The organism is Polyangium sp. 15x6 (assembly GCF_029960785.1).
Classification (GTDB): domain Bacteria; phylum Myxococcota_A; class Polyangia; order Polyangiales; family Polyangiaceae; genus Polyangium.
This window is the reverse complement of the sequence record NZ_JASBQE010000012.1, coordinates 114,947-171,462: the sequence shown is the minus strand read 5'-3', so window position 1 is coordinate 171,462 and position 56,516 is coordinate 114,947. Positions and strand designations below refer to the sequence as shown.

Below are 56,516 nucleotides of genomic sequence, written 5' to 3'. Positions count from 1 at the left end.
CGATCGTGTATCGACGCAGCACCGACACGCTGCTCGTCGCGGGCGAAGGTGATGATCGGCTGGTGGAGCTCGACGCGCTCGCGGTCGATCCGACGCTGGCCGTCGTCGCCACCTACGAGGTGGGCGCCGAGCGGGATCCCGCGCTGGGAATCGCGAATCGCGGCGGGGCGCCCGCGGGGGTCGTGCTCTCGGAGGACGAGGCGACGGCGTTCGTCTTTTGCGGCGCGACGTACGATCTCGCCGCCATTCCGCTCGCGCCGCACCCGTCGCGCGGCGCTTTGAGCAACGAAAAGGCGCCCGCGCCGACGCTCGTCCGCCTCGCGGACGATCCGCTCGGCGGCGACGCGGCCATCGGCCGGCGGCTCTTCTACAATGCCACGGACCGCTTGATGAGCGGAGGCCTCGGCTGCGCCGGCTGTCATCCGGAGGGGCGCGACGATGGGCACGTGTGGCACGAGGCGAAATTCAATACCGAGGACGGGACGAACGTGAATTTCGTGGGCTCGGCCGAGAACGTGCCCGAGACCGATCGCACCCGCGGCGTGCCGCGCCGGACGCCGATGCTCGCGGGTCGCGTGAAATCGCCCGGTCCGTACGGCTGGGTCGGCGAGAGTCCCGATCTCCTGGCGCGGCTGCGCGCGGGGTTCGGTCTGCACCGCTGGGGAGGCGTGCCGAAGCACGAGCCGCAGAACCTCGACGCGCGCGCCATGCGCATCGTCGCCTTCGTGCGGGCGGGCCTCCGGCCGCCGCCGCGCGAGCCGCGCACGCTCGATGCGGTCGAGCAGCGCGGGAAAGAGATTTTCATGAAGGACGCGGTGCAATGCGCGCGTTGCCACGTGCCCGAGACGGAGTACACGGATCGGCAGGTCTATCCGCTGCCGAGGCTCGCGCGCCAAACCGATTTCGATGAATTGAAGACCGGCGAGCTGCGCGTCCCCTCGCTCCTCTACCTCGAAGGCCGGGCGCCGTACCTGCACGACGGGAGCGCGGCGACGCTCGAGGAGCTCCTCGCGAAGAACAACGATCGCATGGGAAAGACGAATCAACTCTCGAGGGAAGAGAGAGACGCGCTCGCCGCGTTCTTGCGCACGTTATGAGAGCCATCCCCCTCCACCTGCTCGCGCTGATGGCGGCGGCGACCGCGTCCTCGCCGGCCCCGGCACAGGCCCCGCCCGCCGCGTCCGCGTCGGCGGCGGCGCCGGGCGAGGCGGTCCCGCTCGACGTGGATCCGCCGGGCAACGAGAAGACGAAATCGCCCACGTTCGACGAATGGGCAAAAGCGACGAAGGTCCGGCTGACGCGCACGGGCCCCGCCGCGGCGCCTTGCACGGCGTACCGCGTGCGCGAGTGGCTCAAGGTGCGATGCCTCGGGACGAAGCCGCACGCGATGGTGGTGCTCGGCGGGGACGCGGCCGAGGTGTCGTTCTGGATCGATCGCGACGAGCGGCAGGGCGGCGAGGTGCAATTTCCGATGCGGCGCGGCGATCGCCGCGTGGTGCAAATCTGGACGGGCGGGGTCGACGCGGCGGGGGTTTTCAAGGCAAGACCCTCGCTGGTCATTCAAGAGCATTGGCTGGACGATCGCGCGGCGCCCACCGTGACGGCGATGTGAACGGCGGAGACGCGGAGGGAACGAACGATGTCGGTGAAACGATGGAAGAACGCATTGCACGGGGCGCACGCGGGCGCGGTCGCCATGGCCCCGTTCGCGTGGGTGACCGCGTGTGTCTTGGCCTCCGTGAGCGCCTGCGGCGGCGCGAGTGAGCCGCCGCCCGCGGGGCCCTCGAACGTCGCGGCAAACGCGGACAAGCCCGCGGCGCCGGCCACGACGCCCGCGGCCCAAGCCGAGCCGGCGCCGAGCGCCGCAGCCGCACCGGGAACGGCAAGCCCCATCGCGAGCGCGGCGCCGGAGCCGACCGCGACACCGGCCCCGGCGGCGACGCCCGCTCCGGCGAGCGTGCCCGACACCGGCGGCTGTCCGGCCGGGATGGTCCGGATCAAGGGCGGCAGCTTCAAGCTCGCCGCGATCAAGGCCCAGGTGACGGTGAAGGACTACTGTCTCGACGTGAACCTGGCCACGACGGACCAGTACGCGGCGTGCGTGCAATCGAAGAAGTGCAACGACGGCGCCGTGAAGGTCTGCGATCCCTCGACGTACGGCGCCGAAGGGAAAGGGAACCTGCCGATGATCTGCATCGATTTCGTGCAGGCGACCGACTATTGCAAAGCGCAGAACAAGCGCCTGCCGAGCGGCGAAGAATGGGAGTGGGCGGCGCGTGGTGGGCCGGAAGGCTGGACCTATCCGTGGGGGAACGAGGCGCCCGCCGAGCAGCTCTGCTGGTCGGGAAAAACGAAGCGTGACGGCCCCTGCCCGATCGGGAGCTTCCCGGCCGGCGCGAACCCGCAAGGGGTGCTCGATCTCGCGGGCAACATCTTCCAGTGGACCACGACGGGCAACGACGTCGTGAGCTCGGCCCGCTTCGGACGCGGCGGGAGCTGGCGCGACAGCGGCGACGAGGTCAAAGCAGGGAAGACGGCCGTCTTCAAGACGACGTACCGCTGCGGATACCTCGGCGTCCGCTGCGCGATGAACGCGCCCCCCGCACCCTGAGGTGGTGTTTCACAGCGGAGCGTAGCGCCGGGGTTTCACCCCGGACCCCGACCAGGGGTTGTCCACCCCTGGACCCGGACCAGCGCAAGCGCTGGACCCGGGGTCGATGAACTGCGCGATGCGCAGTTCATCGAACAGGCCAAGGCAAGACCAGCTACGACCCTGCCAACCAAGACCGCCGCGACGGGCAACGCCGTTCCTGGTCTTGCCACCGGCCTGTGGAAGAACCGCGCATCGCGCGGTTCTTCCAACCCGAGTCCAGCGCTTGCGCTGGTTCGGGTCGAGGGGCGAACAGCCCCCGCGGGGTCCGGGGCAGCGCCCCGGCGCGGCGGCTTCAGGGCCGCGCCGCGTCTCTCTCTTCACGCGCAAAACGTTTCAGCTCGCCGAGGACCCATCGCGCGGTTTCCTCGGCGCCCGCGCCGTCGAAATGCAGGCCATCGGGCCGGATGGGCTTGCCTTCGCTCTCGACCCGGCAAGCGGGCGTCGGGCAGACGTGGCCCATCAGATCGAGGACGGGCCATCCACGCTTTCGGGCGGCGCGCGCGAGCATACCGTTCAGGCAATCGACGCGGGCCGGGACGTTTCCGTAACGCCAGTCCTTGATCGGATACGGGACCCGCGTCAGCACGATGCGACCCGCGTTCGTGCCCATTCCGTCGGCCAGCGTGAAGATGCGCTTCTCGTAGGTGTCCTGCCAGGCTGGTTCGCAGGCCCTTTCATTGAAGAAGGCGCCGCCCATGACGATGAGCGTCATGTCGGGGTGGAGCTCGGCGGCGTCCTCGATCCAGTGCTCCGAGCAGCTCGTGCCCCGCACGGGTTTTCCGTTCTCGATGCGGATCTTGGCCTCGAAGATGGAGCAACTGCCGACCCCGCGAACGGCGACGAACGCGCCGGCCTCGTCCTGCCGATACCGCAATGCCATGCCGAGGAAGCTCGCCACCGAGTCCCCGACGACGAGAAGGCGGAGCGTGCCCGGCGGGAGTGCCTCGCGCGGGGGGAGTGCGGCGGTTGGCACGGAAAATGGCGTGGGATATGCGATCGGCGGAGGTGCCGGTGCAGGCGGTGCGGCCGACGGCGCCGGGGCGGGCGTGATTGGAGCGGGGGTAGGGGGCCGGCGGAGGAGGAAAAATGCGGCCGCGGAGATACCGAGCAGGAGCACGAGCCCGAGGGCGGGTTTGCCGAACCTGCGGATCATGGGACGTACGACAGCGGCCCCTCTCGTTCGAGCAGAAAGTAACTCGGCGTGCCCACCCGGGCGAGGCCGAGATCGAGGTACGTCCAGCCGAGCAGGCGATCCACGCGCCCCTCGTCGAGCGAGACCAGCGGATCCCGCCCGAGGCGAATCAGATCGAGCCGAGGATTCTCGCCCGCGCGGTTGTAATCGATCACCAGGCCGTGCCGCGCGGCCACGGGCATGTCGTACGCGCGCCCGTCGCGTACCTCGTAGAACCCGAAGCATCGTGGTTTGCCCTTGGCGTTGCGCATGGGCTCGCGCGGACCGTCGAGCCCCGCCTGCCGCATGCGGACGTTCCACCCGCGCAGCGCGCCCGTCCTCGGATCGCGGTGGAAGGTCTTCCGAAACGTGAGCCACGTGATCGCGACGATCGGCGCAGGAAGCCCGAGCGAGACGCCGCGGTATTCGCTGTCGTCGAGCGCGCTCGGATCGATCGGGTGGCCCTGCTCCAGCAAGGAACGGAGATCGGCGTGCGAGAGCGTGAGGAAGTCTTTCGTGTTCATGCTATCACCGCTTCGTATCGGTATGCGCCGAGGTCGATGTCGCCGCGCAGGAGCGCCGGGAGCGCCTCGCGCCAGGTCGCGGGCATACGTGCGCACCAGCGCATGTATCCGGTGAACGAGATGTCGGGATCGTCGGCCTCGTGCGGCGCGAGGCGCACGCCGTGCGCGCGCGCGTGCTCGACGGCGGCGAGGAGATTCTCGTGGTACCCCTCGAACACCACGAGATCTCGCAGCCATTCGGCGCGCGGATCCTCGCCCTCGACCACGCGCCGCGCGCGCTCGTGGAGCTCTTCGAGCCCGCCCGGGTGAATGGCGAGGATCTCGAGGTCGTAGGCGAACTGGTTCGCGTCGTGGTGCGCGCCGAGCAGGTGGCGAAGGATGCGCTCGCGCGAGCTCGCGAGGCCGGAGAAATCGAGCGGCGCGACGGCGCGCTCCCGCAAGAGGAAGGGAAAGCGGAGCGGGCGATGCGCGAGGAGGCGCGCGCGGAGCGTCGGCCGCACGTGATGCGCGGCGCACGTGCCGATGGTCTCGGGCCGCTTCACGAGGCGCACCCACATGCGAATCACGCCGAGCGAGACCTGCACGAGGTTCGGCGCGCGCGGGACGAGGCCCGCTTCTTCGACGCGCGCGAGGTTCTCGGCGATACGTCGGGGAAAGAGCAGCAGCGCGCCGGTCCAGAGCGGGTCGTCCCTCACGGAACTCGATTCGACCAGGCCGGCGCCGGCGTCAAGCCCCCTGGGCGGCGGGGCACGGGCATGGCATATCGAGGAGGGGTCGCGACGCGCGTTTCGAAGGCTCACCATGCAACCTCGTTTCCTCTTCCTCACCGGCGAGCCCGCCGCCACGCTCCCGCTCCTGAAAGAGCGGCCGACCTGGGCCCCGGTGCTCTCCGCGATCACCTTCGACGTGTTTGCCGGCCGCCTGCACCGCCGGAGGAGCGCCACCGACGATTTCCGCGGCGTCGTGTATTTCGCCGACGTCCGCGACAAGGACGTCGAGCAGCACAACCTGCGTGTCCTCGCCGAAAACGAGATTCCCTGCTGGCCCGATCCTGCGGCGTTGCGAGCGGCGTCCCAGCGTCACGCGGCGCTCGGTCGGTGCGTCGCCGCGGGGCTCGTCGAGCATCCCGTCGTGCAATCGACATTCACCCGCGAGCCGCTCCTGCCGTTTCCTTACGTGCTCAAGGTCGGCGAGGAGCATCGAGGGGAGGGGAAGTTCCTCATCCAGTCGGCGCGGGACATCCCGCGGTGGGACGGGATCGCGACCGCGGAGCCGTTTTTCGAAGGAGAATCCGTGCGCGTGTTGATCCTCGGCGAGCGCACGTTCGGTGTGCGGATCCAGAATGAGGGCACCTGGATCAAGAACGCGCCCGGCGCTTCGCTCGAAGCGTGGGAGCCGGACGAGGCCATCGCCTCGCACGCGCGCCGGGCGGCCCGGCTCTTCGGGCTCGAGGTCGCCGGGATCGATTACGTGATCGATCGCGTGGGCCCCCATTTCATCGAGCTGAATCCATTTTCGCGTGTCGGCCTCTCGAACGAGAGCGCCGCCCTCGCGCGAGACGTCTTCCGCCGCGCGATGGACGCCGTCGAGGCCTCCGCGAGCACGTCCGGCCGGCCCAGCTGAGCCACGCAATCGCCCGCCGTCCGCTTGCCGAACCAGCACGGCGGACCGATGCTCCGGCCGAGGAGGATGCCATGCGACACGTGCTCTTTGCCTTGTTCGACGACAATGCGGGCGCCGAGAGGTGCCTGCACGCCGTTCGCGCGCTGCCCGGGCTCTCCGAGTCGTGCACCGTGCTCCTGCATCGCGACAAGGTGAATCGGCACGACGTGCCGCTCGCCGAGACGAGCGCACGCGAGGGTGTCACCACGGGCGCGCTCGTCGGCTCCGCGGCCGGCGGCCTCCTCGGCGGGCTCGTGCTCGGCCCGCTCGGCTTCATCGCGGCCGGCCCGCTCACCGCCGCGCTCTTCGGCATGCTCGGCGGCGGCGCGGCCGGCGCGCTCGGCGGCGGGCTCACCGGCGCCGGCAAACCCGATCCCGTGATCGAGGACGTCGAGCGCGAGGTGAAGGCCGGCAAGGTGCTCCTGACGGTCGAGGTCGAGAACATGGACCAGGTCGGCGAGGTCGAGAAGATCTGCCTCGCCCACGACGGGCGCATCGCGCGCAAGCCCGTCTTCGGCTTCTGGAGCCATCGGCTCCACGGGCGCGACGCGGCCTGAGAGAGCAGTAACGCCGGGGTTTCACCCCGGACCCGACGAGGGGCTGTCCGCCCCTCGACCCGGACCAGGGCCAGCCCTGGACCTCTGATGCATCGACCGCGATGCGGTCGATGCAGAGGTGGATTTCGCTGGCGACGCCTGTGGAAGCACCCTCGGAAAGGCCCTCCGAATCGTCCGCTCGAGGGCTCGGGGGTGGTGCGTCTGCCCCGGACGTGCTAGGTCGCGCCGCCCTCTTTCCCCCGAACTGCGCCATGGCCCTGAAAGTCGCGATCGTCGGTCTGCCGAACGTCGGCAAGTCCACTCTGTTCAACGCCCTCACCCAGACGGCGGCCGCGCAGGCCGCGAACTACCCGTTCTGCACCATCGAGCCGAACGTCGGCGACGTGGCCGTGCCCGAGCCGCGGCTCGACAAGCTCGCGTCGCTGGCGAACTCGAAGGAGATCATCCCGGCCCGGATCAACTTCGTCGACGTGGCAGGCCTCGTGCGCGGCGCGTCCAAGGGCGAGGGCCTGGGCAACCAGTTCCTGGCCAACATCCGCGACTGCGACGCCGTCGCTTTCGTGGCCCGGTGCTTCCAGAACGACGACGTCACGCACGTCGAGGGGCGCGTCGACCCGCTCGCCGATCTGGACATCATCGAGACCGAGCTGATGCTGGCGGACATCGACAGCCTGGAGAAACGCATTCCGAACCTGGAGAAGCGGATCCGCGGCGGCGACAAGGAGGGCGCGAATACGTTGCGCCTCCTCAAGCTCGCGCTGGAGCAGCTCAACGCGGGCCGGCCGGCGTTCACGGCGAAGGTGGACCCCGACGATCAGAAGGCGTGGCGGATGCTGCAGCTCTTGACCGCGAAGCCCGCGCTTTACGTGTGCAACGTGGACGAGGCCGCGGCGGGGGCGGGCAATGCCCTGTCGGCGAAGGTGGCCGAGCGCGCGGCGAAGGACGGCGCGAAGTCCGTGGTCATCTCGGCGCAGATCGAGGCGGAGATCGCCCAGCTCGGCGCCGCCGAGCGCGCGGAGTTCCTGGAGACCCTGGGGCTCGCGGAGCCCGGTCTGAACCGGCTCATCCGCGAGGCATACGCGCTCCTCGGGCTCCAGACGTACTTCACGGTCGGCCCGAAGGAGGCGCGCGCCTGGACAATCCCGATCGGCGCGACCGCGCCGCAGTCCGCCGGCGAGATCCACACGGATTTCGAGAAGGGCTTCATCTGCGCCGAGACCATCGCGTTCGACGATTTCGTCAAATTCGGCGGCGAGAGCGGCGCGGCCCAGGCCGGGAAGATGCGCAAGGAAGGGAAGGCGTACGTCGTCAAGGATGGCGACGTGATGCATTTCCACTTCAACGTCTGAGAGATCCGCTCCCACCTCCCTTGGGGCCGCCGCGCCGGGGCGCTGCCCCGGACCCCGCGGGGGCTGTTCGCCCCTCGACCCGAACCAGCGCAAGCGCTGGACTCGTGATGGAAGAACTGCGCGATGCGCAGTTCTTCCAACGGCCCGGGATAGCGTTGCCAGTTGAAAGGTCAGCGCGGCTGTCTTGGTCGGCAGGGTCGCCCTTGGTCTTGCCTCGGCCTGTTCGATGAACTGCGCATCGCGCAGTTCATCGACCCTGGGTCCAGCGCTTGCGCTGGTCCGGGTCCAGGGGTGGACAACCCCTGGTGGGGCCTGGGGCAACGCCCCAGCGAAGCGGCACCACGGGACGTCGAGGACGTGCGCTTTATGCTTCCAGCGAGCGGGCTCGCCGGCATGGCGCCTGCTCGAAAGGGGAGGTGCGCCATGAAGAAGGGTCTCGCGTGTGTGTTCGCGGCGATTTCGCTCTTGTTCGTGCTGCCCGTGTCGGCGGCGGAGGATGCGTCGGAGAACGCGGAGCTCGCGGAGGACGTGCAGGATCTCGTCGTGCAACCGGCGCGGCGGATCTGCCTCCAGCCGATCGTGAGCGGGCCGTGTCGCGCGGCCTTCCGCCGGTATGCCTTCAACAGCGCCGTTGGTCGGTGCGTGCCTTTCATGTACGGCGGCTGCCAGGGGAACATGAACAACTTCGAGTCCATGCGCCTCTGCCAGCGCACCTGCAATCGCCCCCCGTTCCGGTGGTGAGGTGAGCAAGGCGCGGGGGCCTTCCAGACCCCCGCGCCTTCGCATGGATGTTTACTTCGGCCCGTCCAGCGTGCAGAAGCCGTTCAGGCAGATGTTGTCCGGGTTGCAGCAATCGGCCGCCGTCGTGCACTTGTCGCCCTCGTTCGAGCACATGCCGTTCGGGGGCGTGTCGCCGCAGACGAGCGCGCCGCTGCCCATCGGATCGGGCGAGCAGTAGCCATTGCAGCATTGATCGCCGGACTCGCAGCCGGCGCCGTCGGCGCGGCAGGGCTCCTGCACCCAGAAGCCGCGCGCATTGCCGGCGAGCAGCTCCTGCGCGGGCAGGTAAAATGCCGGGTGGCTCCCGTCCACGCCCGCCGGCGAGTTCAGGTCCACGGCCGCGACCCAGAGCTTCTTCGGCGTGATGTTCGTGAAGAGGTTGACGCCGCGCGGATCGCTGCAGAACGGCGGGATCGCCGCGACGTTGCCATACATGCGGCGGCTCGTGAAGACGACCCAGGCATACCCGCCCGACCCAATCGGGTTCACCGTCGGCTCGTAGTTCAGGTTCAGGTCATCGCCGTGATCCGCGTTCATGCCCCCGACCTGCGCGCCGTCGCCCGTGCAGGTCATCGCCATGGGCTGGCCGAGCTTCGGCAGGTACACGTTGCCCGCGGCGTCCTTACCATTGAGCTGGTCGAGCGGGACGGGCGCGCTGCCGTCGTCGCGGACCATCGCGATGTGGGCCTTGGCGCCCTTGCGCGTGCGTAGATCGCCGAGGTTGTTGCCGTCGACGCCCGCCGCGGTCTGCTGATGATACACGACGGTCTTGCCGTCCGGGAAAAACGCCGGCCAGCCGGGCCGCGTCTCCGCCGGTTGTCCCGTGTTGTCCACGACGACGAGCGGGTTCGCGAAGGCGTTCGTCGCCGCATCGAAATCCATCAAGACGAGCTTCTGCTTCGGGTTCGTGATGGACGCGCTCACCATCGGATTGAACACGACGCGCTTGCCGTCCGGCGAGAACGAGGGCGTGCCGACGTTGGTCGAGACCCCGTTCAGCCCCGAAATCGGCTGGACGGTGCCATTGGCGAGCGAGACGAGCTGACCCGCCGTCGTGAGCGCCAGCTCGCCGTCCGGCGTGATGCCCGGGAAGGAGCTGCCATTCGGGAGCGACTTCTCGGTCACCATGTCCGGCGCGATATCGTAGGCCCACGGGATGCCGCCGCCATTCGACGTCGCGACGAGGCGCGAGCCATCCGCCGCGACGGAATGGCAGACGCGGCACTCCGCCTCCGAGCCGCTCTTGCCCGCCGTGAGCTTGGGCGCCGTGTCGCCGACCTTGATCGAGAGCACCGCGCCGCCGAACATGCCGTCGCCGCCCACGGCGCCGCCCAGGTTCTTCGCGAGCTTCGTGCCATACGAGATGTAATAAATGGCGCCCGAGAGCCGCCCCGGCGCGACGGTCCACGTCTCCTCGATCGGCCCGTACGCGACCTCGCCCTTCGCCACCGTCAGCCGCACGACGAGCTGATCGGGCGAGCCGTCGAGCGTCTTTCCGCCGGCCGTATTCGTGGCCATGGCCCAGACGTCCTGCGGGATCGGGTGGCGAATGAAGGCACCTCCCGTCTGCGCGAGGATTTGCGGTTTTGCGAAGGTACCCTTCCACGAGAACGAGCCGCTCGTGGTCGAGAGCTCGATCTTGATGGCGTCGACGCCGCCGAGCGTCGAATCCCACTGGAGCAGCGGCGCCGTCATGCCGCGCGGCCAGACCGTGCGGTCGTACGGATAGAGGAATTTCAGCCCCTCGGCCTGCCCATTGCTGGTCGGCGCGTCGAGCGCGGCGATCACGACGGGATTGTCGACGCCGACGCCGAGGCCCTCGCCGCCGACGCCGCCGACGCCGCCGCCCTCCGTGAGCTGGGGGATCGTCGTGGCGATCTGGCCCTGCTGGGCGGGGTTGTTCGTGTCCGCCCCATTCTGTTGCGATGTGAGCTTGACCAGAAGATTACGCTCGAGGACCTGGCCGTTGAGGCCGGCCCGGACGCGGACGACGCCGCCGGCCGTGCCCTTCGGCGTGAACGTCGCCGTGCTCGTCTGGCCCGCCGTGATGCTTCCGATCTCGCCGCGATCGACGCTCCAGCCCGCGCTGATGGGGTTTCCGTCGAGGTACGAGGTGTACGTGACCGTCGGGGTATTTTGACCCGCAACGACCGTGATCTCCTGCGGCGCGCTCGGCAGGACGTCGAAGCCCTGCGTCTGGCTGCCGCCGGTGCCGCCCACGCCCGACGAGGAGCCGACGAAAATATCGCCGCCGTCCCCGCCGACGCCGCCGTTTCCCCCGCTGTTCGAGCCGCCGGTGCCGCTCGAGGAGGTGCCCCCTGGGAGCCCGGTGGAGCCGCCGCCCCCGCACGCAGCCGCGAGGACCGCCGTGCCGAGGGCCGATACGAGTACAATACCAAGGCGAGATCGATGCATCATAAAGGCAATGCTACAGGGGAGGAGAACGAGGTCGCAAGGGTGAAGGTCGTCCGCGTGCGCGGCACGGCGTTTGCCAAAGTGCGGCCGCATGAGCCATCAATCGGTCATTCTTGCCTTCTCGACCATGATCTTCCTGTCAGGGTGCCAGTTGTCGGCGCCCGGAGAGCGCGCCCTCTCCAATGATCAGTGCTTCACGCCGTCTTGCGAGACGGTCTGTCCGGCGGGTGAAACGTGCTCGTCCGATACGCCGAATGGCCTGTTCTTCCGGGGCGCCTCTCTCTTCGACGACATTTTCGGGGGCGCCCCGCGCGCGACCGCGGAAGGCGGGACGCAGGAGTTCATCGTCCATCGCGATTCGGAGGGCAAGCAGGCCTTCGCGCCCTTCGACGCCGAAGCATCTTCGCCGCTCGAGATCGCGGAGCTCGCAGCGCCGCGCGTCACGCTGCGCGGCGCCGCGGCGGGATCGGGCTTTTTGCGGATCCTCGACGTCGACACGGGCGCGCTGCACGATCGGATCGAGCTCGAGGTCCTCCCGATCGCGTCGGTGCGCCTCACCGAGACGCCGATGTCGTTCTTCGATCCCGAAGCCGCGGGCAAGTTCGATCTGGCGCTGTTCAAGGGGTCGAGCGTGCGCCTCGGCGTCGCGCTGCAGAGCGCCGACGGCGCGGGCCTCGTCGACGAAAGCATGACCGTGACGATCACGGGGGACGCGAAAGAGGAGGTCGCGGCGGTGCCGGAGTGGGACAAGCGTATCCTCACGGTGGGCGCGGCCGGGACCGTGAGCGCGAGCGTGGTCGCGGGGGCGGGCGCGCCGGTCTCCGTGACGATGCCCATCGTGGACGTGCTCGACGATATCGTCGCCGTGAAGAACACCGTCAGCGCGGACCTCGCGAAGCCGTTGCCCGTGGGCTCGGGGCGCAACGTGTGTTTCCGGGGCGTCTCGAACGGGCGCGCGGTGGCGGGCCTCTCCGGGTGGGTGATGTCGGGCGAAGGCTCGATCGAGGTGAATTACGCCGCCGAGGCGTGCGGGGTGGTCAAGGCGCTCGCGGCAGGAAAGGCGACGATTTTCGTGGAGGTCGGAGGCGCAAAGAAGAGCTTCCCCGTGACGATGGCCGTCGCGGCCAAGCGCGACGAGGCGCCGGCCGAAAAGGCGTCGGGCGAGGAAATCGTCGGCCTCACGCCCGGCGAGCGCGCGCGTCACTGAGCGGATTCGAGAAGGTGCGTCCCGGCCAGGGCCTCAAGGCATGGCCGGGACGACCGCGCAATGGCCGGCCACGCAATCGGCCTTCCATTCGGACGGATGAACAGGGGCGCAGGGCGGGCATGCAGACTCGGGCGGGCAGACGAGATCGAAGAGCGCCTGGAGGGAGCTCGACGCGATCGCGACGAGGTCGGGCACGCCCCCCACGCAAGGCTCGCAGCAGCTCGAGCCGAACCGGAGCGTGCAATCGGCGGCGGTCGTGCATTCGCTGAACGCGTGCTCTGCGACGTCGGCCTCCGCGCAGCCCCCGGCCTCGCAATACGCGAAGAGGCCGGGGTTCGGCGCGCCCGCGCAGGCGGGGCAGGCCGAGGGCTCTGGACAAACGAAGGTGTTGTATTCGTCGACCTGATCGACGTGCACGGGCTCGACGTCGGCGAGCGTGGGCTCGCTGCACGTGCCGCAGCAGGTATTCTTGACGAGGGTACACTGACCCGGTCCGCTGCAGGCGCCGAAATTCGGAGCGCCGCCCGCGCCGCCCGCGCCGCCGCTGCCACCGCTGCCGCCGTTTCCGCCGTTTCCGCCGTCGACCTCGCTCCCGCAGGCCGCGGGGAGCGTGGTCACGAGGAAGGCCGAAACGAGAAGGATTCCCCAATTCGATCGAGGTCGAAGCATGAAGGCCAGCCTACGAACGGGCGCTTCCCCGAGGCAAGGGAGAAGTGCGCGCGGGATGTCCTTCCTGGATCCGTCTCGCGGCTCCGTCGTGGTAGGATGCCAGATCCCGGCGCGCGGGCTCGACCGGCGGCCGAGGAGAGGGTAGTCCTCGTCTGGCATGAAGCAGGGGCATCAGCAGCAGCGGTACCGCGTCCTCGATCGCCTCGCGTCCGGCGGCATGGCCGAGGTGTTCCTCGCGGAGAGCGCGGGGATCGAGGGATTCAAGAAGCGGGTGGCGATCAAGAAGGTCTTGCCCCACCTCTCGGAGAAGAAGCGCTTCATCGCGATGTTCCTCGACGAGGCGCGCCTCTCGGCGAACCTCACGCATTCGAATGTCGCCCAGGTATTCGACATCGGCGTCGGCGATAACGCGTACTTCATCGTGATGGAGTACGTCGATGGCTCGGACCTGAAAGCCGTCATCGAATACCTCCGCAAGATGAAGCGGCCCTTCCCGGTGGAGGTCGCCGTCCACATCGCCGAGAGGATCTGCGAGGGGCTCGCCTACGCGCACGAGGCGAAAAACCCCGAGGGCCAGCCGCTCCGCATCGTGCACCGCGACGTCTCGCCAGCAAACGTGCTCATCACGAAATACGGCGAGATCAAGATCGTCGATTTCGGGCTCGCGAAAGCGACGAGCCAGCTCGAGAAGAGCGAGCCCGGCATCGTGAAAGGAAAGTTCGGCTACCTCTCGCCCGAGGCGACACAAGGGCTCGAGGTCGACGTGCGCACGGACGTGTTCGCCGTGGGGATCATCCTGTGGGAGATCCTCGCGCAAAAGCGGCTCTTCCACGGCGACAACGATCTGCAGACGGTGATGCGGGTGCGCGAAGCCGTCGTGCCGCCGCTCGCGCAGCTCAACAAGGACGTGCCGCCGGAGCTCGAGAAGATCATCCACCGCGCGCTCGCCCGCGATCCGGAGAAGCGCTACCCGAGCGCGCGCGAGCTCGGCCGCGCCCTGAACGGCTTTTTGTTCAAGTTCGGAAGGCCCGTCGGCGCGCACGACGTCGCCGAGCTCGTGAGCGGGACCGTTGCGCTGCGTAAAACCACGGCCCAGGAAATAGACACGACGCTGCACAAGCTGATCGAAGCGGCGCAGCTCGAGTTCAACTCGCTGCAAGACGACCCGCGGTCCGGCGCGCCGAGGGAGAAGTCGAAGCCGGAGATCAACGCAGAGGCGCCGCCCGCCGAAGAGCGGCCGCGCGGGCGCGTGTCGCACTTCGAAGACATCGGCAAATGGGCCGAGGAAATGGAGCTCGCGCCGCTGAGCAGCGAGGCGCGCTCGGCGCTGCTCGGTCCCGCGTCGGCGAGGAGCGAACCCGAGCCGGAGAGCAAGCCGGTCCCGAGCAAGCCAGCCGAGAACACGGCCGTCGAGAACAAAGCAGCCGAGAGCACGGAGGCCGAGAACAAAGCGGCCGAGAGCACGGCCGCCGAGAGCAAAGGCGCCGAGAGCTTGAAGGCCGAGAGCAAAGGCGCCGAGAGCTTGAAGGCCGAGAGCCTGCCGGCCGAGACGGTCAAGGCGACGCCGCAAGCCAAGGCGGAAGATGGCGCGCCGGTCGAGAGCCAGAAGGCCGAGAGCCTGCCAGCCGAGACGGTCAAGGCGACGCCGCAAGCCAAGGCGGACGAAGGCGCGGTCATCAGCGAGCCGGCCGAGACGGTCAAGGAGACGCCGCAGGCCAAGGCCGAGGAGAGCGCCATCGAGAGCGCGCCGGTCGCGACGAGGACGCCGTCGCCCACGAAGGAGCAGGACGCCGCGGGCAAATCCGGCAAGGCAGGGAAGGCGAGCGCGAAGGGGAAGAAGCGCGCCGAGGCGAAGCTCAGCAAGGAGAGCACGGCCGCGGTCGCGAAGAAGGCGCACATCACGAAGCCAGCACCCGCGGCCGCGAGCAGCAACGTGATGTGGATCTACGTCGCCGCGGCGGTTCTCCTGCTCGCGGCGAGCGCGTACTACGGCGGGTTGTTCGGGCCCTGAGCGCGCTTGGTCGGGGCGCGGGGCTTCGGCCTCGCGCGGCCAGGCACACCTTGCCGACCGATCGGCGGGACCTCGACGGCCACCGTGAGCCGCTGATCGCCGCGCCAAACCTCGCCCGTGATCACCTTCGCGCCGTGCTTGAGCGCGCCCGCGACCGCGCCGATGACCATGCCCACCGAGGTCGCCGGCGCGCCGCCGATCCGCGTGAGCACGTCGCCGTCGCGAAGGCCCGCGCCGAAGCCGCCCACGCCCTGGAGCGCGATGCCCGCGGGCCTCGGTCCGCTCGCGGGCACGGGCACGCCCGACGGGATGACGCCGCTCTGCACCGCGCGCGCCACGACGTCGGCGCGAACATGAATGCCGCCGCGCGGCGCGGGGGTTCGTACGGACGAACCTTTCCTCGCGGGGGCGCGCGTCCTCGCGGGGGCGCGCGTGTCGCTCGGCGGCTCGGCGGGTGCCGGAAGCACGTCGAGGCCGGGTACGTGCGGGAGATCGAGTCCGAGATCGAGTGCGTCGGGGCCGTGCGCGGGGGCGCCCGTCTCCTCGGCGTTTCGCCAGGCGAACGCGCGATCGAGTGCGTCGGCGAGCTGCGCGCCGAGCGAAGAGGCGCCGCGGTCGACGAGCGTGCGTGTCGCGAAAGGAAGGGTGACGAGCGGAAGGACGATGAGGATCGCGGCGAGCAAGCGAACGAGGTCCGTTCGCCGCTCACCGCGGACGTTCGATGAAGAGAGCGGACTAGCTCCCTTCCTCGTCGTCATCCTCGTCATCATCCTCTTCGTCGAGCTGCTCCTCGAGCTTGCGGAGCGCTTCGTCCTGCTCGTTGAGGGCCGGCGCAGCGCGGCCCTCCTGGAGGGCCTTCTGCCGCGCCTTCTCGGCGGCGGCGCGTGCCTGCGCGACCTTCTGCATGACGGCCGGCTTCGGCGCCATGAGCAGCGTCATCGTGCGCTGCTCCATGACGGGACGCACCTCGACGTTCGCCAGCTCGTCGCACTGCTGCACGATCCAGTCGAGCTGCTCCTGCGCCTTCTCGGGATGCGTGATCTCGCGACCGCGGAAGCGCACGGTGAACTTGACCTTGTGGCCGGCCTCGATGAAGCGCAGCGCAGCGCGCGTCTTGAACTGGAGGTCGTGATCGTCCGTCTTCGGGCGGAGCTTGATTTCCTTGATCTCGACCACGCTCTGCTTGCGCTTCGCCTCGCGCGCCTTCTTCTTCTCGTCGTACTTGTACTTGCCGAAGTCGAGGATCTTGCAGACGGGCGGATCGGCCTTGGGATTGACCTCCACCAGATCGAGGCCTCGCTCCTGGGCGCGCCGCAGGGCCTCGTGGGTCGGCATGATGCCGAGCATCTCGCCCTCTTCCCCGATGACCCGGATTTCCGGAACCCGGATTCGCTGATTGATTCGGATCTGCGGTCCTCGTTGGGCCTGTCGAGGGTCGAAGCGTCGCATGCTCATGTGTGGTCTCGCTGTCTCCTTGCTTGTGATCTACTGACAATCCACGGTCAGCCGCGCTTGCCCGTCGGGATGACGGGTGCAGGGCCTACACAATCTCGCCCGGATGGTCCCCGTTATCAACGGGCGGAAGCTGCCTCCGGGCCCGAAGTCACGCCCAGCGCTCGTTCTCCACCGGGGAAGGTCGACCGGGAGGGCGAACGCGTGGGCCGGGAGGGGCAGGGGGCGCGGAGGCGCGGCGGCACGGGACTTCGTGCCGCGCTCGGCGCTCTCCGCTTGGTCCGGGGCGGCGGCGCGTTCTGCGTGCGCGAGCGGCCTTTGCACGCCCAACGTCATGTGCACGACGTGAGCCGCTCGCTCGGCGTGCGCCGCGGTTCCGTTCTGACTGACCCCAAAGGTCCTCACGAGGACGGGCAGGTGACATCCGCCCGGAGGCGGGAACCTGCGGAAAGGTCCTCGTGCCGAAACTTTGTAGGCGCGGCCGGGTTCGAACCGGCGACCCCTACCGTGTCAAGGTAGTGCTCTACCACTGAGCTACGCGCCTGTACCGCTTCCTCCGCCGCCCGCCGATGTGCGGTGCGTCGAGGGAGGCGCATCGGTACCAGGCCCTTGCGACCTGGTCAAGAAAAAAAACGAAAGGCAGGGTTCGGGAGGGGGGGCCGGGCGGTGAGGGCCGGGGAGGGGCCGACCATTTGTTCCAGGGTCTCCGGCCGTTCCTTGCGTGGAACCTCGATCGTGGGTATGGACGGCCGCTTTCCGAATGATCGGGGGCTCGCATTCGGGGAGCCGAGCTTCGTCCCCGTGGAGGTTACCGCCTCGTGACCACGCTGTTTTTGTCTCAGCCGACCACCGTCTCCCCGGGCCAGGGCGCGCCGCCCGCGCCCGCCCCTGCCCAGCCCTCCCAGGGCGCTCCCACGCAGACGCCCGAGGGCGGAGGCGGCGGCGGGCAGCCCTTCGGCGGGATGACGATCCTCTTCTTCCTGCTCCCGCTTCTCTTCGTCTTCCTGATGACGCGGAACCAGTCGAAGAAGCAGAAGGAGCTCGAGGCAGCCTTGAAGCCGGGCGACAAGGTCGTCACCCAGGCGGGGCTCATCGGCAAGCTCATCGAGGTCGGGGACAGGACCGTCAAGCTGGAGATCGCGCCCGGCGTGAACGTGCAGGTCCTGAAGGCGGCCATCCAGGGCGTGGACGGCGAGCCGAAGCCCGCCGCCGAGGCGAAGGACAAGGCGCAGGAAAAGAAAGCGTAGCGCGCGCGCTTCGGCTAAGAAGGGCTCGCGACCGCCCCCCCGAGTCGACCCTCCCATGATCTACAACATCCTCCAGTACGCATTCGCCGGCCTCGGCGCGCTGTCCCTCGCGCTCGGCGCGTGGCAGAGGTCGAAGCGCGGCGTCTTCGTCATGTCGGCGATCGCGTCGTTCTGCACCGCGATCGCCGCGCACTACCACGTGTTCTGGGCGACCGCGACCTTCGGGCTTTGCGTCCCGTGGGCGCTCCTCTGCGCGCTGCCCACCATCGATCTCTCCTGGCGCACCAAGACCGGGTTCGTCCTGTTCCTCGCGCTCGGATCGTGGCTCTGCATCTACCCGACGTACGCCGACGAGCGGTACGGCCGCATCGATCGCTCGGGTCTCGGGCCCGAGGAGCGCGCGAAGGTCGAAGAGGACGCGCGCGTGGGCAACCGCGGCGTGCGCGAGTGGCTGCTCTCGAACATCGAGTTCCGCCTCGTGCGCGGCCTCGATCTGAAGGGCGGCCTCAGGCTCGTCTACACGGTCGACGTCGACGAGGCGATCAAGGACAAGCGCGATCGATACTACGACGAGGTTCGCCAGTCGCTCGCGCGCTCCTACGGGTTCGTCGGGGCGGAGCAACAGGCGTCGGTCGACGATCTGAAGAAGCTCATCGGCAAGGTTCGCGTCGAGAAGTCGCGCGAGAACGCGGGCACGCTCTTCATCCACTTCGAGGACACGGCGGACGCGGACAAGGTGAACGACGAGTTCATGCGTCCGTTCCAGGAGATGCAGCGGCAGTTCTCGTCGGATCGGAAGCGGGTCACGCTGCGGATCAAGGGCGACGTCGAGAGCCAGATCCGCGAAAAGGCCGTGGCGCAGGCGAAGGAGACGGTGCTCCGCCGCGTCGACAGCATGGGCCTCAAGGAGGCCGGCGTCACCACGCGCGACGAGGACATCATCATCGAGATCCCCGGCGACAACGACCAGACGTTCGCCGAGATCCGCGAGATCGTCAGCCAGACGGCGCGCCTCGAGTTCAAGCTTCTCGATGACGAGGTGAACTTCTTCGAGGCCGAGGTCCGCAACCCCAAGAACAAGGAAGTGAAGGGGCTGCGCTTCCAGCAGGAGCAGGTCTCGGTCGGCCCCAGCAAGCAGAAGGTCAACACCTACGCGGTCCTCGAGCACATGGAGGGCGAGGACATGCGGCAGGCGCTCGCGCGGCTCCGCGAGTGGACCTCGACGCTGTCGGTGCCAGACGATCACGAGATCGGGTTCGGCAAGTACCAGTCGTACGACGAGGAGAAGGGCACGGTCGAGGACGTCGGCTGGCGGACCTACTACCTCTTCAGCAAGGCCGAGATCACCGGCGACATGGTGAGCGACGCGCAAGCGATGCCGGATCCGAGTGATCGAGGTCTCGGCGGCTGGCTCGTGCAGATGAAGATGACGAGCGTCGGCGGCGATCGCTTCGAGGACATCACCGCGAAGAACATCAAGCGCCGCTTCGCGATCATCCTCGACGAGAAGGTCGAGAGCGCGCCCGTCATCCAGACGAAGATCCCGGGCGGTGTCGCGACGATCACGATGGGCTCGGCGAACGTGGATCAGCAGATCACGGACGCGCGCAAGCTCGAGCTCGTGCTGCGCTCGGGCGCGCTGCCCGCGCCGATCTCGCCCTCGAACGAGCAGCGCATCGGTCCGTCGCTCGGTCAGGACGCGATCGTGCAGGGCGCGAAGGGCGGCCTCGCCGGCGTCATCCTCGTGCTCCTGTTCATGCAGGTCTATTACAGCCGCGCGGGCGCGATCGCGAACATCGCCGTGCTCTTCAACATGGTGCTCCAGGTGGCGATCCTCGCGATGTTCGGCGCGTCGATGACGCTGCCCGGGATCGCGGGCCTCGTGCTCACGGTCGGCATCGCGGTCGACGCGAACGTGCTCATCAACGAGCGCATCCGCGAGGAGCTGCGGCAGGGCAAGAGCCCGCGGGCGGCGGTGGACGTGGGCTACGACAAGGCCTTCAGCGCCATCCTCGACGGGCACGTGACCACGCTGATCTCGGGCCTCATCCTCGCGCAGTACGGTTCGGGTCCCATCAAGGGCTTCGCCGTGACGCTCATCGTGGGCATCGCGGTCAGCCTGTTCACCGGCGTCGTCTGCACTCGGCTCATGTTCGATTGGGCCGTGCGGGGCCGCAAGGTCAAGAAGCTCTACCTCGGCTGAGGCGCGGCACATGGAATTCATCAAGCCTGGGCAACAGTTCGACTTCATGGGCAAGCGCTGGCTGTTCATCGGCCTCAGCGCGCTGCTCCTGCTCGCGTCGATCGTCACCTTCTTCAAGCCGGGACCCCATCTCGGCACCGACTTCAAGGGCGGCACGGAGCTCGAGGTCGCCTTCCTCAAGTCGACCGAGGCCGGTGACATCCGCGCGGCCGTCGAGTCACTCGGCTTCGCCGCGCCGGACGTCATCCGCGTGAAGGACAGCGGCGCCGAAGACACGCACCGCTTCCTGATCCGCGTGCAGGAGGTCAGCGCGCTCGGGGAGGACCAGAAAGAGGCGCTCCGCCAGAAGCTCTGCGTGCTGCCCGAGGGCACGGCGCCGAGCGCGGAGTACGAGGCGCGCTGCCCCGCGAACGCGCGCGCCAGCGAGATCAAGTTCAGCCCCGGCGGCGACAAGGTCACGATGCGGTACGAGGCCGAGCCCGACCTCGCGGCCATCCGGGCGCAGCTCACGGGCATCCCCGGCGTGGAGCTCCGCGCGGGCGAGAACAACCCCGTGGTCGTGAGCGCGCGTGACCACAAGGTCGAGGCGCAGCTCAAGTCGCGCGGCGATCAGCTCCTCGACGGCCTGCGCAGCAAGCTCGGCGCCGACGTCGTGCCCGAGCGCGCGCTGCGCGTCGAGTGGATCGGCCCGAAGGCGGGCGCGCAGCTCCGCGACGCGGCCATCCGCAGCATCGCGATCGCGATCGTGTTCATCATGGCCTACATCGCGTTCCGGTTCGATCTCCGGTTCGCGCCGGGCGGCATCCTCGCCCTCGTGCACGACGTCGGCATCGCGCTCGGCGCCATGATCATCACGCACCGCGAGATCACGCTCTCCACGGTCGCCGCGATGCTCACGATCGTCGGGTACTCGATCACGGACACGGTCGTCGTGTACGACCGTATCCGCGAGAACCTGACGAAGCACCGGAACATATCGTTCGCGGCGATCATCAACCTGTCGATCTCCGAGATGCTCGGACGCACGATCATCACGTCCGGCGTGACGGCGCTCTCGATGGTGTGCTTCCTCGTGTGGGGCACCGGCGTCATCAAGGATTTCGCCTTCGCCCTGCTCATCGGCATCCTGGTCGGCACGTACTCGTCGATCTACGTGGCCGCGCCGTTCACCGAGTGGATCGACCGCAGGTTCTTCGGCGGCCAAGCGACGGCCCAGAAGAAGATCACCCGCACGAAGGCCGTCAAGCGCGCCGACGCCGTGGTCTAGACCTCGCCCTACCCGCGAACCCACGACGCCCCGCGGTGCGCACCACCGCGGGGCGTTTCGTTTTTCCAGGAACCAACGCGCCAGAAAGGAAGGTTTTCCGACCGGCATGGACTCCGGACGGGGGCTGCGCTACGCGTGGGCCCCACGGATGTTGAGCGAGGCCGCGTGGGAACAGGCGACGGATCCCGAGGCTCGAAGCCTCCTCCTTCCGTCCGCCGCGGCGAACCCGGAGCGCGAAGGTGCCATCCGTGATCCGGGCGAGGCGTCCGTCGAGGCGCTGGAGCTCTCGCGGGCGCTCGGGCTGTCGATCACGGTCGCCGACGCCCTGTTCCGTGCGGGTCGTCGCGCCGACGCCGAGACGCGCCTCTTCCTCGATCCGCGCCTCGCCCACCTCACGCCGCCCGACGCGATGGCCGATCGCGAACTCAGCGCCGACCGCCTCGCGCGGGCGATCCGCGCGCACGAAAAAATCGCGGTCTTCGGGGACTACGACTGCGACGGGATCACGTCGTGCGCGATCGTGACCGAGGTGCTGCGCGCGCTCGGCGGCGACGTCGTGCCGCTGCTCGCGACACGCAAGGACGGCAGCTACGGCTTCAACGCGAAGGCGCTCGAGCGCGTGCGGAAGACGGGCGCGACGCTGCTCGTCACGTGCGACTGCGGATCGAGTGATCACGATCGGCTCGCGACGGCGCGGAGCTACGGCATCGAGACGCTGGTGATCGATCATCACCTCGTGCCCGCGGAGCCCTTGCCCGCGATCGCGTTCTTGAATCCGCATCGGCCCGAGTGCGGCTTCCCGTTCAAGGGGCTCGCTTCGTGTGGGCTCGCGCTCTCGCTCGGCGCGGCGGTGCGTCGGGCGCTCGGCGCGAACCTCGACATGCGGCAGTGGCTCGATCTCGTGGCGATCGGGACCGTGGCCGACGTCGCGCCGCTCGTCGGCGACAACCGCGCGCTCGTGCGGGCGGGGCTCGCGGTGCTCAGCCAGGGTGCGCGTCCGGGCCTCAGGGCCCTGGCCGAGCTCGCGCGGCTGGATCTCGGGCACGGCGTGAGCGCGGACGACATCGCGTTCCGCATCGCGCCGCGCCTCAACGCGCCGGGCCGACTCGAGGATCCGGATCTCTCGCTCGCGCTCCTGCTCGAGCGGGACAGCATGCGCGCGGCCGGGATCGCGGCGACGATCGAGCAGCTCACGGCGCAGCGGCGCGCGATCCAGGAGGAGATGATCGGGCAGGCGCTGCGCGAGATCGAGGCGAACGGGTGGGCGAAGGAGCCGGCCATCGTGCTCGCGCGCGATGGGTGGCATCCGGGGATCGTGGGGATCGTGGCGGGCCGCGTGGCGTCGAAGTACGGCAAGCCCACGATCGTCGTGGCGCTCGACGGCGGATCGGGCCGCGGATCGGTGCGTGGGCCGGCGGGTTTTCCGCTGCACGACGCGCTCGTGCTCTCGCGCGCCGGGCTCGTCGGGTTCGGCGGGCATCAGGCCGCGGCGGGCGTCGAGGTGCGCGCGGATCGGGTCGAGGCCCTGCGCGTGCTCTGGTGCGACGCGGCGATCGCGCTCGGCGCGATGAAGTTTGGCCCGCTCGAAGGCGAGGCGGACGTGCGCCTCGACGATCGGGACGAGCCGGCCGTGGTGGCGCGTGATCTCGAGCGGCTCGAGCCTTGCGGGCAGGGCAACCGCGCGCCGCGGGTCCTCGTGCGTGGGGCGCCGGTGCGCGTGTCGCGCATGATCAAGGGCCACTTGAAGCTCGAGATCGCGCTCAAGCGGCACGTGATCGGCGCCTTCGGCTACGAGCTCGGGAGCCTCTCGCGTGGCCTCGCGGGCGGGCGCGTGGACATCGTGGGGCGGCTCCGGCGCGACACGTTCCGGGGCGGCAGCGCGGTCGAGATCCGCATCGATCGCGTGGAGCGAACGAGCTAGGAGGGATGACCGTGAGCGCTCCGATCATCCGGTTCCACGACGTACGCAAGGCGTTTGGCCCGAAGGTCATCTATCGCGGCCTGAACCTCGAGGTCTTCCCGGGCGAGACGCTCACCGTCATCGGCGGATCGGGCGTGGGCAAGAGCGTGATGCTCAAGCTCTTGATCCGCCTGCTCGAAGCCGACGGTGGGTCGATCACGTTCCACGGCGAGGACATCACGCAGATGAAGGAGGCGAAGGCGCGCCTCATCCGCCGTCGGATCGCGATGCTGTTCCAGGGCGCGGCGCTCTTCGACTCGATCTCCGTGGGTGAGAACGTCGCGTATGGGCTCCACGAGCACTATCGCGACGAGATGACCGAGTCGCAGATCGCCGAGCGTGTCGACTGGGCGCTCTCGCTCGTGGGTTTGCCGGGCATCGAGGCGATGCGGCCCTCGGATCTCTCGGGCGGCATGAAGAAGCGCGTCGGGCTCGCGCGGGCGATCGCGGTCCAGCCCGAGGTTTTGCTCTACGACGAACCGACGACCGGCCTCGACCCGATCAACACCGAGCGCATCAACCACCTGATTCGTGGGCTCAAGAAGGCGCTCGACGTGACGAGCATCGTGGTGACGCACGACATGAAGAGCGCGTTCACGATTTCCGACCGCATGGCCATGGTGCAGGCGGGCGAGATCATCCTGTCCGGCCGGGTGGAGGACTTCCAGCGCTCGACGGACCCGCGGGTGAAGAACTTCATCAACGGCATCGCCCCGGTCAACGAGGACGTCGAGACGCTCCTCCGCGCGTGACGACGGGCGCGTCTTCGCGCATGATGGGGGGCGTGGCGGCACAGCTTGGCTATGCCAAGCGACGCCCCCACTGTCGAACAGGGAGCAGATGAACAGGTCGCGCGACGTCAAGGTCGGGCTCTTCGTGCTGGCGGGGCTGCTCTTCTCCGCGCTCGTGATCTTCTTGATCGGCGATGAGCGACGCTTCTTCAGCTCGTCGGTGAAGTTCACGACGACGTTCTCCGACGTGCAGGGCCTCAAGCCCGGCGCGCCGGTGCGTATGGGCGGCATCGACATCGGCAACGTGAAGAAGGTCGGGTATCGGCCGGGTCAGGCGGAGGCCGTCGTCTACGTCGAGCTCGACGTCGTGAAGGCCGAAGCGGAGCGCATCCGCAAGGACAGCATCGCGCGCGTCGCGGCGAAGGGCCTGCTCGGCGACAAGATGATCGAGATCTCGAAAGGCAAGTCGCCGGAGGCCGTGCCGCCGGGCGGCGAGATCTTGAGCGAGGAGCCCACGGATCTGATGGGCATCGCGCAGGGCATGACGTCGAAGGCCGATGCGGCGCTCGGCAACATCTCGAAGATGAGCGAGAGCCTCGCGGACGAACGGCTGCACCAGGATCTGCGCGGCAGCGTGGCGTCGGTGAACAAGCTGCTCAAGGACGTGTCCGAGGGCGAGGGGTACCCGAGGAAGTTCCTGACGGACAAAGAGGAAGCCGAGCGGATCTCGCGCACGCTGCAGAACCTCGACCGGGCGGCCTCGGAGCTCGCGCTCACGCTGGCCGAGGTGCGCGGCGTGGTGACGCGCGTGAAGTCGGGTCCCGGCTTCGCGCACGAGGTGATCTACGGCGACGGCCCGCAGAAGGAGATCGCGCAGTTCGGCGCGGCGGCGGGCGAGGTCGCGAGCACGCTGAAGGGCATCCGCGAGAGCGACAGCTTCGCGCACGACGTCCTCTACGGCGGCAAGGGCAACGGCGCCGAGGCCCTGGCCAACGTCACGGCGATGACCGCGGATCTGCGGGCCATCGTCGCCGACGTGCGCAAGGGCAAGGGCACCGTGGGCGCGCTGCTCGTCGATCCCTCGATTTACGAGGACGTCAAAGCGATCGTCGGCAACGTGAGCCGCAACGACATTCTCCGCGCGCTCGTGCGGTACTCGATCAAGCACGACGAGAAGAAGCCGGGCGTCGAGGTGACGCCGGGCAAAGAAGAGTCGGCAGCGCAGAACAAGTAAATAAGCGCTTCATGAAGCGGCCCGCGCGGCGCCCTTCGTGGGCAGGGCCGCGCGGAGGCGCGCGACGCCTTCGTGGATCTCGCGCTCGTCGAGCGCGGCGAAGCCGGCCCGGAAGAAGGGGCGCGAGCGGCCGTCGAAGGCGTACCTCCGCGCGGGGTGAATCACGACGCCACGATCGAGGGCGCGCGCGGCCCAGGTGTCGACGTCGATTCCCGGCGCGACGCGGACCCACATGGCCATGCCGCCGGGCGGTGGGGCGAGCTCGACAGCGTCGCCGAGGTGTTTCCGTAGCGCGTCCGTGAGGACGTCGCGCCGCGCCTGGTAGATGCGGCGCATGCGGCGCGCGTGGCGCTGCACCTCGCCGTCTTCGAGCAGCTCCGCCACGGCGCGTTCGAGCGCGAGATCGCCCTGTCGATCGACGAATGTGCGGATCGCGGCGAGGCGCTCCACGAGCGGCGCGGGCGCGACGACGAAGCCGATGCGCAGGCCCGGCGCGAGGATTTTCGACAGCGTGCCGATGTAGATGACCACGCCCGCTCGATCGGCGCTCGCGAGCGGCAAGACCGGGCGGCCGTCGTAGTGGAACTCGTGATCGTAGTCGTCTTCGAGGATCGCGATGCGGTGCGCGCGCGCGAGGTCGAGGAGGCGGATGCGGCGCGCGGGCGAGAGCAAAGCCGTCGACGGGTACTGGTGATGCGGCGTGACGTAGACGGCGCGCACGGACTCGCGGGCGACGAGCGCGGCGAGGGCGTCGACCGAGAGCCCCTCCGCGTCGACGGGAAGCGGCACGAGGCGCGCGCCTGTCTGCGCGAGCGCTTCCCATGCGGGGTGGTATCCGAGCGCCTCCACCGCGACCACGTCACCGGGCCGGAGTAGCGCGCGCGCAGAGAGATCGAGCGCCATCTGGCTGCCACGCGTGACCAGCACGTCCTCCGCCGACGCGCCGAGGCCTCGCACGGCCGCGAGCATGTCCGCGAGCGCCGCGCGAAGCCGCTCGTCCCCGCGTGCATCGCCGTACTCGAAGACCCGCCGCGCCGAGTTGCGGAGCACGCGCCGGTACGCGCGCGCGAGGACCTCCGTGGGCAAGAGCCGCAGATCCGGCATGCCCCCCGAGAACACGATCGCGCCCGGCGGGACCTCGTGCGTGAAGCTCGCCGCAGAGACACGCGCCGGGAGATCGAAGCCCGCGCGCGCAGCGATCGTGCCGAGCGTGGTGGCCGAGGCGCGGCGCCGCGGGACGTCGGGCATCGTGGTGGAGACATAGGTCATCGTCGCGCTGCGGGTCTCGACCCAGCCTTGCGAGGCGAGCTCGCGGTACGCCGCGACGACGGTGTTGCGATGGACGCCGAGCGATCGCGCGAGCGCGCGGCTGCCGGGGAGCGCGGCGCCGGGCCGAAGTCGGCCGCGGCGGATGTCCTCGATCAGGGCGCGCGTGATCTGCACGAAGAGCGGGACGTCGGGAGAGGGCTCCAGGGCGAGCTCGAAGGGATATGCGCGCACCCGACTGGTCTACCCGATTTCTCGGAACTGGTCCTTCTCGGGGTACCAGCTCCGGCCCACCTTCCGGCCATGCGTAGGGAGATCTTCCGGATGGATCGTGCGAGCGCGGTCGCGCTCCTCGCGCGCGCGCCCGTAGTGCACCTCGGCGCGACGACGCCCGACGGCGAGCCCGTGCTGCGCGTCGTGCACGGCGTCGTCGTGGGTGATCACGTGCTCTTTCACGGCGCGCCCGTGGGCGAGAAGATGGACGTCATCGGCAGGCGCGCCGTGGTCTCGGCGGAGGAGATCGTCGCCTCGATCCCGAGCTACTTCGTCGATCCGGAGCGCGCGTGTCCGGCCACCACGCTCTACCGGAGCGTGCAGGTGCACGGGACGATCGAGCGCATCGAGGCGCCGCACCTGAAGGCCGCGATGCTCGCGGCGCTCATGGAGAAGCACCAGCCCGAGGGCGGGTACGTGCCGATCGACGCCGAGCATCCGCTCTACAAGAAGGCCATTGCGGGCGTGCTCGTGCTCGGCGTCTCCCTCGAACGACTCGATGGCAAATCGAAGCTCGGGCAGAACCGCACGCCCGCGGAGGTCGGCCGTATCCTCGAGCTGCTCTGGGCGCGCGGCGCGCCGGGCGACGCGGCGGCGATCGATCTCGTGCGCGCGGCGAGCCCGTCCGCGGCGGTGCCATCGTTTCTCGAAGCGCCCGCGGACACGACGCTCGTGTGCGCGATGGGGGAGGCGGACGCCGACGAGGCGACGGCGCTGCTCGTCGGCACGTACTGGTGCGAAGGCACGCCGCCCGATCGCATTCGAAAGAGCTTGCTTGGTTCGTCCGCCTGGGTCGGCGCGCGGGATCGAACCGGCACGCTCGTGGGGACAGCGCGCGCCATCGCGGACGGCGCGCGGCGCGCCTGGATCTACGACGTGATCGTCGCGAACGCGTGGCGAGGCCGCGGGCTCGGCCGCGCGCTCATGCGACTCTTGCTCGATCATCCAGCGGTGCGCGGCGCGGAGACGGTGCTCTTGCGCACGCGGGATGCCATGAAGCTCTACGAGCCGTTCGGCTTCCGGACGCGGCACGTGCACCGGACGGATGGGCAGGAGGTCCACGAGATGATCCTCGGGCGAACGGGAGCGAGCGGAGAGGCCGCCTGTCCGCTTGCGTCGGCGGGGAAAGGCACGTAGTGCAGTGAGAAGGGTCTCTAGAGATGCCTCGTAAGCTCGCTGATCGTCTCTCCGCCGTGGCCCCGAGCGCCACGCTCGCGATGGCCGCTCAGGCCGCTCGCCTGCGCAGCCAGGGCCACAAGGTCTTCCCCTTCAGCGTCGGTGAGCCGGACTTCGAGCCGCCTCGCCACGTGCTCGACGCCGCGAAGGCCGCCATCGACAAGGGCGTCTCGCATTACACGGCCGTCACCGGCACGCCCGAGCTCAAGGCCGCCATCTGCGCCGCGACCGAGCGCGACCGCGGCTACCGCCCCGCGCCGAACGAGATCACGGTGTCGTGCGGCGCGAAGCACGCGCTCTTCAACGTGGCCCTCGGCCTCTACGAGCCCGGCGACGAAGTCGTGATCCCCGCGCCGTACTGGGTGAGTTACCCCGAGCAGGTGCGCATCGTCGGCGCGACGCCCGTGATCGTCGAGACGCGCGAGGATCAGGGCTTCCGCATGGATGCGGCGTCGCTCGAGCGCGCGATCACCGAGCGCACGAAGGCCATCATCCTCTGCACGCCCTCGAACCCCACGGGATCGGCCTACGCCGAGTCGGATCTGCGCGCGTTGCTCGACGTCGTGCGCCGCCACGACCTCTGGCTCGTCGTCGACGAGATCTACGCCGACCTCACCTACGACGGCTTCCGCCACATGTCGGTGCCCGCGATCGCCGAGGATCTACGGAGCCGTACGATCGTGATCTCCGGCGTGAGCAAGACGTACGCGATGACGGGTTGGCGCATCGGCTGGAGCATCACGCCGCCCGAGCTGTCGAAGGTGCTCGACGTCGTGCAGAGCCAGAGCACGACGAACGCGACGGCCGTCGCGCAGGTCGCGGCCGCCGCCGCGCTCTCGGGCCCGCAGGACGCCGTGCGCGAGATGCGTGATGCCTTCGCGAAGCGCCGCAGTCGCATGATCGAGGGCCTCCGCAGCCTCCCCGGCGTGCGCTGTAGGATGCCCGAAGGGGCCTTCTACGCGTTCGCCGACGTCCGGGGCCTCTACGGCATCCCGTACAAGAACGGCACGATCCAGACCGACCTCGACGTCGCGATGTGGCTCCTCGAAGAGGCGCACGTCGCGAGCGTCGCGGGCACGCCGTTCGGCGCGCCGGGCTACGTGCGGTTCTCGTACGCCTGCGCGGAGAGCGACATCGAGGGAGGAATCGAGGCCATCCGCGCGGCCATCACGGCCGCCCGCGGCGGGGGTTGAAAACTTCCGAGCGTCCCCATCATCAAAACACTTGTCGGACGACATGGCTTGAGCTAGTCATGTCGCCGTCGTCGAGACGCGGCGGGCACCCCGCCAAACTCTCGTACGGGCGCATAACTCAGCGGTAGAGTGCGTCCTTCACACGGACGAAGTCACAGGTTCAAATCCTGTTGCGCCCACCACCCACCCAACCTCGTTGACCTTGCTCCCCCCGGAGCCCTCGCGAGGTTCACTGCTTGGATGAGCTCTCCTGATCGAGCCGCTTCGTGATGGCGTCGATCGTCGCGCGAAGCTCCTTGCGATCACCGAGGCACGCGAAGCAGTCGGTCTGGCGATGCCAGCTGCAGCCCTTCGTCGCGAGCAAGGGCTTCAAGTGCCCGAGCGCGCGCTCGTCGCCTTCCTTGGCCGCGCGCGCGAAGAGCTTCTTGCGATCACATCCCGCCGCCGCGCGCAGATCGTTCGCGACGAGCAGCCCAGGTCCCGCGAGCTCCTTGACCTTGGGATCCGTGAACAACCGGGTCGCGCGCTCCTTCGGAAACTTGCCGAGGCCCGACGCGCTGAGGAGCTCGTAGAGCAACTCGGGCCCACGCGAGCCCATCTCCTTGCCCATGATGTCGAGCGCCGTCGCCGCGACGTCCACCGGCCCATTCGCCACGATCAAGAGCGCCTGCTTGACGTCCGGATCCTTTGCCATGTCCGGCGCGACCGTGAGGAGCTTGCGCACGGTCGTCATCGCCTTGGCGTAGTTCGTCTTGTCGCGCGTGTACGCGCCGACGAGCGCCCGGAGCACCTCGGGATCGTCGGGGTACCGCTCCGCGAGCGTCGCGAGCGTCGTCGCACCCTTCGTCCGCGCTGCATCGAGCTCCTCCGCCGTCGCGCGATTCGTCGTCGCCGTCGTCGTCGTAGGCTCCTTCGTCACGACCGGCGCCGACGCCACGATCACCGGCGACGCATCCTGCGCCGAGCCCGCGTCGCTCACCGCCGCCGCGGACGAACTCTGCTCGAGCGCGTCGATCGGCGCCGTGCCACGCAGCATGATCGCGAGCGCGACGATGCCCACGACGCCGACGAGGCCCACGCCCGCGAGCGCCACGGCCAGCGCGCCTCGACTGCGCGTCGGCGCAGGACGCGCGCGCGGCGCCTGTCCCGGCAAAGCCGGCGCATACACGGTGGCTGCCTCGGCGATCACGCCGCGCTCTGCGCCCTGCCTGGAACCCGACGACCCAGCGCCGCTCATTCAGGTCCGCATGATACGCGGCGACGCGCGGCGCGCACCATGCCGCTCGACGGGTTTAACAGATGGACACGACGCATCCGCCCGCGCTGCGAAGCGCGCGTGGCGGTCATGAGGAGGAAGCGGGCGGGGAAGAGAGGGGAGGAGGTCGAGCGAAGCGCGGGCGGCCGGATCGCAGCCGCCCGCGGCGGATCACTCGTAGTCGTCGCCGCCCGAGGGGGGCTTGGGCGCGGCCGGGGCCGGCTTCGGCTTCTCCTCGGCCGGCGTCGCGGCGGGCTTGGGCTCGGTCTTCGGCTCGGCCTTGGGCTCGGTCTTCGGCTCGGCCTTGGGCTCGGTCTTCGGCTCCGCGGTGGGCGCCGCCGTCGCGGTGGGCGCCGCTGCGCTCGCCGTCGTGGTAGGCGCCGCGTTCGCCGAGGACGCAGGCTCCGGCGCGGCCGACGCCGAGGCTGCAGGCACGACCTCCGGGGTCGGGGCGGGCGTCGGCGCCGCCTTGACCTCGGGCTTGACCGTCGGCTGGACCTGCGGGGTGGGCGCGGGCGGCGTCTCGTTCTTGCTCTGGCCGAGCGCGAGGAAGAGACCACCGCCGATCGCCGCCGCGATGAGCAGGATCGTCAAGATGCGGCCACCACCGCCGCTGCTCTCCTCGACGGGCTCGGGGGGCGGAGGCGCCGCCTTCGCCGCGGCCGCCTTGGGCTTCGCGCCGCCGCTCTTGCCTTCGCCTGCCTTCGCCTTCGTGCCGCGCACGTCGACGGTCTTCGCCTCGCGGCGATCGTCGCCGTCGCTCTTCTTCGTCGCCCCGGCCTTGCTCTCGGGCTTCTTCGAGACCGGCTTCTCGGAGTCGGCCTTCTTCTCCTCGGCCTCGGGCTCCTCGGCCTTCGCTTCGGCCTTGGGCTCTTCGGCCTTCTCCTCGGCCTTGGGCTCCTCGACCTTCTCCTCGGCCTTGGGCTCTTCGGCCTTGGGCTCCTCGGCCTTCGCTTCGGCCTTGGGCTCCTCGGCCTTCTTCTCCTCGACCTTGGGCTCGGCCTTCTTCTCCTCGGCCTTCTTCTCCTCGGCCTTCGGCGTTTCCTTGGCGAGCTCGATCTTGCCGCCGCTCACGTCGTCGAGCGAGCTGCCCGTGCCCGCGAGCGCTTGCTTCAGGAGCTCCGCGGCCTGGCGCATCACCGTGCGCTCCTCCGGCGGCGGCATGTCCTGCTCGGGCGTCGTGGACGGGAAGAACCCGCCGCCGCCGCTCGAGTCGCTCTTCTTCTCGTCGGCGCCCGTCGTCGGCTTGCCCGCGGCCTTCGCCGCAGCGCCGACCGCGCCGAGCCCGAGCATCGTCGACGCGCGCGGACCGGCCTTCGCCGCGGCCGCCGTGGGCGCAGGGGTCGCTGCGCCGTCGCCGTCGTCGCTCGAGCCTTCGGGTTTGCCCGCGTCGTACGCGTTCGGGCCACCCTTCTGGTTGTCGACGAGGCGCTGGATCATCGCCTTCGAGTCGTCGTCGATCTTGATGAACTTCACGCCCATGCCGCCGGGCGACTCGTCCGTCGACTGATCCGAATCGCGCTTCCAGACGACGCGGCCCACGCCGCTGAGCACGGACTTCTCCTCCTGGATGCGGATCTCGAACTTGAGCAGCGTCCCGGGGGGGAAGGGCGACGACGTCTTGATGAAGATGCCGCCCTTGCTCACGTCATGTGAATGGTTCTCGATGAACTCGTCGACGGTGGCGCTCTTGTAGCGCACGGTCATCGAGAGCACCTTCGCCCGCGGGTCCTTACGAGTGTCCTCAGCCATCAGGGTAGAGCTCCCATCTCGATCAACGAAGGGTCGCTCCGGGTCGCCCCGGCGCGAGCAGCGGCGCGGATGTTACCTTGAGGTCGCGCACAAACCCAACTACGTTGTAACGGCCTCCGGCCGGAAACTTTCCGTGCCCTCGTTTGCCCAGAGACGCCCGCACGCTCGGGCTCGCTCGCCGATCCCGCGGATCGAGCGCGCCGCGCATGTGTCGCCTCTACGATAGAGATATCATTTCCGCATGTCCGTTCGGGACCACTTCCGCGCGCACGGACGAAAGCGCATGGAGCTCGAGGCCACCCTCCTCGACCAGGAGGGCCGCGCCCGCGGCGTCACCATCCGGGATCTCGGCCTCGGCGGCGCCGGCATCGAGGTCCTCGAGCGTGACAATTCGACCAGCCCGGGAAATGAGCTCACCCCCGATACGTCCGTCACCCTCGAAGTGACGACGCCGTCGCTCTGGGACCCGCTCCGCTTGAACGGCACCGTCGCCTGGATCCGCCGCGGCACGCCCGGCGGTCGTCGCACGCGGGCCGGCATCCGCTTCGAGCATCACGACGCAGGCACGCTGCTGTCGTTGTTCCAGATCCTCTCGTAGCTACGCGCGTCGAGCTTCACGCGGCACGCGAGGACTTCGAGGCGGCGCGTGAACGACGCGAGCGCCGGCGTGGAGCTTCGCGCGATCGCTTCGACGTTCAGGAGAGCAGCCGCGCGCGGTGCCCTTCCTGGTTGTAGCGGATGGCGTAGAGACCGCCGAAGAGCGCGGACACGCCGACCGTGAACACCCAGAACAGAGGCGCGAAGATCAAGCTCGCGCCGAGCACCCGCCCGAACAACATCACGAGGAGCGACGCGGCGAGCACCACGCGCAGCGGCGCGGCGTACGCGAGGCCGATCCCGGGGACGAGCGCGCCGAGCACGACCGCGAGCGTCACGCTCTTCCGCGTCACCGTGAGCGGGCTCTGCTGCACGTACGTCATGGGCGCGGGGCGAGCGACCTGCATCGGCCTTGCCTCGCGCCTGCGCGCGCGCGGCGCGGTCGTGGAGAGGCCGCGGACGCGGTAGACGACGAAACCCTCGTTCTCGTCGACCTCCAGATCGACCAGCCCCTCGCGAGCCATCCTGTCGAGCTCGCGCTGCACGCGCGCGGGCGGTGTCCGCAGGTGCGCGACCACGTTGGCCACGGTGAGCGGAACTCCGCGGCTGCCGAGCTCGATCACCTCGATCTGGAACCTCTCGTAGCTCACCGTGATCTTCTAGCGCTCGCCGACGAAGGTCGCAGCGCGTCGAAGATCGTTGGTGTACGGACGAATTTTCGTGGAAGAGTCGGGTCGCACGTCGGTCGACGTGGACGAAATCAGAAGGCGAAGACGGGGCCGAGGGAGGGCGCGATGACCACGGCGAACGTGGTCAGCATGAACATCGCCTTGATCTCGGCGGTCACGCCGAAGTTCGGCGTGATGGCGTAGGTCGCGCCGCCGCCGACCGAGATGAAGTTGAGGCCCGAGATCTGGTACGCATCGAGCTCGCGCTGAACGGCCGACCGGTTGCCCGTGCCCGGGCACTGCGCGTCATCGTCCTCCGGCGCGATCGCGTCCTCGCCGTTCTTCTGGAGCCGGTCGCAGACGGTGACGGGCACGGACGACGAGACCTTCGCGAGGCCGACGCCGAGGAAGCCGAACGGACGGACCTTGCCCTGCTCGAACTGGCTGCCGCCGAACGAGTACCAGGCGCGCAGCTCGCCGTGGATGGGCGGGAAGTTGACCATCTCGGGGTGGAGCGGGTTCGGCGGCTGCTGATCGGACGAGGGATGCCCGCCGAACGCAATGCCGAAGCGGAGGCCTGCGCCGATCGAGCCGGCGCCGAGCTTGGCGAGCTCGCGATCGTACGAGGCGAACGCCCGGCCGCCGGCGAGCCCGAAGCCGCCCTGGATGCCGTTCGTTCCCGTCGCCGAGATCGGATCGCCGAAGAAGCGATCGGTCGTGCCGGCGTGGAAACAGTAGTACGTGTCGTTATCGCCGGAGCAGACGTTCTCGGCGCTGCTGATCAGCATCAGGTCGAGCTGACCGCCGAGCCCGATGATGTTCTTCTTGCCCTTGCCAGCGGGCTCGGGGCCGGTATCGCCGTCCTCGCGCTTGCCCTCTTCGCACTGGCCGTTCTGGCAGATGAGCCCGGCCTGGCACTCTTGATCGGCCTCGCAGGTCGCGCCCCAGCCCTTCTCGCCGCGCTTCTCCTCCTTGGAGGTCTTCTCGCAGCCCGGCAGGCCCGGCGGACAGTCTTCCTTCGCCTTGCACTGCCGCGGGGGCTTCTTGCCCGGGAGCGAGGGCTCGTCGCCCTCGATCTCGCGCTTGATCGCAACGCGGTACGGATCCTTCTGCGAGCCCGCCTTGAGCTGCTCGCCGCCGTCGTCCGTGACGACGATGTAGTACTTGACGTCGCCCGTCGTGGTGACGTCCGCGCACGGAATCTCGGCGCCCCAGCCCTTGCCGACGCGCTGCATCTCGAGCGAGGTCCACTTCGAGGCGCCGAACGGCTTGTACCGCAGCGTCGCCTTCTCGACCGTGATGTCGTCGCCGATCTCGATGTACACGGGCACGGGCGTGTTGACCGCCTGCTCCGGGATCGGCGTGTGCTCGAGATCCCCGCCGGGCTTGTCGCCGCCGTCCTCGCCGCCGTCCTCGCTGCTCGGCGGGGGCTTCGACGGGCCGGTGGGCTTGCTCGGCTTCGCCTGCTTCTTGGCCTCCTCGAAGGCCTTCGTCAGCTCGGGCGTGGTGAGCGACTCGATCAGCGCGGCGGAAGGGTCGGCCTTGAGGGCCTCGATGAACTCTTCCTTGGCCTTGTCGAGCTTGTTCGAACCGCCATAAACCGTGCCGAGCGCGATGTGCAGCTTGCCTAAAACCTTTGGGCTGCAACCATCGTCGCCGCACTTCTTGAGCGCGTCCTTGAGCTTCTTCTCGGCCTTGTCGAACTCGACGGCGAGGTAGTCCTCGTCCATCGCCTGGTCGTGGAGCTTGAGGGCCTCTTTGTCCTTCTCGCCTGCCGCGAAGGCCGTGCTCGGATAACCACAAAGGCCACCCACGAGAACGGCGGAGAGCGCAAAGGCAGCGAACGACCCAAACGGACGAAGATACACGGCGGTCTGTCCTCCGGGAGGAGCGATGGGGGAGGGCTCGGTACCGAGGTTTTACTTCTGACCTTCGGTCCGGACAAATTGCACGCGTCGATTGAGCGCGCGATTTTGATCGGTCGTGTTCGGAACGATGGGCACTTCCATACCGTAGCCGTGCGATGTGAGCCGGCTCGGCTCGATGCCCTTCGCGACGAGATACTTCAAAACGGCCGCAGCGCGGCGATCCGAGAGCTTCTTGTTGTACACGGCCGAACCCTTGTTGTCCGTGTGGCCCTGGATCTCGATCTTGATCTTCGGGTTGTCCTGAAGGACCTGCGCGACAGCGTCGAGGATCGCGAAGCTGTCCGGCTTGATCTTGTCCTTGTCGAACTCGAAGTGGATCTGCTGGGTGATCTTGATCTCCTTCTCCGTCACGATGACGAGAGAGGGCTTCTTCGGGCACCCAGGCTTGTCGCCGCCCACCACGCCCGGCTCGTTCGGGCACTGGTCCTCGAGATCGGGGACCGTGTCCTTGTCGTTGTCCGGCTCGGGGCAGCCGTCGACATCCTCGTACCCGTCCGGATCCTCGGGCTCGTTCGCGCAGCTCTTGCCCGTCGACGGATCCTTGTCCACGTCGTCGAGGATCGTGTCGAGGTCGTTGTCGAGCTCGGGGCAGCCGTCGTCGTCGAGGTAGCCGTCCTTGTCCTCCGGCACGAGGACGCAGCTGTCCTTCGAATTCGGCAGGCCGTCGCCGTCCGTGTCCGGATCGTCGGGGCAGCCGTCCTCGTCCTGCACGCCGTTCCACGTCTCGGCCTCGCACGGGCACTTCGTGTCCTGCGGATCGAGGTACCCATCGCCGTCGCAATCTCCGGGAGGCGGCGGCGGGGGAGGCGGCGGCGGCGGCTCGTCCTCGACGAAGCCACGCTCGGCGCACTTCTGCGGCGGCGAGAGATCATAGGCCGCGTGCGCGTTCGCGCGCGCGATGTCGAGGTGCGCCTTCGCCTTGAAAAGGAAGCCCTGATCGAGCTCCGTCTCCGCGAACGTGAGGTGGCTCTTCGCCGTCGCGAGCTCGCGCGGCGCGCAGCGGATCGCGCCGTTGCGCTCGGCCTGCCCCGCGACCTTCGTGAGGCCCTCGATGTCGCCGCGCATGACGGAGACCTGCGAGCACGAGGCCTGCCCGATCGCCATGACGACGAGCGCCGGCAGCGCCCAGCGCCCGTACGAACGATCCGCCGGCCGACGAGCCGGCTTCTGCATCTTGGTAGCGCCGCGCGTGCTCTTCATCGGCCCGATCCCTCGTGCGCCTGCTTCGCGAGAACGATGGCCTTGTCGGCGTACTCTTCCGCCGTGCTCGCGAACTTGATCGCGTCGCCGTAATCAGCGGTCGAGGCCTCTTCCATGGCCTTGTGAAGGTGCTCTTTCGCGTACCAGAACTCGTAGGGCGCGTAGCGCTCGGCGCCGAGCGCCTCCGCCGTCTCGAGCTTCGAGGAAGCGCTGCTCGAGGTGATCGCGTAGATCGATCCACCACAGCCGGTCGCGCCGGTGAGGAGGAGGCCTCCCACCGCTGCCAGCACCCCAGCTAGACGCCTGGGGCTCTGGGTCGCCTCTCGGCGCCCTCCGCCCCAAACCCCGATTCGGAACCGCCGCACGTGCGCCTTCACGATCGCGTTCTTTCTGGAGCGACGACGGAACCGATCCGTCGCTCCCATCCGTGTCCGGGACGCTATCAAGCGTGCGCGCCGCGCGTCAACGGTGGTGTGACACGCGGGATGCGGTCAAAGTCGGCGGAATACCGAGACCACGACGCCGAGCAGCATCGTCGGCTTGAAGTCCGAGGCCCGTACGAGGATCGGGGCCATCTTCGAGTTCGCCGGCTGGAACCGGACGTAGTCCTTCTCGGGGAAGTAGTACTTGACCGTCGCCTCGTCCCCGATGAGCGCCACCACGATCTCGCCACGCTGCGCCGTGGGCTGGCGGCGCACGAAGATGTAGTCGCCGTTCAGGATGCCGGCCTCGATCATCGAGTCGCCCGTGACCTTCAAGCCGAAGATCTCGCGGCCGCCACGCACGAGCATCCGATCGATGCGGACCGTGTCGATGACGTGCTCCTCGGCGAGGAGGGGCAGACCCGCGGCGATCCGGCCGACGACCGGGACCTCGACGAGGTCGTCCTCGGGCGCCTCGGGCATCGAGAGCGGCTCGTCCGATCGGGCGTTCGCGGCCGACATGTCCTTCGGCCGCAAGGCGCGGCTCTTCATGTCCTCCCGCGTCAAGTACCCCTTCCGCTCGAGCGCGCGCAGATGGTCGTTCACCCCGTTCGTGGAGCGAATGCCCATGTGCGCGCCGATCTCTCGCAGCGTGGGCGGATACCCCCGCTCGTTGATGGACTGGCGGATGTAATGCAGAACCTGCTGTTGGCGCTCGGTGAGCCCTTGCATCGCGGCGCCTACCCTACTGAACGGGCGGTGGGGTGTCAAAACTCCTGCTTTGTTTCTTACGGGAGGGATTCGGGGACTTGCGCGGGAGGCTGGATCCACCGGGGTCGCAGAGGAGCGACGCCGTCGGTCCTCTGCGAGGTCGCGAAGCGAGCTCGCCTCGGGGGGTGAATCGGCCGGGCTCCGCCTGGCCGAGAGGGGGACGCGAGGCGTCCCCCTCGGGACTAGGTCGCTGGGCCGCGGCGGGCGTTGCGCCCTTCGATCATGGCGCGCAGCTCCTCGATGTCACCGGCGTGCGCGAGCGCGTCCTCGAGCGAGATCAAGCGGCGCTGGTAGAGGCCGTGGAGGCACTGGTTCATCGTCTGCATGCCGCTGCCCGCCTGGCCCACCTGCATCTGCGAGTAGATCTGGTGGAGCTTGTCCTCGCGGATGAGGTTCCGGATGGCCGCGTTCGGCACCATGGCCTCGATCGCGAGCGCGCGGCCTCCGCCGATCTTGGGGACGAGCTGCTGCGTCATGACCGCGGCGAGCGTGAAGCTGAGCTGCGCGCGGACCTGCGACTGCTGGTGCGCGGGGAAGACGTCGATGATGCGGTTGATCGAGGAGACCGCGCTGTTCGTGTGCAGCGTGGCGAAGACGAGGTGGCCCGTCTCGGCGATCGTCAGCGCCGCCTCGATGGTCTCGAGATCACGCATCTCGCCGACGAGCACGACGTCCGGATCCTGGCGCAGGATGTACTTGAGCGCGTCCTTGAACGACGACGTGTCGGCGCCGACCTCGCGCTGGTTCACGACCGAGAGCTTGTGGTTGTGGATGTACTCGATCGGGTCCTCGACCGTGATGATGTGCAGGCGCTGCTCGGAGTTGATCTTGTCGATGATGCTCGCGAGCGTGGTGCTCTTGCCGGAGCCGGTAGGTCCCGTGACGAGGACGAGGCCGCGTGGCTTGTTGGCGATCTCGGCGGCGACGGGCGGCAAGCCGAGATCGTCGAAGCTCAGGATCTTGAAGGGGATCTGGCGGAACGCGCCCGCGACGGCGCCGCGCTGCATGAAGATGTTGGCGCGGAAGCGCGAGATGCTCGAGAGGCCGAACGAGAGGTCGAGCTCGTTCTTCTTCTCGAAGGTGATCTTCTGCTCCTCGCTGAGGACCGAGTAGCAGAGCTCCTTCGTGTCCTCGTCGGAGAGCGGCGGGAGCTTGAGCGGGACGACCGAGCCGTCGATGCGGAGCAGCGGAGGCGAGCCACGCGTGATGTGCATGTCGCTCGCCCCCTTGTCGACCATGACCTTGAGGAGCTGCTGGATCGTGTAACGGAGGGGCTCGCGCCCCGGCGTCTCCGCGGTCATGGCTAGTCTCCCATCGTGACGCGACCGACCTCCTCGGTCGTCGTCATGCCCTGCATCACCTTCTCGATGCCCGCCATGCGCAGGGTCATCATCCCGCTCTTGATCGCGGCCGTCTTGAGCTCCGCCGTCGAGGCGCCCTGGAGGACGAGCTCCTTCAGGTTGTCCGTGAAGCGCATGACCTCGTAGAGCGCGACGCGGCCCTTGTAGCCCGAGCCGTTGCACGTCTTGCAGCCCGCGCCCTTCATGAGCTTGGCGGTCTTCATCTGCTCGGGCGTGAAGCCGAAGTCGGCGAGCTGGCGCGGATCGACCTTGTACGGCTGTTTGCAGTCGGCGCAGTTCTTCCGCGCGAGGCGCTGCGCGAGGACGAGGTTCACGCTCGCCGTGATGAGGAAGGGCTCGATGCCCATGTTGAGCAGGCGCGAGATCGTCGACGGCGCGTCGTTCGTGTGCAGCGTCGAGAGCACCATGTGGCCCGTGAGCGCGGCCTTGACCGAGATCTCGGCGGTCTCGAAGTCGCGGATCTCGCCGACCATGATGATATCCGGGTCCTGGCGCAGGAAGGAGCGCAGGGCGGCCGCGAAGTTCAGGCCGATGGAGTCCTGCATCTGCACCTGGTTGATGCCGTGGAGGTTGTACTCGACGGGATCTTCGGCGGTGCTGATGTTCGTCTCGATCTGGTTGAGCTCGCTCAGCGCGGAGTAGAGCGTCGTGGTCTTGCCGGAGCCCGTGGGGCCCGTGACGAGGACCATGCCCCAGGGCTGGTTGATCGCCCACTGGAAGTCATCGAGCGGCCTCTTGTCGAACCCGAGCTTCGTCATGTCGAGCTGCAGGTTCGACTTGTCGAGGAGGCGCATGACGATCTTCTCGCCCCAGATCGTCGGGCAGACGGAGACGCGGAAGTCCATCTCCTTGCCCTTGCCGAGCTTGAGCTTGATGCGGCCGTCCTGCGGCAAGCGGCGCTCCGCGATGTCGAGCGAGCTCATGATCTTGAGCCGGCTCGCGATCGCGTTCTTGAGCTTCATCGGAGGCTGCATCTCCTCCACGAGCACGCCGTCGATGCGGTACCGGACGCGGAGCTTCTTCTCGTACGGCTCGATGTGGATGTCGCTCGCGCCCTTCTTGATGGCGTTGAGGAGGATCGCGTTCACGAGCCTGACGACCGGCGCGCCCTCGGCCGCCTTCTCGAGCTCGAGGACGTTGACGTCCTCGGTGTCGACGGTGAAGTCGACCTGCTCGTCGCCGAACTCGGCGAGCATCTCGTCGTACGAGGGGCCGGCGGAGTAGGCGCGCTCGATGGCCTGGGTGATCGCGCCCTCGGAGGCGACGCGCGGCTCGACGATGGAGCCCGTGAGGAACTTGATGTCGTCGATCGCGTGGAGGTTCGTGGGATCCGCCATGGCCACGACGAGCGAGGTGCCCGACCGGAACAGCGGGATGATCTTCTGCTTCTCGCAGACCTCGCGCGGGACGAGCTTCAGGACCTCGGGATCGAACTCCGTGCCGTCGAGGTCGGCGACGGGGACGCCGTACTGCGTGGCGAGGAAGCTCGCGATGTCGTCGTCGGACAGATAGCCGAGCTTCGTGAGCACCTGGCCGAGGTTGGTTCCGCTCTTCCGTTGCTCTTCCTGCGCCTGGCGGAGCTGCTGCAGGCTGATGAGCTTCTCGCGGACGAGCAGCTCGCCCAGGCGGGTCTGACCGGTCGTGAAGTTGGACATCGAGCCTCCGATGGTCCGCGGAGGGAAGGGGAGAGTCAACAGGTCTCGCCCAGCGCTTCCGAGCCGCGCTACCATGCCGGTAGTGGGTCTCTTCGATCGCTTCCTGGGGTGGGGCGAGGGCCGACGAGCAAAAGAGGCGCGCGCCCGGGAGCTCGCCGGTGACCTTGCTTCCGCGGCCGCGCTGTACGTCGAGGCGGAGATGCCGGACGACGCGGCGCGCGTGCTGCTCTTGCGCGCCGATGCCGAAGGATCGGTCGAGCAACGGATCGCGTTCTGCGACGTCGCCGCGCGGACCGCGAAGAACGAGGAGATCCAGAAGCGCGCGCTCGGCCGCAAGGCGCTGCTCACGCTCGACGTGATCCGCGCCCGCGGCGGGGTCTCGCTGAAGAGCGAACTCGGGCGTGTCGCCCGCGATCTCGAAGGTGCAGGGCAGCTCGAACGCGCGGCCGAGGTCTACGCGGAGCTCGGGGACGCCGAGTCGGAGATCCGCGTGCTCACGGAGATGGGCGCGATCGAGAAGCTCGAAGAGCGCCTCAAGGTCTCGCACGCCGAGTCGCGCAAGGTCCGCGAGGTGACGGACGTGCGCAGGCGCCTGGCCGATCTCGACAGGACCGCCGAGCGCCGCGCCGCGCTCGAGGTCGCGCGGGCCGCGCTCGCCGAGCGAGACGACGACGTGGTCGCCGACGCTGCTCGCGCGATCCGCGCGCGCCTCGCGACGGGTCCGCTCGTCGATCTGGAGATCAGCGGAAAACTCTTCCGGGTGGCGCTCGGCGAGGAGGTGACGATCGGACGCGGCGAAGCGACGATCCTCGTCGGCGCGCGGGCGGTGAGCCGCACGCACCTGCGCTTCCGACGCGAGGGGAGCGATATCTTCGTGGAAGATCTCGATACGCGGAACGGGACGATGCTCGCCGGCGCGCGGATCCAGGGAGCGATCCCGGTGGGTCAGGGGATCCGCCTGGACCTCGGCGGCGAGGTGCCGTGCGGGATCGAACGGCCGACGGCGTCGCCCGAGCGCGAGCTCGCGCCGGAGGGCGTGATCGTGACGGTCGCTGGGACGCGTTTCCTCGCGCCGCTCGGTCCGCTCGTCGTGGGCGCGCTGCACGTCGATCGGGTGGTGCACGGCGACAGCGGGTTCGTGGTGCTGCAGACGCCGAGCGGGGCGCCGCGGCCAATCCTGGGCGAGTTCGAGCTCGCCGCGGAGGTCGAGCTCTGCGCGGGCGACGAGATCCGCGCGAGCCGCGGCGGGCCCGTGGTGCTGCGCGTGGGCGCGGGAGGCCGCGAAGGGAGCGGGAGCGGCGCGTGAGCTTGTGGCGGAGGATCAAGGGGCGGCTCTTCGGCGAGAGCGACGAGGCCGCGGGCGAGGAGGCCCTGCGCGGCGCGGACGAGCGCGAGAGTCCCGCCGTCGAAGAGACGCGCGGCGCACGTGCCCGTCCCGTGGTCGACGAAGCGTCCGCCGAGCTCGCGCAGCTCGCGCGCGTGGGCGCGCCGGATGGCCCGAGCGAGGAGCAAGCGATCCTGCTCCTGCGCAAGGCGCGCGGGACGGTGCGCGAGGCCGAGGCCGCGGCGCGCGTGCTCGAAGCCGCCGAAGATCACGCGGTGCCGGAGGCCGTGCGGCTCGCGTGCGCGGACATCCTCGCGGCGCGCGGCGACGAGAAGGGCGCGCTCGAAGCGCTGGCGAACGTGTCGAGCACGCCGGCGCTCTTGCTCGCGGCGGATCTGCACGCCTCGCTCGGCCAGCTCCCGCGGGCGCTCGGCACGATCGAGCGCGTGCTCGCGCGGAGCATCGACACGCCGGGCGCGCGGGAGCGGCACACGCGGTGGCGCGCGGCGCTCGGCGCGGCGCCCGGCCCGGCGCGTCGGCTCGACGAGGCCACGGTGGTGACGGATGCCGGCGCGCGCGCACCGTTTCGGCTCTTGCGCGAGGTCGCGCGCGGCGGCGCGGGGACCGTCTACGAAGCCGAGGACGAGCTCCTCGGCCGGCGCCTCGCGTTCAAGGTCTACCATCGGCGTGGTCGCGACCGAGAGCACCTCGAGCGCGAGGCGAGGCTCGCCGATCGGATGCGCGGACCCGGCGTGATCCGCGTGCTCGACGCGGATCCAGAGGAAGGGTGGCTCGCCCTCGAGTGGATCCCGCGGGGGTCGGTGCGCGACGTGCTCGCGCGGGGGGATCTCTCGGCGCTCGTCCCGATCGAGCGCTGGGCGCTCCCGCTCGCCCGGGCGCTCGCGCGGCTCCACGCGGGGGGGTTCGTCCACGCGGACGTCAAGCCGGCGAACGTGCTCCTCCGGGACACGGGTGAACCCTTGCTCGGCGACTTCGGCATCGCACGTCCGCTCGGCGCCCGCGGGGACGGAGGCAGCGCCGGCTACGTCTCACCCGAACGTATCGCCGGCCGAGCGAGCGACCCGCGCGACGACGTGTACGGCTATGGCCGCGTGATCGAAGACGTGCTCCACAGGCTCGGGGAGCGGGGGCTCGCTAAGGAAGAGGCCGCGCGGTGGCGCGCCGTCGCCGACACATGCATCGGCGCGGACGACCGCCGCCCAGCGAACGGGGCGGAGCTGGTCGGGCGTCTGCCCATGGCGCGGGCGAACGACTCGTGAGCCTCTCCGTCGCCGGTGCGGCCCAGGATACCGGAAGCGCCTGGCCCACGAGGGCTTGTCGTTCGGCGCGCTCTCCGCGCCCGAGGCCTGATAGATTGCCTGCTTCGATGAAGGCCCGCGGCCCGGGAGCAGCCTGATGCGTTTGGCGATCGTCGCGACGCCCTCGCTTCTCTCCGACATGCGCGCTCCGCCGGGCGCGCTCGACGGCGACATCCTCCGCTCGCGTCTCCCTCTGGAAGACACGGCGTTCGAGGTGGTGGACATCGATCCGCACGTGGATCTCGCCGAGCAGCTCGACACGCTCTTCGAAGAGCGCAAGCCGGGCCCGGAGGACGAGATCCTCTTCTACGTCTCGAGCCCCGTCGCGGTCTCGGTCGACGGCGAGTTCTTCCTCTGCCTCGATCCCGAGAACCCGCAGACTGGAGACGCGCTCGCGGACGTGGTCGCCGTCTTCCAGGATCATGTGTCGGGGCCCGTGCTCTTCGTGCTCGAGTGCCGCCACGCGCCCGCGCCCGCCGATCCGTTCCGCAGCGCGACCGTGGTCGCTGCTGCGAAGGACGCTGTGAGCCCGCAGCGCAGCGGGATCGAGCTGCTCATCGCGGCGCGTCCCTCGTCGCCCGCCATCGAGGAGCGGCCGTCGCCGTTCACGCGCGCGCTCATCAACGCGTTCGACGACGCGGACGCGGAGACCGGCCTGCTCGCGCGAATGCTCTACGAGCGCATCAAGGAAGGGCTCGTCGGCGTGGTGCCGTGCTTCGCGCACGCGCGTGGCTGGACGCCGTTCGCGCTCATCCAGGTGCCTGTCGGAACGGCGATCTGGAAGGACGCGGGGGTGCCGGCGATGGCGGACGCGCCCGCGACGCTCGACGCGGAGGCGCTCGACGAGCGCCTCGAAGAGGTGACGCTCGAATCGGAGGCGGCCGAGGTGCTGCTCGGATCTCTCGGCAGGCCGCTCGCGCGCTCCGTGCGCGTGGAGGCCATCGATCCGCCGCCGCTCCGGGAGATCTCGCCGGAGAACATGCCGTCGAGCGTGGACGTCGTGCTCGACGATGCCGCGTTCGGTGAACGCGGGCCCGCGACGACGTTGCGCTCGCGCATCATGCCGAGCTCGACCTCGCCCGAGGCCAAAGCGCCCGAGCCCGCGCCCGAGGTTGCTGCTGAGCCCGAGCCTGAAATCGCAGCCGAGCCCGCGCCTGAGATCGCGCCCGAGCCCGCGCCTGAGATCGCGCCCGAGCCCGCGCCGGAGATCGCGCCCGAGCCTGCGCCGATCCTCCAGGCGAGCGAGCCCTCTGCGGCGTACGCGGCGACGACGTTGCCCGAGGATCGATCGTTCACGCGCCCCGAAGCGTCGGTCCCTCGCGTCATCATCCAGGAGCCTTCGCCTCCGTCGGTCGCGCCAGCGACGACGCCAAGCCCGCAAGCCGAAGAGATCACGCCAGCGCCCGCGCCGCGCATCACTGTGGTCCCGGCGATCCCCGAGCCCTCGGCGACCACGGTCCCGTCGCCCCGCGCGTCCTCGCCGCCGGCCGCGCCGAGCACGACGCCGAACGCGTCGCCTGCGCCCGAGACGCCGCCGGCGGTGGAGACATCGCCCGCGGTGCAGCATCGCGACGCCGGCGACGCGATGCTCGCCACGAAGGATCACGAAGGCGCGCTCGCCGAGTACCGAAAGGCGCTCGGCCATCTCGCGCCCGGCGACACCGAGGAGCGCGCCGAGCTCTACGTTCGCCTCGCGACCGCGAAGTGGAGCCAGGAGAAGCGCAAGGAGGCGATCTCGAACCTCGACAAGGCGCTCACGCTCCGCCCCGAGTACCGCCCCGCGCTCGAAGCGCTCGTCGTGCTCAACGTGGCCGAGCGTGATTTCCGCGCCGTCCACGCCGCCGAGGAGCGCCTGCTCGCGACGCTCACGAGCGCGACCGAGCGCTTCGAGCACCTGATGGAGTTCGGCGAGCGCTGGGAGAGCATCGGCTCCGATTCCGCACGCGCGCGCTCGTCGTTCGAGCGCGCCCGCGACATCCGCCCCGAGGACCTCGTGGTGCTCGGCAAGCTCCGTCGCCTGTACGAGCACGCGAGCGAGATCGACAAGGCGATCGAGACCCGCCGCCGCATCGCGGAGCTCACGCCGGTCCCGCGGGATCGCGCCGCGACGTATCTCGAGCTCGCGACCTATTGCCAGGACATCGGCCGCGAGGAGCTCGCGATCGAGATGCTCGAGCTCGCGATCGACAGCGACTCCAGCATGCTCGAGCCGCTCGACACCCTCGCGCGCATCCTCTCGGAGCGACAGGAGTGGAGCCAGCTCGAAGCGATCTACCGGCGCGCGCTTTCCCGCCTCGATCGGCTGCCGCAGGGCGAAGCGCGGCGCCGCGCGGCGTGGGAGATCGGGCGGCGCCTCGGGCTCCTCTTCCGTGATCACCTGGAGGATCCGCTCGTCGCGCTCGCCTACTTCGAGCGCTCGGTCGACGAGCGGCCCGACGATCTCGGCGGCCACCTCGTCGTCGCGGACCTCGCCCGCACGATCGGCCGGCACGAGCGCGCGCTCGTCCACCTGCGCGACGCGGCGAAGCTCGATCCGCAGCGCGCCCAGACCATGCACGACATCTTCGACGTCGCGCAGAAGCTCCGGCAGCCGGACGTCGCGTTCGCGGCCTCGGTGGTCACCGCGCACCTCAACATCGCCGAGTCGCGCGAGCGCTTCCTCTACGACGAGCACAAGCCGAACGGCGTGCCGCGCTTCCTGAGCGCGATGCCCACCGAGGGCTGGGATCTCTTGCGGGACGAGCGAAGGGACACGCTCACCGAAGGCGTGCTCGAAGCGATCGCGGGCGCCGCGATCGCCGCGCGGCTCGAACAGCTCGGAAGCGAAGGAAGGCTCCCGGCGCTGGATCCTTCCCAGAAGCAGGACCTCCAGCGCAGCACGATCTCGATCGTCCGCTCGTTCGCCTGGGGCAGCCATTTCTTCGGCGTGACGCCGCCCGACGTGTACGTGCGCGAGGACGCCGCCGTGAGCCTCGTGGCCATCCCCGCGGCGGACGCCACGGTCCTCGCGGGCCAGCATGCGCTGCGCGGCCGCACGCTCGCGGAGCTCGCGTTCCTCGTGGGCCGGCACCTCACGTACCACGTGGGCCATCACCGGCTCCTGCTCTTCTATCCGTCGCTCGAAGAGCTCAGCGCGTGTTTCGTCACCGCCATCGCGATCGCGCTGCCGAACGAGCCGATTCCCGCGAAGGTCCGCGACGTGGTGCTCGCGTTCAAGCCGCACTTCGAAGCGCACCTCGACGAGGAGCAACGCAAGGCGCTGGAAGAAGCCGTCTCCGCGTTCGCCGCCGCGAGCGTTCGTCCCGACCTACCGCGCTGGGCCGCGGCCGTGGAGCGATGCGCGACGCGCGCGGGTTACCTGCTCTGCGGCAGCCTCGACGTGGTCGCGACGCTGCTCCGGGCCGAGCCGCGCGGCGCGCTCGACGCCGAGACGAAGATCGCCGATCTGCTTGGATTCACGGTCTCCGAGGCGCACGCCACGCTGCGCGAGGCGATGGGGATCTCGGTACAGCCTTAGCGGTGGGGGGCGCGAGGCGCGCCCCCCGTTCGCGTCACTCCTTGCCCTTGAGGTACGCGAAGTACGCGTCGTGGCTCGGGGCGCGGCCGAGGAAGCGCGAGATCATCGTCCGCTCGTCCTCGCCGCCGCCCTTCGACAGCACTTCGGTCCTCCAGGCCTCGGCCGTCGCCGTGTTGAGCAGGCCCTCTTTGCGGAAGCGCGTCAGCACGTCACGCGAGAGGCTCAGCGCCCACTGGTAGCCGTAGTAGCCGGCGTCGTAGCCGATGAGGTGACCGAAGCTCGACTGGAAGTGCGTCCCCTTCACGTACGGGAACACGTCGACCTTGCCTTGCACCTCCTCCACGACCTTCGTCGTGTCGAACGGCGTCGCGCGGGCGTGGAGCTCCTGGTCCAGCGACGCGAGGAAGAGCTGACGTTGCGTCGCGAGCGCGAGCCCGAACGTGCGCGCCTTCGTCATCGCCGTGAACAGCGCGTCCGGGATCTTCTCGCCCGTCTTGTAGTGCCGCGCGAACGTGTCGAGCACCTCGCGCGACCACGCCCACTCCTCGAACATCTGCGACGGCGCCTCCACGAAGTCGCGCACCGCGTTCGAGCCCGAGTACGTCGCGAGCTCCGAGCGCGTGAGCAGCTGGTGCAGCACGTGGCCGAACTCGTGGAAGAACGTCGTCACCTCCTCGTGCGACATCAGACCCGGCTGGCCGCCTTCCGACTTCGGGAAGTTGCACACGAGCGCGGCCATCGGCTGCTGCCACGTCCCGTCGGACAGGCGCTTGGCCGTGCGCACGCCGAACATCGCCGCGTGCTTGTACTTGTCGGCCCGCGCGTAGAGATCGAGGTAGAACTTCCCGATCTTCTCGCCCTTCGACCACACCTCGTACGCCGTCACGTCCGGGTGCCACGCCGCGGCCGGCACCTCGCGGTACTCGAGCCCGTACATCCGCGCGGTGATGTCGAGCAGGCCCTTCTTCACCGCGCCGATCTCGAAGTACTCGGCGAGCGCCTGCGAGTCGAAGTTGTACTTGGCCTTCCGGACCTTGTCCTCGAGGTAGTACCGATCCCCCGGATAGAGGACATCCGTCTTCTTTCCACCGAGCCGCACGTGCTCCTTGCGCAGCTCCTCGAGCTCGCCCTTCACCGGGTCCTTCAGCGCGGCCGAGAGGTTGTCGAGGAACTCGCGCACGTTCTTCCGGCTCTTCGCCATGCGCGGCTCGATCGCGTAGTCCGCCCAGGTCTCGTAGCCGAGCAGCTTCGCCTTCTCGGTCCTCCGCGCGAGCAGCTCCTCGAGCAGCCGCACGTTCTGCTTCCCGCCGCGGTTCGTGAACTTCACGTAGAGCTCGAGCGCGAGCTTGCGATTCTTCGCGTACGTGATGAACGGGAAGTAGTCCGGGTAGTCCGTCGAGATGCGGACCTTCTGCTTGTCGTTCGGCTTGTGGCTCGCGACGTACTCCTTCGGCAAGCCTTCGAGCTCCTTCGCATCGACCTCGATCCACTCCGTCGAGGCGCCGATGTTCGACATGAACTCCTGGCCCTTCTTCGTGATCTCGGCGTTGAGCTCGCGCAGCCGCGCCTGCTTCTCCGCGGGGAGCTCGAGCCCGTTGCGCCGGAAATCACGCAGCACGTCGGCGAGCAGCCGCGCGCGCTCGCCTTCGAGCTTCTCGCCCTTCTTCGCGTAAGCCTGGATCACCGCGGCCACGTCCGCGTCGAGCCACAGCGACGTCTGGAACGCGTCCGTCTTCGGCTCGCAACCCTTCGCCGCCTCGCGCACCGCCGCCTCCGGGTGCGCCACGCCCATCAGGTACGGGAACTCTCCGGCGCTCGCGAGCTCGAGGATCACGTCGTCGAAGCGACCCACCGTCGACGCGAACGTGAGCTTGTCCGCCGGCGCGCCTTTCAACGCCTTGATGTCGTCGACGAGGCCCTTCGCCTTGGCGAGGTGCTCATCGCAGAGCTTGCGCGCGCCGTCCGGCGTCATGGCGATCGCCACCGGATCGAACGCGGACTTGGCGGCGGGCGCGGGCGGCGGATCCGCGGGTTTCTCTATCGTCGCGACGGGGCTCGTCTTCGCCGTCTCCGCGTCCGTGTTCGGGGGCGTCACGGGCTCGGGCGTCGAGCCACCGCAGGCGAGGAGGGTGAGAGCGAGCGAGACCAGGGCGAAGCTCGGGGTACGCATCGGAGCGCCCGTATACCATTCGGCGCGCTCTGCCAAAACCCGCCTGCGTTATCCTCGACGCATGCGCCGTTCGACTCTCTTCGCCCTTCTCCTGACCTTCGTGATCTCCGGCTGCGGCGACCGTTCACCCGAGGACAGTTGCGCCGTCATTTGCGAGAAAAACGCGCTCTGCCAGCCCGGCGCGAGCGAGTCGCTCTGCACGTCGACGTGCGTCGAGCTCGCGGCCGAAGACTCCGCCTACGCCGCGTCCATCTCCACCCAGGCCGACTGTTACGAAGAGCAAGCCTCGTACTACGAGGACGAGAAGGGCGTGTGCCTCGCCATCGAGGGCGGCGCTTGTCAGGCCACGCCGCAGTGACGCGGCGCGACGCGCTTCACGGCTCGGACTGGAACGGATAGGGCACCGCGCGCGGCGGCTCGAAGTTCTCTTTGATCACGCGCGGCGACGTCCAGCGCAGCAGGTTCAGCACGCTGCCTGCCTTGTCGTTCGTCCCCGAGGCGCGCCCGCCGCCGAACGGCTGCTGTCCGACCACGGCGCCCGTGGGCTTGTCGTTCACGTAGAAGTTGCCGGCTGCGCGCCTGAGCGCCTTGCTCGCCTTCTCGATGAACACCCGATCGCGGGCGAACACCGCGCCCGTCAGAGCGTACGGGCTCGTCTCGTCGCAGAGCGCGAGCGCCTCGTCCACCTTGGCGTCCTCGTACGGCCACACCGTCAGCACCGGGCCGAAGAGCTCCGTCTCCATCAACGTGTGCTTCGGGTCGTCGGTCTCCATCACCGTCGGCTCGATGAAGAAGCCCTCGGCATCGCTCCACTCGCCGCCGCAGATGAGTCGCGCGCGCCCGCCCTTCCGCGCCTCCTCCACCGCGCTCGTGATCCGCGCGTAGGCGCGACCGTCGATCACCGCGCCCATGAAGTTCCGGAAGTCCGCGACGTCGCCGACGCGGATCATCCGCGTGAGCTCCACGATCCGCTCCTTCAGCGCCGGCCACATCGACTTCGGCACGTACGCGCGTGACGCCGCCGAGCACTTTTGACCTTGGTACTCGAATGCGCCGCGCACGAGCGCGACCGCGAGCGCCGTCGGATCCGCGCTCGCGTGGGCAAACACAAAATCCTTGCCGCCCGTCTCGCCCACGAGCCGCGGGTACGTCCGGTACCGATCGATGTTCTCGCCGATCTTGCGCCACATCCACCGGAACACCGGCGTCGAGCCCGTGAAGTGCACGCCCGCGAGGCTCGGGTGCTCGAGGGCCGCCGTCGTCACCTCCGCCGGATCTCCCATCACGAGGTTGATCACGCCGTCGGGCAGCCCCGCTTCTCGGAAGAGCGCCATGATCCAGTGCGCCGAGAGCAGCGCGTTCTGCGACGGCTTCCACACGACCGTGTTGCCCATGATCGCCGGCGCCGCGGGCAGGTTCGCCGCGATGGCCGTGAAGTTGAACGGCGTCGCCGCGAAGACGAACCCTTCGAGCGGACGCGGCTCCATCACGTTCCACGTCCCGGGCAAGCTCTCGGGCTGCTCCGTCGCGATCTGCCGCGCGTAGGCCACGTTGAAGCGCAGGAAATCGATGAGCTCGCAGGCCGCGTCGATCTCGGCCTGATGCGCTGTCTTGCTCTGCCCGAGCATCGTCGCCGCGTTGAGCAGCGGCCGGTACCGCGTCGCGAGCAGCTCCGCCGCGCGCAAGAACACGGCCGCGCGCGCCGTCCACGGGAGTTCGCTCCACATCTTCGACGCGCCGAGCGCGGCTTCGATCGCCTTCTCCACGTCGCCGCGATTTCCGTCGTGCGCGCGCGCGAGGAGCAGGCTCCGCTTGTGCGGCGCGCGCACCTCGGTGAGGCGACCCGAGAAGACGTTGTTTGCCCCGATCACCATCGGGATCTCGATCGTCTCGCCGGACATGCGCGCGAGTGCGGCCTTGAGCTCCGCGCGTTCGGCCGTACCGGGCGCATAAGAACGCGTCGGCTCGTTGACGGGATGGGGCGTGTTCACGATCGCGGCCTGCATGGCGCGCGAGTCTACCACTGCGATCCGCGATGGCGCTCCCGTGCCGTGCCGAGGTCCGTGCCGTCTTCCCAGGGCTCGCTATTCTCCCGTGGATGCAGATCCACCGGACTCCGCCCGAAGCGATCCTCGACCCGACCACCCAGAGGCCCCGGTTCGGCACGTACCTCGGGGGGCTGCCGCCCGTCGTTTTCGGGGCCGCCGCGAAGAACCCGCTCACCCGCGTGCGCCGCGAAAAACGCTGGTTTTACGTGGCCCTCGCGTCCGACGAGCTCATCTGCGCGGCCGCGATCATCCGCCTCGGCTACGCCGCCAACGCCTTCGCCTTCGTCGTGGATCGCCGCGAGGGCCGCACCCTCTGCGACGAGACCAGCAAGGGCCCGCCGTTCAGCGCCTTCATCGGCGACAGCGGCGGCGAGGGCTGCCTCGCCTCCTACCACCTCGGAGGCAACCACCTCTCTGTCTCGCGGCCCGTCGGCCAGAGCGATTACGTCATTGACGTACGCATGCAGGGCCTCGAACTCCAGGCGCGGCTCGGCACCACACAGGCGCCGCCTGCGCTCGGGGTCGTCGCTGCGCTCCGCGAGGGCCTCTTCTCGACCACGGAGAAACGCGCGCTCCTCTCGGCCTCCGGCTCGCTCGTCGCCGGGGGCCGGAAGTTCTCGCTCGACGGCGCGATCGCCGGGTACGACTTCACGGCGGGCCTGCTCGAGCGGCACACCGCGTGGCGATGGGGCTTCGGCCTCGGCCGCACCTCCGAGGGCAAACCGATCGCGTTGAACCTCACCGAGGGGTTCGTCGGCGATCGCGAGTGTGTCGTGTGGATCGACGGCGAGGTCGTGCCCCTCTCGGCCGTCCGAATTTCGTTTGACCGCGAACGACCTCTATCGAGCTGGCAGGTCCGCGCGCCCGACGACAGCGTCGATCTCCACTTCACGCCGAGCGCCCTCCATGCCGAACGGCATGACCTCGGGCTCGTTCGCTCGCGGTTCCTTCAGCTCGCCGGGGAGTTCTCGGGCCGCATCCTCGTCCCGGGGCGCGAGCCGATCCGCGTCGAGCGGCTCGCCGGGGTCACGGAGGATCAGGACACGTACTGGTGAGGGGTTCAGGAAGGGACGTGGGGCGTGATCGAGGTCAGGAGACCTTCACGCCCTTGCCTTGGACGAGCTTGAAGAAGCCGGCTTCGTCGAGGAGCTGCGTCCCGTACTTCTTCGCCTTCTGCGCCTTGCTCGACGTCGAGTCGGCCTCCGCGCTGACGAGGTAGTTGAGCTCCTTCGTCACGCCCGAGAGCACACGCCCGCCGTTCGCCTCCACGAGGTTCGTCAGCTCGCCCCGCGGCCGGCTCAGCGCGCCCGTGAAGCAGAACGACATCCCCGCGAGCGGCCCCTCCTGCTCCTGCGTCACGGGCACGATGCCTTGCGCGATCAGCCGCTCGATCTCGGCTTTGCGACCCTGGAGCCCGCGCACGATCATGCCGGCCTTGATCGGACCGAGCCCCGAGATCCCCGCGAGATCCTGCTCCGTCGCCGTGAGCAGTTTTTCGATCGTCGTGTAGCCCGACGACACGAGCAGCCGCGCCGTTTGGATCGCGAAACCCTCGATGCCGAGCGCCGCCAGGAACACGGGCAAGGTCAGCGGCAGCCGACTCGTGAGCTCGTCGAGCACCTTCTTCGCGATCTTGTCGCCGCGCCTCTCGAGGTCGGCGATCTGCTTCGGCTTCAGCTTGTAGAGATCGCCCGGCTCCTTCACGAGCTTCGCCTCGACGAGCTGCTCGATCAGCTTGTCGCCCCACTCGAGCGCGCCGATCGCGTCGATCCAGTTGTGGATCCGGCCCTCGACGAGCGCGGGGCACTCCTGGTTGCGGCAGAGCAGGTACTCGCCGCTCGCCACGAGCTCGGCCGAGCAACGACGGCAGCGCGTCGGCGGCTGCTCCGTCTTGCCGCCCTTCTCGACCACCTCCTCGACGTACGGGATCACGTCGTTCCGGCGCGACACCAGGACCTCGTCGCCCACGCCGATCCCGAGCGCGCGCACGTTGCCCACGTTGTGCAGGCTCGCGCGCTGCACCGTCGCGCCCGCGAGCTCCACCGGCTCCACGATCGCGACGGGCGTCACGCGCCCGCTCGGCCCCGTGTCCCAGAGGATCTCCACCACCTTCGACACCTTCGCCTGCGACGCGAACTTGAACGCAGTCGCGCCGCGCGGCCTTCGGTTCAGCTCGCCGAGCACGGTCTGCGCGGCGATCGAGTTCGCGCGCACCACGAGCCCGTCGATCTCGTAGTCGAGCCCCGCGCGGATCTCCGACGAGTACTTCCGGTAGATCCCGAGCACGTCCTTCAGCGTGCCCTTCGCGGTCCACGGCGTGCCGAAGCCCTGCTTGCGCAAGAACGTGATCTTCTGCTCCTCGGTCGCGACGTCGAGGTGATCGGCGAGGTCGTAGAACAGCACCGTCAGGTGCTCGCAGCCCTGGCCGTCGAAGCGCTTCGACGTGCCCGCGGCGGCGTTCCGCGGGTTCGCCACGCCCGGGAACGACTTCTTCATGTCCGACAGCTTGAGGATGATCTCGCCGCGCACGCTGAGCGTGAGCTTCTCCTTCAGCTTCTGCGGCACGCCGCGCATGCGGGCCACGTTCGGCGAGATCCGCTCGCCCATGATCCCGTCGCCGCGCGTGATCGCGTCGGCGTACTTGCCGTCGCGGTAGATCACCTCGATCGAGATCCCGTCGAGCTTCTCCGCGATGAAGAGATCGTCGGAGATCGCCTTGCCGCCTTCCTTCACGACGAGCTCGTCGCAGCGCGCGGCCCAGGCTTCGAGCTCGCCCTCGTTCACGACCTTGTTCAGCGAGCCCATGGGGATCTCGTGCCGGGCTTTTTCCCACTCGGTCACGGCCACGGGGGAGCCGACGCGCGCCAGCGCCGGGTGCGTCGGATCGAGATCACGCAGCTCGTCTTCGAGCGCGTCGTAGGCGGCGTCCGAGATGTCGGGTTTGCCGGCGTAGTAGCTCGCGCGGTAGCGCTCGATGCGCTCGGCGAGCTCGTCGATCCGCGCTCGCACGGCCGGATCCGGCTGTTTGTCCCAGCCGTGGTGCAGGTGCGTCATCCTCGTGTCCTCCCTAAGTCGCTACGAACGTCACTCGAACACCACCTCGCCGCGCCGCGCGGCGGCGAGCATGTCGTCCATCCCCATCGCCAGCGGCGCGGGCAGCTCCTCATCGCGGAAGAGCCGCGCCTCGCGAATCTCCAGCCGGTTCTTCGGCGGCCGGTTCGGCGCGCCCACGCGCGCGGACACCACGATCGTCACCGCGTGAAACCGGATGTCCCGGTCCGGCCGCGAGAACACGCCGACCATCGGGCCGATCGTCACGTCATCGACCCCGGCCTCCTCGTCGAGCTCCCGCACGACCGTGGTCCGCAAGGTCTCGCCCCACTCGACCGTCCCGCCGGGCAGCGCCCAGGTCCCCGTGTCGGCGCGGCGCACGAGCAGCCACCTGCCGTCCTCCGTCCGGGCGGCCACGGCCACGCCGACCACGGGCCGTTTGAGGAGGTGGCGCACGATCTCTTGCGCCACGCCGAGCACCGACCGCGGCAGGTACGAGAGGGGCCCCATGGGGCGCGCAGAATAGCGACCCATCCGGGGCCGGGAAGGGGCATGCGTGAGCTCTGGTCGATTTCAGTGGACGGTCCGCGTGCTCGACACGCGCGACCCCGCGCGAGGTAGGCTTCCCCGCATGCGTGAGCCTCTCGTTGTCGCGTCGGTGCAGATGAACAGCCAGGCGGACCTCGCCGAGAACCTCGGCCGGGCCGGGCGCCTCGTGGCCGAGGCTGCTTCCCGCGGCGCGAAGGTCGTGGTCTTGCCCGAGAACTTCGCCTTCATGGGCGGCGACGACGACGAGCGGCTGCGCGTCGCCGAGGACCTCGACGCGAAGGACGGGGGCCGGATCCGCACGTTCCTCGCCGAAAACGCCACGAAGCACGGCGTCTGGATCCTCGCGGGCGGCCTGCCCGAGCGCTCTGTCGATCCGAAGCGTGTCCACAACACCTGCGCCGCGGTCGCGCCTTCGGGCGAGATCGTCGCGCGGTACCGCAAGATGCACATGTTCGACGTCGAGGTCGGCGACGGCCAGCGGTACCGCGAGTCGGCCTCGTGCATGCCGGGCGACGAGCCCGTCGTCGTCGACGTCGCAGGCACGCGGATCGGCCTCTCGATCTGCTACGATCTGCGCTTCCCCGAGCTTTATCGCGAGCTGGTCGCCCGGGGCGCCGAGGTGCTCATCGTGCCGGCGGCGTTCACGCTCGCGACGGGCAAGGATCACTGGCACGTGCTCCTCCGCGCGCGGGCGATCGAGGCGCAGTGCTACGTGATCGCGGCGGCGCAGTGGGGGAGTCATCCGAAGGGACGCAGGACGTACGGCAAGTCATGCGTCGTGGACCCCTGGGGCGAGGTCATCGCGCAAGCTTCGGAGGGGGAGGGGATCGTCGCGGCGACGCTCGATCCGGCATATCTCGCGCAGGTGCGGGCGAGTCTGCCGTCCCTCCAGCACCGACGGATCGGGGTTGTTTCGCGGCAGACTTGAGGTGACTCCCAAAGTCGGCGTACCTTCCTGGATCGTGGGACGTTTTCGCCTTGGGGTCATGTTCGTGCCGCTCCTCGTGGGCTGCGCCGGTGGCAATGGTGGGCAACCCGCGGAGGGGGCCACAAACGGCGCGGTCGAGGCGGACAAACCCGCCGAGCCCGAGCTCGTGGGCGTGAAGAAGAAGCTGCAGGGGACGTGGGAGATCGTGCGGTACACGTCGGATCACCCCATCCCGAACGAGGCGATGCCGCTGATGGCAGACCTCTTCGAGTCGTTGCGAATCGGCTTCGAGAAGGACGCGCAGAGCGTGCGAACCTCGAAGACGCCCGACGAGAGCGCGCCCTATCTCATCGAAGGCGAGTCCGGAGACGCCTTCACGCTCCGAGCAAGCGGAGGCATGTTCGACGGCGCAAAGTGCCGGTTCCTCGGCCCAGACGAGTGGGAAGTCACCGACCGCGGCAAGACCTGGCCCGGCGTGAGCGTCCTTCGTCGCGCTCCACGCTGATCCCGCGACAGTCGCTCCGCACAGCGGAGCCTGAGCCGCGCCACATCGTCCGCGCTGCAGGACGGGGCGTTGCCCCGCACCCCAGCAGGGGGCTGTCCGCCCCCTGCACCCCGGACCAGCGCAAGCGCTGGACTCGGGGTCGATGAACTGCGCGATGCGCAGTTCATCGAACAGGCCCTGGCAAGACCACGAGCGGCTTCGCCAGCCGAGATGGCAGCGCTGCCGTAGGTGCTGGAGACAATTTCCCTGTCGACAGCGCGCATCGCGCGCTGTCGCCCCGCGTCCAGGGCTTGCCCTGGTCCGGGTCCAGGGGTGGACAACCCCTGGTCGGGGTCCGGGGTGAAACCCCGGCGCTACGTTGTGGGGGAGGGGGCCAGATGACTGGCGGAGCGTTGGTTGAGCAGACTCGGCTCAGCGCTCAGCGCTTCGACAGCAGGGCGCGCAGCTCGGCGGGCCTGCGGAAGCCGATGCGACGGGCGACATCGCCTTCGCTCAT

General features: G+C 69.2%; 47 protein-coding genes and 2 tRNA genes (2 of these 49 running past the window's edge). 26 read left to right on the top strand and 23 right to left on the bottom strand.

Translation table 11 applies throughout. From position 1 onward, the window contains the following. The 3 genes in view from QHF83_RS12165 to QHF83_RS12155 are tightly spaced (at most 27 nt apart) and all read left to right on the top strand, a layout consistent with a single transcriptional unit that may run on beyond the window. On the top strand, positions 1-1,097 hold the 3' portion of the coding sequence (locus QHF83_RS12165) for a c-type cytochrome (RefSeq protein WP_282417956.1). It extends 1,027 nt beyond the left edge of the window; only the last 1,097 of its 2,124 coding nucleotides appear in the window; its start codon lies off the left edge, out of view; the stop codon is at positions 1,095-1,097. Then, complete coding sequence (locus QHF83_RS12160; RefSeq protein ID WP_282417955.1) at positions 1,094-1,612, top strand: hypothetical protein; 519 nt, start codon at positions 1,094-1,096, stop codon at positions 1,610-1,612. The genes QHF83_RS12165 and QHF83_RS12160 overlap by 4 nt, the downstream gene beginning before the upstream one ends. A 27-nt stretch (positions 1,613-1,639) precedes the next feature. After that, positions 1,640-2,611 carry an SUMF1/EgtB/PvdO family nonheme iron enzyme gene (locus tag QHF83_RS12155; RefSeq protein ID WP_282417954.1) on the top strand — a complete coding sequence of 324 codons (972 nt, stop codon included), beginning with the start codon at positions 1,640-1,642 and terminating at the stop codon, positions 2,609-2,611. Between the two features lie 334 nt (positions 2,612-2,945). On the opposite strand, the gene QHF83_RS12150 is transcribed toward QHF83_RS12155, so the two are convergent. From QHF83_RS12150 to QHF83_RS12140, 3 genes are read right to left on the bottom strand one after another with little or no spacing between them, the layout of a single operon-like run. Beyond that, on the bottom strand, positions 2,946-3,806 hold the full coding sequence (locus QHF83_RS12150; protein ID WP_282417953.1) for a hypothetical protein: 861 nt from the start codon (positions 3,804-3,806) through the stop codon (positions 2,946-2,948). After that, positions 3,803-4,348: a hypothetical protein gene (locus tag QHF83_RS12145; protein WP_282417952.1), complete on the bottom strand. Its 546-nt coding sequence runs from the start codon at positions 4,346-4,348 to the stop codon at positions 3,803-3,805. Before QHF83_RS12145 ends, QHF83_RS12150 begins: the two co-directional genes overlap by 4 nt. Further along, positions 4,345-5,043, bottom strand: a complete 699-nt coding sequence (locus tag QHF83_RS12140) for a hypothetical protein (RefSeq protein WP_282417951.1) — start codon at positions 5,041-5,043, stop codon at positions 4,345-4,347. Before QHF83_RS12140 ends, QHF83_RS12145 begins: the two co-directional genes overlap by 4 nt. Positions 5,044-5,149: 106 nt before the next feature. Between QHF83_RS12140 and QHF83_RS12135 the strand changes: the two genes are divergently transcribed. The 4 genes from QHF83_RS12135 (at position 5,150) to QHF83_RS12120 (ending at position 8,657) form a co-directional block, all read left to right on the top strand. After that, entirely contained in the window at positions 5,150-5,971 is an 822-nt protein-coding gene (locus tag QHF83_RS12135; RefSeq protein ID WP_282417950.1) for a hypothetical protein, read from the top strand. 71 nt (positions 5,972-6,042) lie between these two features. Then, on the top strand, positions 6,043-6,567 hold the full coding sequence (locus QHF83_RS12130) for a hypothetical protein (protein WP_282417949.1): 525 nt from the start codon (positions 6,043-6,045) through the stop codon (positions 6,565-6,567). A 251-nt stretch (positions 6,568-6,818) separates the two neighbouring features. Then, the gene (gene ychF, locus QHF83_RS12125; RefSeq protein ID WP_282417948.1) at positions 6,819-7,916 is read left to right on the top strand and encodes a redox-regulated ATPase YchF; all 1,098 of its coding nucleotides are present in this window, start codon (positions 6,819-6,821) and stop codon (positions 7,914-7,916) included. Between the two features lie 423 nt (positions 7,917-8,339). After that, positions 8,340-8,657: a BPTI/Kunitz domain-containing protein gene (locus QHF83_RS12120; RefSeq protein WP_282417947.1), complete on the top strand. Its 318-nt coding sequence runs from the start codon at positions 8,340-8,342 to the stop codon at positions 8,655-8,657. A 51-nt stretch (positions 8,658-8,708) separates the two neighbouring features. On the opposite strand, the gene QHF83_RS12115 is transcribed toward QHF83_RS12120, so the two are convergent. Further along, on the bottom strand, positions 8,709-11,114 hold the full coding sequence (locus tag QHF83_RS12115) for a hypothetical protein (protein ID WP_282417946.1): 2,406 nt from the start codon (positions 11,112-11,114) through the stop codon (positions 8,709-8,711). 88 nt (positions 11,115-11,202) lie between these two features. Between QHF83_RS12115 and QHF83_RS12110 the strand changes: the two genes are divergently transcribed. Next, entirely contained in the window at positions 11,203-12,318 is a 1,116-nt protein-coding gene (locus QHF83_RS12110) for a hypothetical protein (RefSeq protein ID WP_282417945.1), read from the top strand. Positions 12,319-12,351: 33 nt separating this feature from the next. Here the strand turns inward: QHF83_RS12110 and QHF83_RS12105 are convergent, their stop codons facing one another. After that, positions 12,352-12,987, bottom strand: coding sequence for a hypothetical protein (locus QHF83_RS12105; RefSeq protein ID WP_282417944.1), 636 nt, complete (start codon positions 12,985-12,987; stop codon positions 12,352-12,354). Positions 12,988-13,144: 157 nt separating this feature from the next. Here QHF83_RS12105 and QHF83_RS12100 point away from each other — a divergent pair, with 157 nt between their 5' ends. After that, positions 13,145-14,998, top strand: a complete 1,854-nt coding sequence (locus tag QHF83_RS12100; protein WP_282417943.1) for a protein kinase — start codon at positions 13,145-13,147, stop codon at positions 14,996-14,998. On the opposite strand, the gene QHF83_RS12095 is transcribed toward QHF83_RS12100, so the two are convergent. The 3 genes from QHF83_RS12095 to QHF83_RS12085 form a co-directional block, all read right to left on the bottom strand. Beyond that, positions 14,974-15,756, bottom strand: a complete 783-nt coding sequence (locus QHF83_RS12095) for a hypothetical protein (RefSeq protein ID WP_282417942.1) — start codon at positions 15,754-15,756, stop codon at positions 14,974-14,976. The two genes, QHF83_RS12100 and QHF83_RS12095, sit on opposite strands and share 25 nt — an antisense overlap. Continuing rightward, positions 15,734-16,447, bottom strand: coding sequence for a translation initiation factor IF-3 (infC, locus tag QHF83_RS12090; RefSeq protein WP_282417967.1), 714 nt, complete (start codon positions 16,445-16,447; stop codon positions 15,734-15,736). Before infC ends, QHF83_RS12095 begins: the two co-directional genes overlap by 23 nt. A 475-nt stretch (positions 16,448-16,922) precedes the next feature. Then, positions 16,923-16,994 (bottom strand) — tRNA-Val (locus QHF83_RS12085). A 274-nt stretch (positions 16,995-17,268) separates the two neighbouring features. Between QHF83_RS12085 and yajC the strand changes: the two genes are divergently transcribed. From yajC to QHF83_RS12055, 6 genes are all read left to right on the top strand, one after another. Then, positions 17,269-17,697, top strand: a complete 429-nt coding sequence (yajC, locus tag QHF83_RS12080; protein WP_282417941.1) for a preprotein translocase subunit YajC — start codon at positions 17,269-17,271, stop codon at positions 17,695-17,697. Positions 17,698-17,752: 55 nt separating this feature from the next. Further along, a complete protein-coding gene (secD, locus tag QHF83_RS12075) occupies positions 17,753-19,900 on the top strand; it encodes a protein translocase subunit SecD (RefSeq protein WP_282417940.1) in 2,148 nt (715 codons plus the stop codon). A gap of 10 nt (positions 19,901-19,910) precedes the next feature. Continuing rightward, on the top strand, positions 19,911-21,167 hold the full coding sequence (gene secF, locus QHF83_RS12070; RefSeq protein ID WP_282417939.1) for a protein translocase subunit SecF: 1,257 nt from the start codon (positions 19,911-19,913) through the stop codon (positions 21,165-21,167). 106 nt (positions 21,168-21,273) lie between these two features. Then, positions 21,274-23,088, top strand: a complete 1,815-nt coding sequence (gene recJ / locus QHF83_RS12065; RefSeq protein WP_282417938.1) for a single-stranded-DNA-specific exonuclease RecJ — start codon at positions 21,274-21,276, stop codon at positions 23,086-23,088. An 11-nt stretch (positions 23,089-23,099) separates the two neighbouring features. Then, a complete protein-coding gene (locus QHF83_RS12060) occupies positions 23,100-23,879 on the top strand; it encodes an ATP-binding cassette domain-containing protein (protein ID WP_282417937.1) in 780 nt (259 codons plus the stop codon). An 88-nt stretch (positions 23,880-23,967) separates the two neighbouring features. Then, positions 23,968-25,092 carry an MlaD family protein gene (locus QHF83_RS12055; RefSeq protein WP_282417936.1) on the top strand — a complete coding sequence of 375 codons (1,125 nt, stop codon included), beginning with the start codon at positions 23,968-23,970 and terminating at the stop codon, positions 25,090-25,092. 9 nt (positions 25,093-25,101) lie between these two features. On the opposite strand, the gene QHF83_RS12050 is transcribed toward QHF83_RS12055, so the two are convergent. Next, on the bottom strand, positions 25,102-26,592 hold the full coding sequence (locus QHF83_RS12050; protein WP_282417935.1) for a PLP-dependent aminotransferase family protein: 1,491 nt from the start codon (positions 26,590-26,592) through the stop codon (positions 25,102-25,104). 90 nt (positions 26,593-26,682) lie between these two features. Here QHF83_RS12050 and QHF83_RS12045 point away from each other — a divergent pair, with 90 nt between their 5' ends. The 3 genes from QHF83_RS12045 (at position 26,683) to QHF83_RS12035 (ending at position 29,182) form a co-directional block, all read left to right on the top strand. Then, positions 26,683-27,768 (top strand): GNAT family N-acetyltransferase, encoded by a 1,086-nt coding sequence (locus tag QHF83_RS12045; RefSeq protein WP_282417934.1) that lies wholly within the window; start codon positions 26,683-26,685, stop codon positions 27,766-27,768. A gap of 23 nt (positions 27,769-27,791) precedes the next feature. Then, entirely contained in the window at positions 27,792-29,000 is a 1,209-nt protein-coding gene (locus QHF83_RS12040) for a pyridoxal phosphate-dependent aminotransferase (RefSeq protein WP_282417933.1), read from the top strand. 107 nt (positions 29,001-29,107) lie between these two features. After that, positions 29,108-29,182 (top strand) — tRNA-Val (locus QHF83_RS12035). 47 nt (positions 29,183-29,229) lie between these two features. Here QHF83_RS12035 and QHF83_RS12030 read toward each other — a convergent pair. Then, a complete protein-coding gene (locus tag QHF83_RS12030; RefSeq protein ID WP_282417932.1) occupies positions 29,230-30,237 on the bottom strand; it encodes a hypothetical protein in 1,008 nt (335 codons plus the stop codon). Positions 30,238-30,426: 189 nt separating this feature from the next. Then, positions 30,427-32,007, bottom strand: a complete 1,581-nt coding sequence (locus QHF83_RS12025; protein ID WP_282417931.1) for a TIGR02266 family protein — start codon at positions 32,005-32,007, stop codon at positions 30,427-30,429. A gap of 241 nt (positions 32,008-32,248) precedes the next feature. On the opposite strand from QHF83_RS12025, the gene QHF83_RS12020 reads away from it, so the two are divergent. Beyond that, on the top strand, positions 32,249-32,605 hold the full coding sequence (locus QHF83_RS12020; protein ID WP_282417930.1) for a PilZ domain-containing protein: 357 nt from the start codon (positions 32,249-32,251) through the stop codon (positions 32,603-32,605). Positions 32,606-32,702: 97 nt separating this feature from the next. Here QHF83_RS12020 and QHF83_RS12015 read toward each other — a convergent pair whose 3' ends face one another. The 7 genes from QHF83_RS12015 to pilB all read right to left on the bottom strand — a co-directional run bounded on the left by QHF83_RS12015 (position 32,703) and on the right by pilB (position 40,609). Next, positions 32,703-33,254 (bottom strand): hypothetical protein, encoded by a 552-nt coding sequence (locus QHF83_RS12015; protein ID WP_282417929.1) that lies wholly within the window; start codon positions 33,252-33,254, stop codon positions 32,703-32,705. A gap of 110 nt (positions 33,255-33,364) precedes the next feature. Next, positions 33,365-35,140, bottom strand: a complete 1,776-nt coding sequence (locus QHF83_RS12010; RefSeq protein ID WP_282417928.1) for a hypothetical protein — start codon at positions 35,138-35,140, stop codon at positions 33,365-33,367. A gap of 51 nt (positions 35,141-35,191) precedes the next feature. Beyond that, on the bottom strand, positions 35,192-36,400 hold the full coding sequence (locus QHF83_RS12005; RefSeq protein WP_282417927.1) for an OmpA family protein: 1,209 nt from the start codon (positions 36,398-36,400) through the stop codon (positions 35,192-35,194). Then, positions 36,397-36,678: a DUF4398 domain-containing protein gene (locus QHF83_RS12000; RefSeq protein WP_282417926.1), complete on the bottom strand. Its 282-nt coding sequence runs from the start codon at positions 36,676-36,678 to the stop codon at positions 36,397-36,399. The genes QHF83_RS12005 and QHF83_RS12000 overlap by 4 nt, the downstream gene beginning before the upstream one ends. A gap of 213 nt (positions 36,679-36,891) precedes the next feature. Beyond that, complete coding sequence (lexA, locus tag QHF83_RS11995) at positions 36,892-37,554, bottom strand: transcriptional repressor LexA (RefSeq protein ID WP_282417925.1); 663 nt, start codon at positions 37,552-37,554, stop codon at positions 36,892-36,894. Positions 37,555-37,775: 221 nt separating this feature from the next. Continuing rightward, positions 37,776-38,894, bottom strand: a complete 1,119-nt coding sequence (locus QHF83_RS11990) for a type IV pilus twitching motility protein PilT (protein ID WP_282417924.1) — start codon at positions 38,892-38,894, stop codon at positions 37,776-37,778. A 2-nt stretch (positions 38,895-38,896) separates the two neighbouring features. Beyond that, positions 38,897-40,609 (bottom strand): type IV-A pilus assembly ATPase PilB, encoded by a 1,713-nt coding sequence (pilB, locus tag QHF83_RS11985; protein ID WP_282417923.1) that lies wholly within the window; start codon positions 40,607-40,609, stop codon positions 38,897-38,899. A gap of 73 nt (positions 40,610-40,682) precedes the next feature. Here pilB and QHF83_RS11980 point away from each other — a divergent pair, with 73 nt between their 5' ends. From QHF83_RS11980 to QHF83_RS11970, 3 genes are all read left to right on the top strand, one after another. Beyond that, positions 40,683-41,915 carry an FHA domain-containing protein gene (locus QHF83_RS11980; protein WP_282417922.1) on the top strand — a complete coding sequence of 411 codons (1,233 nt, stop codon included), beginning with the start codon at positions 40,683-40,685 and terminating at the stop codon, positions 41,913-41,915. Next, complete coding sequence (locus QHF83_RS11975) at positions 41,912-43,213, top strand: serine/threonine-protein kinase (RefSeq protein ID WP_282417921.1); 1,302 nt, start codon at positions 41,912-41,914, stop codon at positions 43,211-43,213. The genes QHF83_RS11980 and QHF83_RS11975 overlap by 4 nt, the downstream gene beginning before the upstream one ends. 136 nt (positions 43,214-43,349) lie before the next feature. After that, on the top strand, positions 43,350-46,769 hold the full coding sequence (locus QHF83_RS11970; RefSeq protein ID WP_282417920.1) for a hypothetical protein: 3,420 nt from the start codon (positions 43,350-43,352) through the stop codon (positions 46,767-46,769). Between the two features lie 34 nt (positions 46,770-46,803). Here QHF83_RS11970 and QHF83_RS11965 read toward each other — a convergent pair whose 3' ends face one another. Then, positions 46,804-48,939 carry a M3 family metallopeptidase gene (locus tag QHF83_RS11965; RefSeq protein ID WP_282417919.1) on the bottom strand — a complete coding sequence of 712 codons (2,136 nt, stop codon included), beginning with the start codon at positions 48,937-48,939 and terminating at the stop codon, positions 46,804-46,806. A gap of 61 nt (positions 48,940-49,000) precedes the next feature. Between QHF83_RS11965 and QHF83_RS11960 the strand changes: the two genes are divergently transcribed. Further along, positions 49,001-49,297, top strand: a complete 297-nt coding sequence (locus tag QHF83_RS11960) for a hypothetical protein (protein ID WP_282417918.1) — start codon at positions 49,001-49,003, stop codon at positions 49,295-49,297. A 16-nt stretch (positions 49,298-49,313) separates the two neighbouring features. On the opposite strand, the gene pruA is transcribed toward QHF83_RS11960, so the two are convergent. Further along, positions 49,314-50,945 (bottom strand): L-glutamate gamma-semialdehyde dehydrogenase, encoded by a 1,632-nt coding sequence (gene pruA, locus QHF83_RS11955; RefSeq protein ID WP_282417917.1) that lies wholly within the window; start codon positions 50,943-50,945, stop codon positions 49,314-49,316. 92 nt (positions 50,946-51,037) lie between these two features. Here pruA and QHF83_RS11950 point away from each other — a divergent pair, with 92 nt between their 5' ends. Next, positions 51,038-52,042: a DUF2804 domain-containing protein gene (locus tag QHF83_RS11950; protein ID WP_282417916.1), complete on the top strand. Its 1,005-nt coding sequence runs from the start codon at positions 51,038-51,040 to the stop codon at positions 52,040-52,042. Positions 52,043-52,076: 34 nt separating this feature from the next. Here QHF83_RS11950 and ligA read toward each other — a convergent pair whose 3' ends face one another. Further along, complete coding sequence (gene ligA, locus QHF83_RS11945) at positions 52,077-54,041, bottom strand: NAD-dependent DNA ligase LigA (RefSeq protein WP_282417915.1); 1,965 nt, start codon at positions 54,039-54,041, stop codon at positions 52,077-52,079. 30 nt (positions 54,042-54,071) lie between these two features. After that, complete coding sequence (locus QHF83_RS11940; protein ID WP_282417914.1) at positions 54,072-54,548, bottom strand: NUDIX hydrolase; 477 nt, start codon at positions 54,546-54,548, stop codon at positions 54,072-54,074. Between the two features lie 121 nt (positions 54,549-54,669). On the opposite strand from QHF83_RS11940, the gene QHF83_RS11935 reads away from it, so the two are divergent. Then, a complete protein-coding gene (locus QHF83_RS11935) occupies positions 54,670-55,515 on the top strand; it encodes a carbon-nitrogen hydrolase family protein (protein WP_282417913.1) in 846 nt (281 codons plus the stop codon). 58 nt (positions 55,516-55,573) lie between these two features. Continuing rightward, positions 55,574-56,020, top strand: coding sequence for a hypothetical protein (locus tag QHF83_RS11930; protein WP_282417912.1), 447 nt, complete (start codon positions 55,574-55,576; stop codon positions 56,018-56,020). A 418-nt stretch (positions 56,021-56,438) separates the two neighbouring features. On the opposite strand, the gene QHF83_RS11925 is transcribed toward QHF83_RS11930, so the two are convergent. Continuing rightward, positions 56,439-56,516 carry the final stretch of a helix-turn-helix domain-containing protein gene (locus QHF83_RS11925; RefSeq protein ID WP_282417911.1) on the bottom strand. 366 nt of this gene lie beyond the right edge of the window, so 78 of the gene's 444 nt are visible here — the last part of the coding sequence; the start codon falls outside the window, past its right edge; it ends in the stop codon at positions 56,439-56,441.

What these genes read in the sequence shown, in the direction of transcription:
- QHF83_RS12020 (WP_282417930.1), top strand. Translation starts at nt 32,249, where the DNA reads ATGTCCGTTCGGGACCACTTCCGCGCGCACGGACGAAAGCGCATGGAG.
- recJ (WP_282417938.1), top strand. Translation starts at nt 21,274, where the DNA reads ATGGACTCCGGACGGGGGCTGCGCTACGCGTGGGCCCCACGGATGTTG.
- secF (WP_282417939.1), top strand. Translation starts at nt 19,911, where the DNA reads ATGGAATTCATCAAGCCTGGGCAACAGTTCGACTTCATGGGCAAGCGC.
- QHF83_RS12055 (WP_282417936.1), top strand. Translation starts at nt 23,968, where the DNA reads ATGAACAGGTCGCGCGACGTCAAGGTCGGGCTCTTCGTGCTGGCGGGG.
- QHF83_RS12095 (WP_282417942.1), bottom strand. Translation starts at nt 15,756, where the DNA reads ATGACGACGAGGAAGGGAGCTAGTCCGCTCTCTTCATCGAACGTCCGC.
- QHF83_RS11990 (WP_282417924.1), bottom strand. Translation starts at nt 38,894, where the DNA reads ATGACCGCGGAGACGCCGGGGCGCGAGCCCCTCCGTTACACGATCCAG.
- QHF83_RS12040 (WP_282417933.1), top strand. Translation starts at nt 27,792, where the DNA reads ATGCCTCGTAAGCTCGCTGATCGTCTCTCCGCCGTGGCCCCGAGCGCC.
- lexA (WP_282417925.1), bottom strand. Translation starts at nt 37,554, where the DNA reads ATGCAAGGGCTCACCGAGCGCCAACAGCAGGTTCTGCATTACATCCGC.
- ligA (WP_282417915.1), bottom strand. Translation starts at nt 54,041, where the DNA reads ATGACGCACCTGCACCACGGCTGGGACAAACAGCCGGATCCGGCCGTG.
- QHF83_RS11930 (WP_282417912.1), top strand. Translation starts at nt 55,574, where the DNA reads ATGTTCGTGCCGCTCCTCGTGGGCTGCGCCGGTGGCAATGGTGGGCAA.
- QHF83_RS12150 (WP_282417953.1), bottom strand. Translation starts at nt 3,806, where the DNA reads ATGATCCGCAGGTTCGGCAAACCCGCCCTCGGGCTCGTGCTCCTGCTC.
- QHF83_RS12145 (WP_282417952.1), bottom strand. Translation starts at nt 4,348, where the DNA reads ATGAACACGAAAGACTTCCTCACGCTCTCGCACGCCGATCTCCGTTCC.
- QHF83_RS11960 (WP_282417918.1), top strand. Translation starts at nt 49,001, where the DNA reads ATGCGCCGTTCGACTCTCTTCGCCCTTCTCCTGACCTTCGTGATCTCC.
- QHF83_RS11940 (WP_282417914.1), bottom strand. Translation starts at nt 54,548, where the DNA reads ATGGGGCCCCTCTCGTACCTGCCGCGGTCGGTGCTCGGCGTGGCGCAA.
- QHF83_RS11950 (WP_282417916.1), top strand. Translation starts at nt 51,038, where the DNA reads ATGCAGATCCACCGGACTCCGCCCGAAGCGATCCTCGACCCGACCACC.
- secD (WP_282417940.1), top strand. Translation starts at nt 17,753, where the DNA reads ATGATCTACAACATCCTCCAGTACGCATTCGCCGGCCTCGGCGCGCTG.
- ychF (WP_282417948.1), top strand. Translation starts at nt 6,819, where the DNA reads ATGGCCCTGAAAGTCGCGATCGTCGGTCTGCCGAACGTCGGCAAGTCC.
- QHF83_RS12115 (WP_282417946.1), bottom strand. Translation starts at nt 11,114, where the DNA reads ATGATGCATCGATCTCGCCTTGGTATTGTACTCGTATCGGCCCTCGGC.
- QHF83_RS12120 (WP_282417947.1), top strand. Translation starts at nt 8,340, where the DNA reads ATGAAGAAGGGTCTCGCGTGTGTGTTCGCGGCGATTTCGCTCTTGTTC.
- QHF83_RS12160 (WP_282417955.1), top strand. Translation starts at nt 1,094, where the DNA reads ATGAGAGCCATCCCCCTCCACCTGCTCGCGCTGATGGCGGCGGCGACC.
- QHF83_RS11970 (WP_282417920.1), top strand. Translation starts at nt 43,350, where the DNA reads ATGCGTTTGGCGATCGTCGCGACGCCCTCGCTTCTCTCCGACATGCGC.
- QHF83_RS12100 (WP_282417943.1), top strand. Translation starts at nt 13,145, where the DNA reads ATGAAGCAGGGGCATCAGCAGCAGCGGTACCGCGTCCTCGATCGCCTC.
- QHF83_RS12135 (WP_282417950.1), top strand. Translation starts at nt 5,150, where the DNA reads ATGCAACCTCGTTTCCTCTTCCTCACCGGCGAGCCCGCCGCCACGCTC.
- QHF83_RS12130 (WP_282417949.1), top strand. Translation starts at nt 6,043, where the DNA reads ATGCGACACGTGCTCTTTGCCTTGTTCGACGACAATGCGGGCGCCGAG.
- QHF83_RS12025 (WP_282417931.1), bottom strand. Translation starts at nt 32,007, where the DNA reads ATGGCTGAGGACACTCGTAAGGACCCGCGGGCGAAGGTGCTCTCGATG.
- QHF83_RS12105 (WP_282417944.1), bottom strand. Translation starts at nt 12,987, where the DNA reads ATGCTTCGACCTCGATCGAATTGGGGAATCCTTCTCGTTTCGGCCTTC.
- infC (WP_282417967.1), bottom strand. Translation starts at nt 16,447, where the DNA reads ATGCGACGCTTCGACCCTCGACAGGCCCAACGAGGACCGCAGATCCGA.
- QHF83_RS11935 (WP_282417913.1), top strand. Translation starts at nt 54,670, where the DNA reads ATGCGTGAGCCTCTCGTTGTCGCGTCGGTGCAGATGAACAGCCAGGCG.
- QHF83_RS11965 (WP_282417919.1), bottom strand. Translation starts at nt 48,939, where the DNA reads ATGCGTACCCCGAGCTTCGCCCTGGTCTCGCTCGCTCTCACCCTCCTC.
- QHF83_RS12005 (WP_282417927.1), bottom strand. Translation starts at nt 36,400, where the DNA reads ATGAAGAGCACGCGCGGCGCTACCAAGATGCAGAAGCCGGCTCGTCGG.
- pruA (WP_282417917.1), bottom strand. Translation starts at nt 50,945, where the DNA reads ATGCAGGCCGCGATCGTGAACACGCCCCATCCCGTCAACGAGCCGACG.
- QHF83_RS12155 (WP_282417954.1), top strand. Translation starts at nt 1,640, where the DNA reads ATGTCGGTGAAACGATGGAAGAACGCATTGCACGGGGCGCACGCGGGC.
- pilB (WP_282417923.1), bottom strand. Translation starts at nt 40,609, where the DNA reads ATGTCCAACTTCACGACCGGTCAGACCCGCCTGGGCGAGCTGCTCGTC.
- QHF83_RS12030 (WP_282417932.1), bottom strand. Translation starts at nt 30,237, where the DNA reads ATGAGCGGCGCTGGGTCGTCGGGTTCCAGGCAGGGCGCAGAGCGCGGC.
- QHF83_RS12110 (WP_282417945.1), top strand. Translation starts at nt 11,203, where the DNA reads ATGAGCCATCAATCGGTCATTCTTGCCTTCTCGACCATGATCTTCCTG.
- QHF83_RS11980 (WP_282417922.1), top strand. Translation starts at nt 40,683, where the DNA reads ATGCCGGTAGTGGGTCTCTTCGATCGCTTCCTGGGGTGGGGCGAGGGC.
- QHF83_RS12045 (WP_282417934.1), top strand. Translation starts at nt 26,683, where the DNA reads ATGGATCGTGCGAGCGCGGTCGCGCTCCTCGCGCGCGCGCCCGTAGTG.